Origin of the sequence: Oculatella sp. FACHB-28, from assembly GCF_014696015.1 — a bacterium.
Lineage (GTDB): Bacteria > Cyanobacteriota > Cyanobacteriia > Elainellales > Elainellaceae > JAAUTN01.
Window position 1 is genome coordinate 1 of record NZ_JACJPJ010000021.1, and the last position, 57,671, is coordinate 57,671.

Annotated in this window: 40 protein-coding genes, 7 pseudogenes and 2 CRISPR repeat arrays; of the genes and pseudogenes, 17 read left to right on the forward strand and 30 right to left on the reverse strand. The window is 45.4% G+C overall.

Going from position 1 to position 57,671, the window contains the following annotated elements; all coding sequences use genetic code 11:
• Positions 1-421: 421 nt before the first annotated feature.
• The 3 genes from H6F88_RS00915 to H6F88_RS00925 all read right to left on the reverse strand — a co-directional run bounded on the left by H6F88_RS00915 (position 422) and on the right by H6F88_RS00925 (position 3,602).
• Positions 422-919 carry an SLATT domain-containing protein gene (locus H6F88_RS00915; protein ID WP_190640878.1) on the reverse strand — a complete coding sequence of 166 codons (498 nt, stop codon included), beginning with the start codon at positions 917-919 and terminating at the stop codon, positions 422-424.
• Between the two features lie 803 nt (positions 920-1,722).
• Positions 1,723-2,157, reverse strand: coding sequence for an ASCH domain-containing protein (locus tag H6F88_RS00920; RefSeq protein ID WP_190640879.1), 435 nt, complete (start codon positions 2,155-2,157; stop codon positions 1,723-1,725).
• Complete coding sequence (locus H6F88_RS00925) at positions 2,130-3,602, reverse strand: GNAT family N-acetyltransferase (protein ID WP_190640880.1); 1,473 nt, start codon at positions 3,600-3,602, stop codon at positions 2,130-2,132. Before H6F88_RS00925 ends, H6F88_RS00920 begins: the two co-directional genes overlap by 28 nt.
• A 721-nt stretch (positions 3,603-4,323) precedes the next feature.
• On the opposite strand from H6F88_RS00925, the gene H6F88_RS00930 reads away from it, so the two are divergent.
• Complete coding sequence (locus tag H6F88_RS00930) at positions 4,324-4,554, forward strand: excalibur calcium-binding domain-containing protein (RefSeq protein WP_190640881.1); 231 nt, start codon at positions 4,324-4,326, stop codon at positions 4,552-4,554.
• 225 nt (positions 4,555-4,779) lie between these two features.
• Here the strand turns inward: H6F88_RS00930 and H6F88_RS00935 are convergent.
• A pseudogene (locus H6F88_RS00935) lies at positions 4,780-5,031 on the reverse strand (transposase); the annotation flags it as partial.
• A gap of 149 nt (positions 5,032-5,180) precedes the next feature.
• On the opposite strand from H6F88_RS00935, the pseudogene H6F88_RS00940 reads away from it, so the two are divergent.
• Positions 5,181-5,492 (forward strand): annotated as a pseudogene (locus H6F88_RS00940) (DDE-type integrase/transposase/recombinase); the annotation flags it as partial.
• Here the strand turns inward: H6F88_RS00940 and H6F88_RS33785 are convergent.
• From H6F88_RS33785 to H6F88_RS32535, 7 genes and pseudogenes are all read right to left on the reverse strand, one after another.
• Positions 5,461-5,631: pseudogene (locus H6F88_RS33785) on the reverse strand (DDE-type integrase/transposase/recombinase); the annotation flags it as partial. The pseudogenes H6F88_RS00940 and H6F88_RS33785 sit on opposite strands and share 32 nt — an antisense overlap.
• 37 nt (positions 5,632-5,668) lie before the next feature.
• Entirely contained in the window at positions 5,669-6,310 is a 642-nt protein-coding gene (locus H6F88_RS00950; RefSeq protein WP_190640884.1) for a DUF4360 domain-containing protein, read from the reverse strand.
• A 336-nt stretch (positions 6,311-6,646) separates the two neighbouring features.
• Positions 6,647-7,015 (reverse strand): annotated as a pseudogene (locus tag H6F88_RS00955) (integrase core domain-containing protein); the annotation flags it as partial.
• Positions 7,016-7,557: 542 nt separating this feature from the next.
• Complete coding sequence (locus H6F88_RS00960) at positions 7,558-8,397, reverse strand: HNH endonuclease (RefSeq protein WP_190640886.1); 840 nt, start codon at positions 8,395-8,397, stop codon at positions 7,558-7,560.
• A 162-nt stretch (positions 8,398-8,559) separates the two neighbouring features.
• Positions 8,560-9,393: a hypothetical protein gene (locus H6F88_RS00965; RefSeq protein ID WP_190640887.1), complete on the reverse strand. Its 834-nt coding sequence runs from the start codon at positions 9,391-9,393 to the stop codon at positions 8,560-8,562.
• A gap of 248 nt (positions 9,394-9,641) precedes the next feature.
• On the reverse strand, positions 9,642-10,778 hold the full coding sequence (locus tag H6F88_RS00970) for a hypothetical protein (RefSeq protein ID WP_190640888.1): 1,137 nt from the start codon (positions 10,776-10,778) through the stop codon (positions 9,642-9,644).
• A gap of 685 nt (positions 10,779-11,463) precedes the next feature.
• A complete protein-coding gene (locus H6F88_RS32535) occupies positions 11,464-11,634 on the reverse strand; it encodes an FAD-dependent oxidoreductase (RefSeq protein ID WP_206756415.1) in 171 nt (56 codons plus the stop codon).
• Between the two features lie 770 nt (positions 11,635-12,404).
• On the opposite strand from H6F88_RS32535, the gene H6F88_RS00980 reads away from it, so the two are divergent.
• The 4 genes from H6F88_RS00980 (at position 12,405) to H6F88_RS33790 (ending at position 16,383) form a co-directional block, all read left to right on the forward strand.
• The gene (locus tag H6F88_RS00980) at positions 12,405-13,907 is read left to right on the forward strand and encodes an SPFH domain-containing protein (RefSeq protein ID WP_190640889.1); all 1,503 of its coding nucleotides are present in this window, start codon (positions 12,405-12,407) and stop codon (positions 13,905-13,907) included.
• A 79-nt stretch (positions 13,908-13,986) separates the two neighbouring features.
• Complete coding sequence (locus tag H6F88_RS00985; protein WP_190640890.1) at positions 13,987-14,628, forward strand: hypothetical protein; 642 nt, start codon at positions 13,987-13,989, stop codon at positions 14,626-14,628.
• Positions 14,625-16,070 carry a transglycosylase SLT domain-containing protein gene (locus H6F88_RS00990; RefSeq protein ID WP_190640891.1) on the forward strand — a complete coding sequence of 482 codons (1,446 nt, stop codon included), beginning with the start codon at positions 14,625-14,627 and terminating at the stop codon, positions 16,068-16,070. Before H6F88_RS00985 ends, H6F88_RS00990 begins: the two co-directional genes overlap by 4 nt.
• Before the next feature lie 181 nt (positions 16,071-16,251).
• A complete protein-coding gene (locus H6F88_RS33790; protein ID WP_277882127.1) occupies positions 16,252-16,383 on the forward strand; it encodes a hypothetical protein in 132 nt (43 codons plus the stop codon).
• 107 nt (positions 16,384-16,490) lie between these two features.
• Here the strand turns inward: H6F88_RS33790 and H6F88_RS00995 are convergent.
• Positions 16,491-17,202, reverse strand: a pseudogene (locus H6F88_RS00995) (IS6 family transposase).
• Between the two features lie 163 nt (positions 17,203-17,365).
• Between H6F88_RS00995 and H6F88_RS01000 the strand changes: the two are divergent.
• Positions 17,366-19,060 (forward strand): HEAT repeat domain-containing protein, encoded by a 1,695-nt coding sequence (locus H6F88_RS01000; protein ID WP_190640892.1) that lies wholly within the window; start codon positions 17,366-17,368, stop codon positions 19,058-19,060.
• 274 nt (positions 19,061-19,334) lie between these two features.
• Here H6F88_RS01000 and H6F88_RS01005 read toward each other — a convergent pair whose 3' ends face one another.
• The 4 genes from H6F88_RS01005 to H6F88_RS01020 all read right to left on the reverse strand — a co-directional run bounded on the left by H6F88_RS01005 (position 19,335) and on the right by H6F88_RS01020 (position 24,034).
• Complete coding sequence (locus tag H6F88_RS01005) at positions 19,335-22,139, reverse strand: TIR domain-containing protein (protein WP_190640893.1); 2,805 nt, start codon at positions 22,137-22,139, stop codon at positions 19,335-19,337.
• A gap of 272 nt (positions 22,140-22,411) precedes the next feature.
• A complete protein-coding gene (locus H6F88_RS01010) occupies positions 22,412-22,645 on the reverse strand; it encodes a hypothetical protein (RefSeq protein ID WP_190640894.1) in 234 nt (77 codons plus the stop codon).
• A 160-nt stretch (positions 22,646-22,805) separates the two neighbouring features.
• The gene (locus tag H6F88_RS01015) at positions 22,806-23,498 is read right to left on the reverse strand and encodes a hypothetical protein (protein ID WP_190640895.1); all 693 of its coding nucleotides are present in this window, start codon (positions 23,496-23,498) and stop codon (positions 22,806-22,808) included.
• Positions 23,495-24,034 carry a hypothetical protein gene (locus H6F88_RS01020; RefSeq protein WP_190640896.1) on the reverse strand — a complete coding sequence of 180 codons (540 nt, stop codon included), beginning with the start codon at positions 24,032-24,034 and terminating at the stop codon, positions 23,495-23,497. The genes H6F88_RS01015 and H6F88_RS01020 overlap by 4 nt, the downstream gene beginning before the upstream one ends.
• Positions 24,035-24,125: 91 nt before the next feature.
• On the opposite strand from H6F88_RS01020, the gene H6F88_RS01025 reads away from it, so the two are divergent.
• Positions 24,126-25,166 carry a tyrosine-type recombinase/integrase gene (locus H6F88_RS01025; protein WP_347277646.1) on the forward strand — a complete coding sequence of 347 codons (1,041 nt, stop codon included), beginning with the start codon at positions 24,126-24,128 and terminating at the stop codon, positions 25,164-25,166.
• 356 nt (positions 25,167-25,522) lie between these two features.
• A CRISPR array of direct repeats spans positions 25,523-28,764; the repeat unit is 36 nt; unit sequence GTTTCCATTCAATTGGCTTCCCCAGCGAGTGGGGAG.
• Between the two features lie 243 nt (positions 28,765-29,007).
• On the opposite strand, the gene cas2 (H6F88_RS01030) is transcribed toward H6F88_RS01025, so the two are convergent.
• The 9 genes and pseudogenes from cas2 (H6F88_RS01030) to cas10 form a co-directional block, all read right to left on the reverse strand.
• The gene (gene cas2 / locus H6F88_RS01030; RefSeq protein WP_190640897.1) at positions 29,008-29,229 is read right to left on the reverse strand and encodes a CRISPR-associated endonuclease Cas2; all 222 of its coding nucleotides are present in this window, start codon (positions 29,227-29,229) and stop codon (positions 29,008-29,010) included.
• Positions 29,230-29,501: 272 nt separating this feature from the next.
• Positions 29,502-30,215 (reverse strand): annotated as a pseudogene (gene cas1, locus H6F88_RS01035) (CRISPR-associated endonuclease Cas1); the annotation flags it as partial.
• Positions 30,216-30,235: 20 nt separating this feature from the next.
• A pseudogene (gene csx18 / locus H6F88_RS01040) lies at positions 30,236-30,502 on the reverse strand (CRISPR-associated protein Csx18); the annotation flags it as partial.
• A 70-nt stretch (positions 30,503-30,572) separates the two neighbouring features.
• Entirely contained in the window at positions 30,573-32,078 is a 1,506-nt protein-coding gene (locus tag H6F88_RS01045; RefSeq protein ID WP_190640899.1) for a hypothetical protein, read from the reverse strand.
• A 38-nt stretch (positions 32,079-32,116) separates the two neighbouring features.
• Complete coding sequence (locus H6F88_RS01050; protein WP_190640900.1) at positions 32,117-34,159, reverse strand: RAMP superfamily CRISPR-associated protein; 2,043 nt, start codon at positions 34,157-34,159, stop codon at positions 32,117-32,119.
• Positions 34,160-34,567 (reverse strand): hypothetical protein, encoded by a 408-nt coding sequence (locus H6F88_RS01055; RefSeq protein WP_190640901.1) that lies wholly within the window; start codon positions 34,565-34,567, stop codon positions 34,160-34,162. It lies immediately after the preceding gene.
• Between the two features lie 14 nt (positions 34,568-34,581).
• On the reverse strand, positions 34,582-35,370 hold the full coding sequence (cmr4, locus tag H6F88_RS01060; RefSeq protein ID WP_190640902.1) for a type III-B CRISPR module RAMP protein Cmr4: 789 nt from the start codon (positions 35,368-35,370) through the stop codon (positions 34,582-34,584).
• Complete coding sequence (locus H6F88_RS01065; RefSeq protein ID WP_190640903.1) at positions 35,367-36,545, reverse strand: type III-B CRISPR module-associated protein Cmr3; 1,179 nt, start codon at positions 36,543-36,545, stop codon at positions 35,367-35,369. The genes cmr4 and H6F88_RS01065 overlap by 4 nt, the downstream gene beginning before the upstream one ends.
• Complete coding sequence (cas10, locus tag H6F88_RS01070; RefSeq protein WP_347277647.1) at positions 36,545-39,634, reverse strand: type III-B CRISPR-associated protein Cas10/Cmr2; 3,090 nt, start codon at positions 39,632-39,634, stop codon at positions 36,545-36,547. The genes H6F88_RS01065 and cas10 overlap by 1 nt, the downstream gene beginning before the upstream one ends.
• 190 nt (positions 39,635-39,824) lie before the next feature.
• Between cas10 and H6F88_RS01075 the strand changes: the two genes are divergently transcribed.
• The 3 genes from H6F88_RS01075 (at position 39,825) to cas2 (H6F88_RS01085) (ending at position 42,770) form a co-directional block, all read left to right on the forward strand.
• A complete protein-coding gene (locus H6F88_RS01075; protein WP_190640905.1) occupies positions 39,825-40,988 on the forward strand; it encodes a WYL domain-containing protein in 1,164 nt (387 codons plus the stop codon).
• Positions 40,989-41,486: 498 nt separating this feature from the next.
• Complete coding sequence (gene cas1, locus H6F88_RS01080; RefSeq protein ID WP_190640906.1) at positions 41,487-42,482, forward strand: CRISPR-associated endonuclease Cas1; 996 nt, start codon at positions 41,487-41,489, stop codon at positions 42,480-42,482.
• Positions 42,483-42,494: 12 nt separating this feature from the next.
• Positions 42,495-42,770, forward strand: a complete 276-nt coding sequence (gene cas2 / locus H6F88_RS01085) for a CRISPR-associated endonuclease Cas2 (protein ID WP_190640926.1) — start codon at positions 42,495-42,497, stop codon at positions 42,768-42,770.
• A gap of 183 nt (positions 42,771-42,953) precedes the next feature.
• Positions 42,954-44,383: a CRISPR direct-repeat array (repeat unit 36 nt; unit sequence GTCCCCACTCGCTGGGGAAATCAGTTGAATGGAAAC).
• A 221-nt stretch (positions 44,384-44,604) separates the two neighbouring features.
• Here cas2 (H6F88_RS01085) and H6F88_RS01090 read toward each other — a convergent pair.
• The 3 genes from H6F88_RS01090 to H6F88_RS01100 are packed head-to-tail and all read right to left on the reverse strand — an operon-like array spanning position 44,605 to position 47,277.
• On the reverse strand, positions 44,605-45,672 hold the full coding sequence (locus H6F88_RS01090) for a PDDEXK nuclease domain-containing protein (protein WP_190640907.1): 1,068 nt from the start codon (positions 45,670-45,672) through the stop codon (positions 44,605-44,607).
• A 32-nt stretch (positions 45,673-45,704) separates the two neighbouring features.
• Positions 45,705-46,640: a ParB/RepB/Spo0J family partition protein gene (locus H6F88_RS01095; RefSeq protein WP_190640908.1), complete on the reverse strand. Its 936-nt coding sequence runs from the start codon at positions 46,638-46,640 to the stop codon at positions 45,705-45,707.
• Entirely contained in the window at positions 46,633-47,277 is a 645-nt protein-coding gene (locus H6F88_RS01100) for an AAA family ATPase (RefSeq protein WP_190640909.1), read from the reverse strand. Before H6F88_RS01100 ends, H6F88_RS01095 begins: the two co-directional genes overlap by 8 nt.
• Before the next feature lie 286 nt (positions 47,278-47,563).
• On the opposite strand from H6F88_RS01100, the gene H6F88_RS01105 reads away from it, so the two are divergent.
• Entirely contained in the window at positions 47,564-48,163 is a 600-nt protein-coding gene (locus H6F88_RS01105) for a hypothetical protein (protein ID WP_190640910.1), read from the forward strand.
• 395 nt (positions 48,164-48,558) lie between these two features.
• Positions 48,559-52,374, forward strand: a complete 3,816-nt coding sequence (locus tag H6F88_RS01110) for an NACHT domain-containing protein (RefSeq protein WP_190640911.1) — start codon at positions 48,559-48,561, stop codon at positions 52,372-52,374.
• A 25-nt stretch (positions 52,375-52,399) separates the two neighbouring features.
• On the opposite strand, the gene H6F88_RS01115 is transcribed toward H6F88_RS01110, so the two are convergent.
• The gene (locus H6F88_RS01115; RefSeq protein WP_190640912.1) at positions 52,400-54,370 is read right to left on the reverse strand and encodes a hypothetical protein; all 1,971 of its coding nucleotides are present in this window, start codon (positions 54,368-54,370) and stop codon (positions 52,400-52,402) included.
• A gap of 572 nt (positions 54,371-54,942) precedes the next feature.
• On the reverse strand, positions 54,943-55,125 hold the full coding sequence (locus H6F88_RS01120; protein ID WP_199318517.1) for a hypothetical protein: 183 nt from the start codon (positions 55,123-55,125) through the stop codon (positions 54,943-54,945).
• Between the two features lie 424 nt (positions 55,126-55,549).
• On the opposite strand from H6F88_RS01120, the gene H6F88_RS01125 reads away from it, so the two are divergent.
• The 4 genes from H6F88_RS01125 (at position 55,550) to H6F88_RS01140 (ending at position 57,623) form a co-directional block, all read left to right on the forward strand.
• Positions 55,550-55,837, forward strand: a complete 288-nt coding sequence (locus H6F88_RS01125) for a hypothetical protein (protein ID WP_190640913.1) — start codon at positions 55,550-55,552, stop codon at positions 55,835-55,837.
• 49 nt (positions 55,838-55,886) lie between these two features.
• The gene (locus tag H6F88_RS01130; protein WP_206756416.1) at positions 55,887-56,207 is read left to right on the forward strand and encodes a helix-turn-helix transcriptional regulator; all 321 of its coding nucleotides are present in this window, start codon (positions 55,887-55,889) and stop codon (positions 56,205-56,207) included.
• Between the two features lie 73 nt (positions 56,208-56,280).
• Positions 56,281-56,937 carry a hypothetical protein gene (locus tag H6F88_RS01135; RefSeq protein WP_190640915.1) on the forward strand — a complete coding sequence of 219 codons (657 nt, stop codon included), beginning with the start codon at positions 56,281-56,283 and terminating at the stop codon, positions 56,935-56,937.
• Positions 56,934-57,623 (forward strand): hypothetical protein, encoded by a 690-nt coding sequence (locus tag H6F88_RS01140; protein ID WP_190640916.1) that lies wholly within the window; start codon positions 56,934-56,936, stop codon positions 57,621-57,623. Before H6F88_RS01135 ends, H6F88_RS01140 begins: the two co-directional genes overlap by 4 nt.
• Positions 57,624-57,671 lie beyond the last annotated feature (48 nt).

Below are 57,671 nucleotides of genomic sequence, written 5' to 3' on the forward strand. Positions count from 1 at the left end.
GAGTACGAAGCTTTTTACTCAAACTACAGTTTTGCAATTGATCAATATAACATCCGTGTTAAGCAAGCTAATTCTATTTCACAGAGAATAGGAAACATCACGTATGCTGTACCTATTCCTGGAGTAGGAATTAGAGGTAATTAAGAAGATTGAGTAGTCTTCAAGTAGAACATCTTTGGCGATCGTTTCTTATACTGGCGATCGCTTTTCTGTAGAAATTGTCGTACCTGATTGTTGAAGCAATAGGAGCAGCAAACGACACAATCAATAAGAACTTTGCTTAAAGCTTGTTTAGTTCTCAATAGCTAGCGTTGTTTGGAGAAACGTGAGAGGAGAGCAATCGTTCATCAACTCAGCGAACTAACCTCTTCGTTCTAAAGGAATACTGCTAGGATAAATGGTAAAAGTAGTACTAACAAACTCAAGTCTGTTTCTGCTTTCCACGTATTACTTCTGCTTCCATCGCTCCACCGCGGTAAGCCCAATCAGGAACAGCAGGACTTGCATCTCTTAAATCATAAAATTGCTCTAGAAGTGCGTCGAATTTCGGTGCTAGCTCTTGCATCGTTACCGCATCGTCAAAGGCATTAATTCTCAACATTTTTATTCTCTTGTATAAACGTTCAAAGTCATGGCTAGCTTTTAAGTGGGACTTGGCTCGATCCGATGGATTTAAGAAAGTTGACACTGCTGCCAATATGGCGGCAATAATTGATAATATCCCTGCAATCAAGTTGCTATTATCAAAACTTGATAAAGCAGAAGCACCCGCTAACGCAGCAAAAGTAGTATTTGGCATTCCTAAATACAGATGCACATTCCCCCAGGCAATAGCAGTATCGTAATGTCCCTTTGCTAAAATCAGAGCGTAAAGCTCATTCTCTTCAATTTCCCTCAAAACAAGAGCTTTGTTGTCCATACTCTATTCATTCTATGCTCGTTTAGATGATCTCACAGTATAGGCTATCTATATAGGTGTTTTAATTGAGTAAATGCAAGTGACCTTTGCAAGCCCACTAACAACCTTGGTTAATAATTTCAGCAGCATTAGTAGTCTGCTTAATGAACAAAGCCTATTTCTCGTTTTGCCTGTCGAGTACACCATCTATCATTTGAAAATCGCTTCCGTCACCCAAGCCTTTTAGACGAGTTTCAGGTTCATTAAACCGTATTTCTATTTGACTTTCATTTACTGTTTGGCAGCTTGATATCCTCCTATCAAGCTTTGTAAGGCTTTAATTAACCCAGCAACACTCACCTTGGTATTTGTCACGGTTAAATCCTGTGTAGATTCCTGTAGGAATTGCAGCTAATAGGGACAAAATGCCATTGATAAACTCCCATTTACTGCTAGATAAGGTAGTCCTACTGAAAAATGTAAATTCTGTTATTGGCGGCAAGACAATTCCACTACCTATACAGATAGATCTATGTGGATAAGCAAATGATTTGGCGCAATTAGTAAATGAATGGCGTAAACCCCTGACCTTACGCTATCAAACGTTTCGAGCTTCAAGAGTAGGAGATTGATGCTCCTTGACTTGATCTGTTTAAAGATCTAAAAGCCTCAAATAATAGTGGCTCCAAAAGTCTAAAGTGCGTGCAACTGATTTGCTAATTGCGCAAGTTTTACTACTCAGCCACAACAGCATTGGCTTGAACTGAACTGAGCAGGGTGGATTTCGATCTGTCTTTATGGATTAAAACTGATCCATACTAAAGCTAAAAAAGATTCTGATTTAGTCTGATTGAGTTAAACAGATTTTTGTCTAAATACATGTAACTTTGTGGAGCAATTAGTGATGTTGAAATGCAATCTAACGAGAGAAAATTATTGAGTTGATAAACCCTACCCACTTCTATAGCAAACCCTTTATCAAGATCATTGTAGTAATTCTGATAAACCTGATGCTCAATACCCCCAACATCACTATAGAGTTGCCATAACTCTTCTGGATTTGCAACTTGAATTCTTTTGACTTCAAAATATCCAACTACTTTTTTAATTGGGGTGGTTGCATAGATAACGACGTAGGAAACATGAAATGCAAAACTTGTTCTGCGAAATTCTACCTTTTTTTTACCTTCCAGAATTAATCGTGCAAACTTTGGATGGATTGACATTAATACTATGTTGTTATCTGCTCTTTTAACCATATTGCTGATTCGGAAGACAAGCTAATGATAGATTGTGGGGCTTTCTTGATAATTCTTTCTTCTAGTAGTTTTTTTAGTAAAATCGGTTCAGTAGTAGAGAAAGATAAGCGAAAAAGAATTACAAGTACTTTACCTCTATTGCACAAGCTCTCAATTTCAGGATAAGTGTAAACAGTTCTTTTACCAACAGAACGCGCAATTTCGTCAGAATTGTCAGAAACAATTACATTTTCAACTACTCCACATGTAGTAATACCACTATACTTTCCTGATCGGTAAAAAAATACGACATCTCCAGAAGAAATCTGTCTTATTTTCGCATGACATAAATAAGCTTTACGAATTCCATTTCCAAAGGGGTGCTGTCCTGGTAAAAATTCTAATTGTGCTTCTGCCTCCGGAAGAAGAATTTGATGATATCTGGGGACAATTGGGATCAAAAATGCATTTGTTCCACCAAATTTAACCTGTTTAGGTCCAAACTTAATATTGAACTCCAAGGGAGTTAAAGATTTGTAGTCTGTGTTTGAAAACTTTAGTACTTTGAGAAGCACAGATTCACCTCTATCCGATGTACATAGAACCTTAAAACCAAAGTTCTCCAAAAGATTTAAAAGTTCAACTTGCTTTTCAAATGTTGTGATATAGATTGACGATTGTTGGTTCTGATCTGCGTAATCAAAAACTGCTTTCAGCAACAGTTCACCAAAACGATAGCCACGGCAATTCTCAGCAATTTTAAAACTACATATCTTTAAACTCGGTATTGGTATTTCCTCGTACTCCGGATGGTCATTAGGTTTGATGATACAAATTCCGCCAATGCTACCAGTCTCAGTTGCAATCGTCCAAACGGGGCGATGTTGCAGCTTACATTTTCTGAACCATTCATTGAACTCTGGGTAGTCCAATCGAAAAGAGTCAAAGATAGGCTCTTCTATGTCTAGTTCGTGAGCATAACGACTATGAACAGCAGGAGGTGGAATTGGTGTAACTGGAAAGAGCGCTCGGACGATTGAAATAGCTTCATCAGGTGTTGCAACTCTCATTTCCAACCCTAATCGAGCTGCCTTTTTCCTTAGTCCTATATCGCTTGTTACTAAGTAATCAACTGCATCTGCATCTACAGCAGACAAAAGCATCAAGTCGATCCGGTCATGTTTGTTAAGGTTGTCGATTGTAAAGGCAGATTGAATTCTTTTTGTTACTGTTGGAGGGTTAGGTAGTAATGGGTATTTATCGAGCAGAATTTTCCGCATTGCCCACCGTTGCTTATTCTTATCCCCACTTAGCTCGAATTTAGATGCATCATGAATGTAAAACTCTTGCTTGCCTTCGCTTAAACGTCGCAGGAGTTCGGTAATTAATGGTGTATCAGTTTCAATATTTTCTAATGAGGTTGGTTCTGCGGGAATGATGATGTTGGTATCTAAAAGGAATTTCACTGCTTTAAATTCAGTAAGTTGTAGTGTAAAGCACTATGGATCTAGGCTAACGATAGCTTTTGAGTTTGAAAATGTGCTGAGGCTTCTACCTATTCAGTACGCTTCCCCTCAAAAGGCTGTTGTTCTACTTCTGTGACTTGTTTTCCTGTCTATATAGACATTACTTGCCATGATCTTGATCAAGGTTGCGCAGTTGGTGTAAATTCTAACTCTGCAAAGCTCCTCAAAGGTCTTCTAGAGATACGCTTGGGTTAAACGAAGCTCTGTATTAATCAAAAAATTTGGAAGCACTACGAGTAGATCTGAAACACACGTACTACAACACTTTAGATAGCGTTTTGAAATTTTTTGCGGCAGTACACTCCATGACAGACTGCATCTGGTCAGGAGTAAGGTTGCTCTCTTCCTTTCCATAGCTGCTGATCGTCGGATTCCCAGGAGTGCTTCTGAGCAGTACTGCGATAGACTAACCTGGACTCTCTGTAGAATGCCATTCACAAAAAACAAGGGAACAGTAACGCTCTAGAATTCCCAGGTTTGTTTCCTCAATCCTGCCTCTTGTTGTCATTGGGAATTGAGGCAAAGGAAGAGGAGAGCGATCGCCTTCCTCCTCCGATTAGCTCTGCCATATTGGGTTGCATTATTACCGCGTATCCCACCGTTGTTTAGAGCTCTCTAGTTCTGGGCACGCTAAACGCTGAAAGTTAGGGTTTAGAAAGAGATGAAGAATTTTTTGTATGCGTTACTCGCGTTCACCGTTAGTCTAGTGCTGCTATTTGCTCAACCTAGCAGGGCACAGCAGAACTGTGATCCGAGTTACCCAGATGTTTGCATTGCTCCTGCTCCACCGGATCTCGATTGTGCCGATGTCAGTGCCACCAACTTTAGAGTGTTGCAACCTGACCCCCACAAGTTTGATAGAGATAAAGACGGCATTGGCTGTGAAGCCTAAACGCAGTGGGTTGGGAAATCAAAAGGATTGAACGACAATTCCTGTCACCCTGGTTGAAGAGGCTAGGCAAACCCTCTACCAATCCAAGCCCTTCTGCTGGGGGATCGCGGCTGTGGATCAGTCTCCCTTCAGCGCCTCAGCTTTCGCGCATTCTCCCGAGTGACAGAACCAATCCTACGGCAGGTACTGGGCATCCTAGCGGTAGTCAAACGGGCTGCCGACCCTACGTACAGCATCTGCTGTTTGTCGGTCTGTTAATCCCTCAAGGTACTGCAAAAGGGTTGCTAGAGCTAATCTCACAGGCGAGATGGCAGGTTGCCCTCGATCTGGGTAAAGGATATTGAAGTGTTGATCACTAAAAAATTCGTGCAAGGTCGCTGCCATCTTGACACACAAGTTGCCAGTTGGGAAAATAGCATGAGCAACCTTAGCAGTTTCTGGGGGCACAACGTATTGCGCCTGTGGATGTAGTGACATTAAGCGAATTCCCTGATGTTACTGACTTTCAGATAACTTAAGCGATTCTTGGTGAGACGGCTTCATTCGTTAAGCAATGTTTCGCCAGCAGTATCAAAAGCTGAGAAGAGCCCCAGGAGCTTGACATTTAATACACGCAAGCACCGCGAGTCATCAATGTGGACAAGAATGCCGCGTACCTGGTGGCAATGGATGCGCTCAAAGCAGAGGAGACGATTGAAAAAGAGACTCAATTGAGGCAGAACAAATATTTGAACAACATCGTTGAGCAGGATCATCGTCAGATCAAGCGAATTGTGAAACCGATGATGGGGTTCCAGTCATTCAATAGTGCGAGGAGAACCTTGAGCGGAATTGAGGCGATGAATATGATTAGAAAAGGGCAAGTGAAAGGAGTTAAACAAGGGGATAGCGTATCTCAAGTAAGATTTATTGAATCAATCTTTGGAATTGTTGCATAAAGCAACGTGAATGATGTGGATCATTCGTTATTGAAAATTCTTTCGACAGAACCCTTGCCGCTGCCTTGCTATCCCATTTCGCGCTCAGCATAAAGTCCAAGGTATTGCCTCGGGAATCCACTGCTCGGTACAGATACTTCGGCTTTGATTTGCATGTATTTCAGCTCAATGCCTACTTAGAGCCCACATGTCTCTTCGGAAAATGTCAATGCAAAGGCATCAACCATTGCTGAACCAACTCCATTGACTGTTGATTCTAGCGAAATATTGACAACAATAGGTAATGTATAGTCAGATTGACTTGTTTTCATACAGATGCTTTGTTTCAATAAGTTAGGCAGTTGCTCATCAAGAGGCATTTCAATGAGCACTTCGCTTACACCATCTGGACGTATGTCGTCTATTCTCAGCTGACGACTAATAACAGGCCGCACAACATCTTCAAGAAAAACTTGAGCTTCTACAACTGCTTTACCATTTGCTGTACTAAGGAGATTATGTCCATTAGTTACACTCCCTTTTATATCAAAAACAGTTCTTCCTTGAGGCACAAGCAACTTTGCATTAATCTTACAATTACGCTTTGTTGATTTTGACTCAGCCTTGATTGAGAATTGTTTAAATATGAAACTAATACCGCCCCCAGACGCCACATTAAGAAAATTCATTCCTTCAGGACACCCTCTTCCTGTAGCATCTACGATTTCCGTTTCTAATTCAGATGCTAGAACGGAGCTAGAGATAGTGCTGAAGCTTATAAGAGAAAGTAGTAAGCAGCACAAGAATGTACGTAAAATTTTTTGCAGAAATGAAGACATTTTACTAAAAGTTGAATTCTACAGTGATGGTAATGGCGACAAAGACGGTAATAGTAATGGGCTGCCACTTGCTTGTTCAATGGGCGGTAACTTCAGTTTTTCTAGTTCCTCAATTACGGCTGTTACTTGCGCAGTTCTAGCACCTCTAACGTTGTCAGAAACTTTTATATATTGCTCAAAAGCAAACTCACGAGATTTGGAGTGTTCAATCTAGTAGGGATAGCTTCCCCGCGGCAGAGCGGCGAAGAAGACAAACTGAAGTGACTCTTGGATTCGGACAGAAAATAGAAGACTTTAAGGAAGTGTTTCTTTTATATCACATTCTTCTTTTGTTGTTCATTCCATCTCTTTATCATATTCATCCGGTATTAGATAATTCAATGATGAATGTACTCTCTTCTTCATATACACATTCCCAAAAAACTGCTCAATCTGTTCATACGATTCTGTAAAATTCCGATACTCCAAAAAGTCAACTTCTTCCTCTTTGATCGTTCTCATTAATCGCTCTGCATATCCGCTCTGCCATGCCTGTTTGACCTCTGCCATACTCAATTTGACGCCGTGCTGTTGCAGCAATCTCACATACTCGTTTGCCGTATACTGCATCCCCTGATCTGTATGATAAATTTCCGGTCGTCCCCTCGCCAACCCCTTGTTCAATACGGTTATCTTTAAGCTCACATCCATGCTCCTTGCCAAATGCTACGCATTAGTCGTATCTTTCTTAACAGACGTGGGAAGAGCTAGAACCGAAGCATAGTGCGCGTTAGAGGTTATGAGTGAATCGAGAGCTATTAGGAGAGGAGTGACTATAGCAATGAAACTCAATGGAAGAGATAAAGAAGTCCAACAGAGATCGAAGAAGAGAGAAGAAGAGCAACGATCGCCTTTTTCAAGGGTTGATGAAGCTATAAGCGTTGGTGTGTAGGTTTTGAGGCAATTGGCTGAGGTAATCGCAAAGAAATGCAAAAACTTGGAAAGAGAACGACACAAAAGTGAAATAGAAGTTAATGACAACACCAAAAACTGTACAGTCTCGATTTATTTTGTCCATGTACATCTTTCATAATGGCTTTTAATTGCTTCTGTGTTTGGTCTATCAGCTATATTATCAGGAACCATTAGTTCTTCTCGCTCAAAATCTTCATATTGTGTCCCCATTAATTCAGGTGAAATTAAAACCTTCATACTACTTGGATTGATAGTAATTAGTTTTAGATCAAATAGAGTATGTAGATCAGCTCTTAATAGTATCCATTAGAAGTATTATTAGTCTGTATGCCGTTATATGGGATGATATGTGCTGCTTCTAAAGCTTGCTCCACATCACAACCTGAAATAGCACATTTTCCTTTATAAGCTGTTATAAGCTCTTGGCGAAACTGGGATTGCCCTTGACGGCGAACTATCGATGCTAACACTCGCTCTTTTGCATCTTCTAAGGTGCTAACTTCAACAAAATCCTGGTCATATTTTTGCCGAACTCCAATTAATTGGATAACTTCTGAAGCTCGATAATGGAGAACTAATTGTTCTACTTTTTCACGAAACTCTACAGTAGTTTTTTCTGGGCTCCGAGCGTACCAAACATTTGATTGCCCTATCCCATTTTTACCTCTGGGGACTTGTAAAGTTCTTTTATCAATAGGCAAGCATACACAATCTTTTTCTTTTGCTGAAACCCAATAGCCAAATTGAGATTTAGAATCTCTAAAACTTCTATCGGAATTAACAGGTGCGTGCTGATAAGTGCGGTAGACTGTTGAGTTTTCGTACCAACCTATAACCCAGCAGGTACCGCCTTTTTCTGGATGACTTGCTAGCCAAACAGATAAAACGTTGTCAACTGAATTTTGCTTAGATGCATCCAAGTTGTCAATATTAATTGATCGACTAAAGTAGTCACCTGCACCACTAGGTTGAACATAACCGTACATATGTCCATTGAACGGCAGGAAGTTGAAAATTTCATAGCCGTATTCGTTCTCGTTGGGAAACTTACCACCCTTCTGAAGAGAGTCCCTACCAGTAACTCCCTGATAGTAATCCATCCAACCAATATTGAAGAAAATTACTTTTTTCACATTTAATAAATAGCAGATAGCAATTAGTTGGTTTATGCACCTTCAGCGTAATAAAAGACAAGGAGATTAATGCTCTAAAGTAGAGTTAATTAAAGCTTTGTAACTCCACAAGTTGTGAAAGAGAATAAAGCCAATGATTCAAATCATGGGTTATCAATACTCCTATCCCATAAACTGAGCAGCAGGTACTTGCTCAGTTACAAGAAGGTGAGAAGCAATCAGATCATTCTCCAATTCCAAGCGTTGATGGAGATGCCAGTCCTGATTAAGTACCCAAGAGCATTCCAGAGGTTCTGCAGAGGTAAATACTTCCCCTTGCTTATCTTGTTTTTCAGGAGGTTTTGATGCCTTCTTGAGATGAATGTTTAACCTTGCTTTTACAAGCCCCTGACCAATATAGACTAATCCAGTTTGATGAGCACTCTGAAGGCGATATAGCCCGTACTTATCCGCTGGAAGCTGTTGCACCACTGTTGATAAAGGCTGCCACTGCGACCATTGATGACCACACCAATTTAAGGAGCGCGGATCATCCACTAAGCTTCCAACGGGAGGCATACTGGGAAGATGGTTCGCTTCCGTTCGGTTGGTTAAACCACCTCGAAACCGCTTTCCTGCGTCTACCAACCTTTTGTTATTGGAGGACGAGATGGAATAGCCCTCTAAAATCCTGCCAAAGTTTACGTTTGGCGATCGCCCTTCCTGCTGGCGATACAAACTAGTCGCCAAGGCTTCTAGACCTTTGCGCCATGAAGTGTCTCCTTGCAGAGGTAAAACCGACACTTCAAACATACAGTTGAGATGATGACGCAGTGCCCAAAGTGCGGGAGCAGCCGTATGTGGGTCACGGTACGGCATTACATCTGCGTAAACTCCTTTCAACATCCCTAGCCGTTTTCTCAAGGTCATTGTGCCTGAACCGGTCTGCCCGATGTAGTCTAAGTCTGACCTACCGCAACGACGAATTCGGTAAAGCCCTGGCTTTGATAGAATCAAAGAACCGCGCCAGCAGCCCTCTAATGGTTGCCAGTTAGACCAAGCGAATAAAAGATCAGTTGAAAGCATTAGAAGCCGTCAGAGCGAGAAGATGGGGATTGAAAGACCGTTACTGTCTATTGAATGAGAACTGATTGTCTAATATCGCAATTGCCCCTTCATAAGGAGATTTTATAGGTTAAACGGTTTCTACTAGAATTCCCAAATTAATCACAGAGCTGTACCTTAAACAGGAGTTCCTACCGTTCCTATATAGCATTCAAACCACTTTGCTGTTCGCTGAGGGCAGAGCAAAGGACCTCAAGCAAACGATCGCTCCACTGGCTCCATTCCTGGATGGGAATAGAAGATGAATATTGAGTGTCACTAAACTCATGCGGTAGCCCTGCATCTTTTAATTTCCTACAAAAAATATCTCGAAAGGCAATCGCTTCTGAAGAATCGGATAGCCAACTAAGTTTGAGATCAAGAGTCCCAATCGATAAAACCGTAATAGGGGAACGGTTGCTAATGCCTCTAAATTTAGGATTGAAGGAACCGTAGGTTTGACCGGTTCCCCAATCGATTTTTGCAGCGCACTCGTTCCTACAAAAATCCAGAACTTTACGAAGAACCTCTACTTGTGAAGACTCAAGGTGCTGAGCCGCATCTTCAAAAAACGTGCTTTCATTCCATATCTTTCGAGGAGTGGTAGCAACAGATCCTGGCTGTTTGATGATTTGTGCTACGCTTGTTTGACCAATCAATCGAGGGATATGAGTACTCAGACCCCCTCCACTGTACCGGCGGATTTCTAAGGCAAGAACTTCAGTTGGGTTCATCCGCTCGTTGAGAAATTCAACAATCCGTTGAAGCTCTGAGGGAATCCAGTCAGCAGCAAAAATAAGACGAATCTTCCCACTCCGTAAGTTCAATTGTGCAGTTTGCCAAAAATGTTCTGGTGTTTGAGCTCCACCTAAGAAATCAGCAAGGATTTGATCAGCCTCGTACCCTTGTCGCTGGGTCGTTTCAATGAAACGGCTTTGAATGATGTCACTAGACCAGTAAAGACTAGCATTGGCAGCATAGTCTAGCATCTGCCCAACAACCTCCCGACGCAGCCGCGTATCACTCTTACGCTTGACCTCAACTAAGGTGGGAATTGCATCTTGGTCAAGAAACAGGTGATCCAGCGACCAGCGATCGCCTCCGCCTTCTTCTGAAGGAATCGCTGCTTCGCGGGAGATAAACAGCCAGCGACGGGGACTGGTGCGATTTATTTGTTCTCCAGCGAGAAGATCAGGGAAGTCTGTAAGCAACTGCTGGAAGTCTTCTTCACAACTATACTCATCGGGTTCCATACGAATCAATTGTTGTCCGTTTTGAACGAAGATCGCTTCACTCATGGTTCTTATCCGTATGGAACTGTGGTTAATAACTTTTAATTGTTTTTCTAGGCACTATTGGCTTCTCCTTTTCCACAGGAATTGCCCAATAGTGTCTTTCTATTTACAGGTGCGGTTTGCACTCTAAATGGCAATGAGCGATCTCATCGATGCAAGGTGACAACCCGCCAAGGGCATCGTCATTACCCGTCATCTGCATTGTCGCTTAACATAAGTTTTTGCGACACAACCCAAAGTTGTTCATCGGACTACCCCGAACTTTCCCTTGGTTGATTAACAGAAGTGAGATCGCAGACCATGCAAAGCTTTCATTACTGGTCTTGCAAAATACCGGCTTCCAAGCCTCAGCTAGTGTTCCAAGTCTAGAGTTTACTTTGGTACTTCCAAAATTTTTCAAAGATATTAACTTTTTAGTTAATCAGAAGCTGAAGAGACAACGGAACTTACGTAATCTTGTTAATATGTGAAACAAAATTTAACGTAGCTCAATTTCAATACTGAGAATCAAGCTTTTTCCTTTTTAGGTAACGGCATTTCTAAAAATCTCTAGAAGTCCTTTGAGTACCCAGTTCTGACTAATTCTTCTATCAAAACTGACTTTTATCAGACCTTTACCAGACCTTCCCTAGATGTCAAATTAGATACTGTACAGCTAATCTAAATTCATCAAAACAATAATGGTTGCTTAACGGGGCGCTTGACTACAAAGTAAGAATGAACCGGGTGCTAAATGTCCTCCGTTTCGTCCAGTTGCACCTTCCGCTAGTCCTCGCCCCTCCAACAACACCGTCTCAACGCCGAGTTGTCCTAACCAGTATGCAGCACTCACACCAGAGATCCCTCCACCAATCACCACTACTTCCGAAGAGAACAGTAGTTGGAAGGTACTTTGAACGTTCCGATTAGCTGAGTTTGAAAGCCAGAAGGAATCAGATATGGGTTGGGGACCTTCATTATCAATGACTTCGGTATAACTGTTTCAAGAGGTGCAATCAGGATAGCTGTAATTTGGTGCCACAAAAGCTAAGAAGGACTGATTCTACGTGCCTCCTCGCTGGAATTTGCATAGAAAATAGCTAATTCTAGAAATCTGACTAAGCAAAGGCTTCAAGAGTTGGTGGCACCAAAAAACATTTATCCTGATTACACCCGGTAGAAGCGTTGCCTACCTCCTGGACGAAATGAGTATCTGTAGGAGTCCTCTCGGCAAGCTCTAATCCGGTTTTGTTAACTTTTAAGTGTTTTAACTGACACCAATAGACTTTATGCGATTTTAGATACATCAATTTGAACTCCATGCATCCCCCTTTGGGAATAAAAACGGGAAAATTGAAATGCTAGATTGTTCTGCAGTCTAAACCTTGATCGCTCTGAAGAGCAATGTGCCTCAAAGCAGCTACTTATCCCAAATTGTTGAGCAATAGTCAGTTTCTGTTTCGTGGGCTTGTACAGCAATCACAAGGAGATAATCGTGCCAAGTAGTTCTGTTATGACCATCAGCTTTGGAACCAATGCCCATACACAAGGCGTTATGTCCTTCTCTCTATAACTTACTAATTTTGTTGCTATAGCTACCCAACTTATAACTACTGTAATGCTACCAACTAGCTCTACGAAAAAATGGTAATGGAAACTAATCAAATTAAATTTTTCAATGTGGCGCAGTTTACTTCGGATTCTTCCTCTCAACAGCAACATGAGAATTCTCCTTTAGTCCCAATAGCATTGACTGCGGGGATCACTTTAGTGATCACTTTTGTGATCACTTTAATTCTGTTTAAGCTCTTTCCTAGAAAAGGCCAGTTCATAAAAGCTTTTCAAGCATTACGTTCAAGAGAACCAATTCAAGAAGTTGATATCAATCAAGAATTTGCTGTCGATATAGAAGTCTCTAATATTCGCACTCTAGATAATCTACGATCTAATGTGCAAGCAACTATTTATGTCTTTATTAAAGATAGACATAAAGCTAAAGAATTTTTGTTTGGGGGTCGTGTTTCAGCAGTAGCTGTTGAGAAAGCGGTAAAAAAGCGCGCAGCGTCTGTGATTCGAGGAGAGGCTAGTAAAGCAGAAACACTAAATGAACTCTATAGAAATAGATCAGATATTGGTGATGAAGCTAAAAAGCAGCTAGAAAAATTAGAGGCTTTAGGTATTTTAGGTTTGAAGGTTAGAGATATCGTCATTGGTGAAATTGATGAAAGTTCTGAATATGTAGCCAATAATTATTTTGATGCTCAGGCAATTCCATATCGAACAAAGATCATTCAAGATGCAACTATTAAAGCTCGAGAAGAAGAAGTGACTGCAGGAAAAAAAATACAGGAGCTTGAGCTGGATGCTGGTAAAGACATGCGAATAAAAGAATTGGAGATAAGTGACTCTTTGGAAAGGATCGAAAAAAGGAAGATCGAAATTGAAAAAGGAAAAATTAATCACGAACTAGAGCTTGAACTATACAGACACAATAAAGAAAAAGAATTACAAAATGAACTAGAAATCGCTGAATTATTGCAGAGAGAAATTATTGAAACCAAAGAGTTGGAAATCAAAAAAAAGATAGAGTCCTTCAGAAATCAAGTTCATCAAGAAATAGAAACAGCTGAGATCAAAGCCACAATCTCAATTATCCAGGAAGAAGAAAGAAGATTAAAACAAGAGATTGAGCGTGCCAAAACAGAAGAAAGCCTTACTACAGCGATTGAAGAAGCCAAAGCTTTACGTGAACAACTAAAGGCAAAAATAGCTGCTGATTCAGTCGAGAACGAAGCAAAAGTTATCGAACGTTTAGCAAATGCAGATAGTATGCGCTACAAGTTGATACCAGCTACCCATGCTGACCGCACAGTGCATTTGATCCGAGAGATACTCCCTGAGTTACCCAAATTTATTGAAATTGCTCAAGCATTAGCTCCCCAAGCTGGAATTCTAGGAGATTCCAATATCTACAATTTTCCGAATGGCAATGTAGAAGATATTAACAAGCTAATGCTTTCTGCAAGCAGTATGTTGTTTATTCAATCCCTGCTAGATGGAAAGTTAGGACATTCATTGTTTGAGCTTGTTCATTCTTTGAGAAATGATGATAGGGGCAAAGGAGAGGATTCTTCTGAAGGTGAAAGCCCGTGATAGAGCATTTTACTAATGGTTGGTAATTAAGATTGAACTGAAGTAGGTAGCAAATTTTAGAGTGTATTTTGGGGGAGGAATGGCATTATTCGACGATCTGGCAGAAATTGGCGTACCACTCCTAGGGGCGGTAATAGGTGGTCCCCCCGGTCTCGCCGCTGGGGTAATAGGCTTGATTACCAATGCCTTAGGCATTGAAAGTAATTCAACAATGAAAGAAATCGCTAGAAATATCCAAACAAATCCGGAGGCAGTCATTAAGCTCAGGGAGTTGGAGGACAATTATCAGCAATATCTCATTAGCGTCAGGCTGCAGATGGATCAAGCTGAGTATGCCGACAGAGCCAACGCTCGCTCCCGTGAAGTAGAGATTACCAAAGCGACGGGTAAGAGAGATTGGTATCCTCCTTTCCTTAGTACATTTGTCGTTTTTGCTTTCACATTGTTACTTTGCACGATGGTATTTTACCAGCCTGAAGAAGAAAGAGATGACAATACCAATAGCCTTATCAATATACTAATTGGTACTCTAACAGCAGGGTTTAGTACCGTACTCGGCTACTATTTTGGTTCGTCATCTGGTAGCCGCACCAAAGACGAAACTATTTCTCAGCTTTCTTCTGATGTGACTGAATCTATAAGTACTCCACCGCAGGAAGTTAATTTACTGCAGCTGCCTTCTCCTTCTCCTTCTCCTCGCAGTAGCTGGAGGGATCTATGACAGATAGTGGATTTAACATGGATTTGGCTATTGAACAGGGCTGCGACTTAGCACAAAGGTTTATAGACCAACTGCGTAAGAATAAACAGAAGGATATGAGCGATGTGCGTTTGCTTGATGCCTTTCTTCGTCAGATTCCCATCCCTCCAAAACCAGACCGGCCAAGAGGAGCACTGCCTCTAAAGGGCTTGGGACTAGGAGTTGTTCAACCAGATTTAGACAATCCAACTAATCCCATTGAACCACCGCCCATACGCACTCAATCAAATGGGAACAGGTCAGCTAGTTCGGGAAGCTTAGTTATCCTCACTGATCGTTGGGATCTTGCCCTAGATAAAGCACCAACTACAGGTGCTTCAAATACAACTGCCAGAAATCAGATTGGGATGGCAGGAGGAATTGCTGCTTCAAATAAAATGGCTGAGATGGATTGGGTTAGAGTCCAGCCTATTATAGAACGCTTCTATTTAGCAGCCGTCAAATATAATGTGCCTCCAGCTCTTCTCGCTGCTATTGCTAGTCGAGAATCTCATGTTGGAAGCGCGCTAGATCGTAATGGCTTGGGAGATAGGGGTAATGCTTTTGGCATTATGCAGGTGGATAAACGTTATCATTCGCAAGCTGGAGTCAACAGCGATCCAGCAAATCAAATACATATCAATCAGGGTGCCGAAATCTTTGATACTAAGCGCAAAGAAGTTATACAAAAGCATCGCGGTTGGGAGGATGAGTTCATTCTTAAAGGAGCGACAGCTGCCTACAACTTTGGATCATCAAACGTTCAAACTAGAATAGGTATCGATCGCGGCACAGCTGGGAACGATTACGGTTCAGATGTTATTGCCCGAGCTAAATGGTATTCAAAGCGGATGAAGAGCTTAGCCGAGTGTAAAGAGGATCTGGCTACGCAACCTGAAGAAGACAAGCCTAGAACAGAATTGCCAGTTAATTCTGCTATAACTATTAGATTTGGACAAAATGCACAAGCAGAAAATCTTACTTCTTTTTCCCGAAAGGTGTTGGAAGATATTTTGCAAACAGCAAACTTAAGTAGTGCATTAATTTCAAGTACTTCCAGAACACCTGCAGAACAAGCCCGAGTCATGTTTAACAATCTTGAAAATCTTGGAGTTGCATCTCAGAAGAGGTTGTACGGAGCAGCTGGGGATCAGGTAATTGATGTTTATGTACAATCCAAAGCTGCTCGTAGGAGTCCTACACAGATTAAAGCGGATATGGAGGCAAAGATAATTGCTATAGGTCCAACAAGGGTATCTCGTCACGCTTCAGATCCAAGAATACTGAATGTATTTGACGTGGCTCCGTCATCAATTTCTAACCATACAGCTTTTAAAAGAGCTGTATTAGCAGATAGTCGAGTTTCGAAATTCTTGACTCCCCCAGATGATCCTGCCTATCATCTCGAGATACCACAGCCATAACTGGCAAGCTGTGTAAGGTAATGGGGGTGTAATCAGGATAAGTGTTTTTTGGGGCAAAGGTAGCTTCGCTACCTTTCAGTGCCACGTGACGGCTAAAAGCTATATCCTGCAGGAATTCTAGAAAATTTTTGTAATTTTGCCTCAACATACGCTTATGTAAATCTGGTTCACAACAGACTCTATGGCTGCTCCAATTCATCTTGTTTTGACTCAGGGAGAAGACCGCACCTTGAGCGAGTTGCGGATTGCTGCAACAGTACCGCAACGGACGCGAGACCGAGCTCATATGATCCGACTCAATGCTCAAGGATAGACCGTTCCTGCCATTGCCGAGATCTTTGAGTGTCACGAGCAGACGGTTCGAGCGGTTGTGTCGCAAAAACTTCTGAGTGACGAACGAACTGTGTCGTTTGCATATCTCTAAGCAGCAATTCCAAAGATCGCTTCGATAAATTTCACTCCAGACACACTATCCCCTTGTTCGACTCCTTTCACTTGTCCCTTTCTAATCATGTTCATTGCTTCAAGTCCTCTCAAGGTTTTTCTCGCACTGTTGAATGATTTGAAACCCATCATGGGTTTGGTCATTCGCTTAATATTTCTGTGGTCTTGCTCAACTACATTGTTCAAGTATTTCACCTGCCGTAACTCCGTTGTTTGAACTAGTGTCTCATCTCCTTTCAGCGTTTCTATTGCTACTGGGTAAGCAGTGTTCTTGTCCACATTAATCAGCTCGTGGAGCCCTAGTGTGCTGAGCCTTGAGCACTTTACGAAAAAAGCGCGCCGCTGCCTTGCTATCTCGCTTCACACTCAATATGAAGTCCAGCGTGTTGCCTCCTGAATCCACCGCTCGATACAAATACCTCCACGCTCCACGAATTTTGATGTACGTCTCGTCTACCCGCCATGAATCAGTCGTAGGATTCAGATGAGGTCGAACCCGCTTGTCCAATTCTGGGGCATACCTCAACACCCAACGGTTAATCGTCGAATGATCCACTTCTACCCCTCGCTCTGCCATCATCTCCTTTAAGTTTCGGTAGCTCAAGGGATAGCGACAATACCAGCGCACGTTCAGCAGGATGATTTCGGGCAAAAAGTGCCGCCACTTAAACAGAGCAGTAGTAGACATCGGAGGGCAAGGAGGGAAGTTTGAGCCTGCTTACTTTACCATTGGCTGTTTTTTGCGACACAACCTTACTTCCTTACCAGATGTAAAAATAGAGCGAAAAGCAGTTATTTTGTCGTTTAGTAGTTATTCCTACATCTAGCCAACATTGCTTATTCTCATCAAAATGAACACAGCCTCCTCAAGTGTAATTACAGCTAAAGTTTTTGACGCATTGATTAATGGTCAAGAAGCTGATAGAGCAAAGTCTCTTAAGTCTCTTAATGATTCAAACCAAAAAATTAATCGCCCTCATCTCCGCTCTTTAATTATTGATGCACTACAAAAGGAGTTTTGTCCTAAAAAAGATAAAGCTGAAGAAAAAGAAGCTGCTTGGATTCGAGCATGGTTGGTTGATGCACTAGCTCTGATCAATGACTGCGATTCTAGAGCAATTGAGGTGTTGAAAAATTGTCTTCACAGTGATCCTGACAAATGGGTGCGCTATTGGGCTCTTGCTGGTATTGCTGAATCAGAATTATGTCATTCAGAAGAGCTTGCCTCAGATATAGAAAAGCTCACAAAAGATGAAGAACCCTTGGTGCGGAAACTAGCGATTGCCATTTTAGCCTTACAGGATGATGATTGTTCAACTGATGTTTTGAAGGAGCAGCTAAGTAGTATTCTTCCAAATCTGAGATCTACTGAGGCTAATCAAGATGAGTTGCTGCAATGGGCTACGCTTCGTGCCCTCCGAATGGTTACTATCTCAGAAGTAGTACCTCTTCTATGTGAGATTGTCGATAAACCTCATAAGGATTTTGATCCAACCTATGAAGCGATTTATGCACTAGGTCGAATTCAAAGCCAATCACCTTATGCAGAAAAAGTAGCTGGGACACTTGTAAATTTTGTTAGTCGCTATCGACGTGCTCCTTCGAAAGATGGTCTACGAGCTGCTGCATTGACTGTTTTAGGCAATTTAAAGGCTAGAAGTAGCAGTTCTATACTTATTCAGGAGTTGACTGATCCAAATCCAGCAATTGTAAGGGAAGCCGCTAGAGCATTAGAAAAAGTGGCTGGAACTCGTATTGCAGTTGCTCGAATAGTTGAGATTGCTAGTGAACCAAATCATCTTAACTACTTAGAAGAATTTGCTAGAGCATTGAGATGGATGGATTATAAATCTGTTGTTCAAGAGCTTGAAGTAGCCATGCTTTCAGGTTCAAGCCAACAGCAAGAAATTTCTCGCACCATTCTGAGTGAAATGGGAGGAATTACAGCCCTCGAAAAACTTCGTGTAAGTAGCGACGTTACAAAGAAGTATATGGATGCTCTTAGTGATGCAGAAGCTAAAATCAGAAGTTTATTTGAAACTTCTCTTAAAGAGGCCCGACTCGGTTTTACATTAGCCACATTGATGGACGTAGCTGTTTTTACTATTGGGGTAGTATTGGTTGTTTTGAGCGCAAGGCAAACATTACTCAGCGAAGGTAGTTTAGATAACTGGGTAGGGGTGGGGGTAACAGGAGTTACAGGCGTTCTAGGAGTTATTTATGGAATTTTAATTGCTAAACCTAGACAAAAAGTTCGTGAATCTGTTGATCACTTAATGTACTTAAAAGTTATTTTTCTTGCTTATTTACGTCAATTACATCAGGTTGATCAAGCTTACACACGACGCTTGCTAGATGATGAAACATTAACCTATGAGGATATTAATAGATTCTCCACAATGGTTGGCACAACTATGCACCATGCCACGGATAAGCTGATTCAAGGGCAACCAGGCTATCTGAAACAACTGCCTAGGAACAGGTTACAGAGAAAAAAGATGTCTATAAAATCTAAAAAGCAGTCACCCATAAGTAATGATAGTTAAGATATTATCTTCCAAAGTTTTGAGAACTTGATGCATAGTTTATAACTATTGATCAAAAGATTACAAAAGTGTACGTAAACAAACATAGCGTTAGGAGGTCTAACACTTCGTTTGGAGCGGGCTGTCAAAAGATCTTGGTGCTTAATTCAAGGCTACTTGCAGCCTCTCAAGCGAGACGTTAGCAGTTAACATCATTGCCGAAAATGATGCTTTTTCGGCATTGCTTGTGCAAGTTTAAGTAGCCTCAGCCAAGGGGTTTCTCGCTCCGCTGAGGTTAATGTACTCTCCGCAAAGAATGCTGCTCTGCTAGTTGTGTGTTGCAAAGTTGACGATCCGAATCTGTCACATTGGAATTGCTATCTAGGTAATCCTTCAGCCACTCACAACTCTGCTGTAGAAGTTCTTCTAAATCGAGATCTCTTATTGGGTAGAAATAGATGATGCCATTATCACCAGCAATCGCAAGCGTTTGTCCATTAGGGCTGACACTGACACTAACAATGTTGCCTTGGCTTAATCTGTATTCATTGAGTTGTTGGGCTTCAAAGTTCCAGAATTTAACAGTATTATCAACACTACCAATGGTAATAATCTGTTCACTATCCGGGATAAAACTTACATCACGAATTCCGCCTCGATGTCCTCTAAATCGTGCAATCTCTTGTCCTTCAAGAGTCCACAACCGAACAGTTTTATCTTCTCCATAAGATAAAATCCGCTCACCATCTGGACTAAACTTAGCAATCCAAATCCCACCTTGAGAACTTTTAAATTCAGAAAGTTGCTGTCCAGAAAAATTCCATATTCGAATTTTACCGCCTTGGTCTCCTGTAACAACCTTCTCGTCCTCAGGATGAAAACCCATATTATGAATTTTACTTTCAGGTGCTATAAATTCGCTGACTTGCTCTCCAGAAAGACGCCATAGTTGTGCAGTTCCATCGTGACCAATTGTTATAACTTCTTGCCCGGTTGTACTAAATTTTGCACTCCAGACTGTAGTTTGAGGAGATCGAAACTCGGCTAACTGTCGCCCTGTCAAACTATACAGAAGAGCAATATTATTTTTTCCAACTACTAAAATTTGTTGTCCGTTAGGGCTAAATCTAGCATTTCTAATTTCATCTTGATGGCTATTGAATTGGTTAATTTGTTGTCCTGCAAGATTCCATTGTTGAACTATTCCGTTCTTCTCACCTACAAGAATTTGTTCACCGTTGGAACTGAAATCTATTATTTCAATATCACCTTGATTCACAGGAACCTGAGTTACTTGGGAACTTTCAAGGATCCATAACCAAATATTTCCATCAGTTCCAACAGCAGCTACTTGTTTACCATTAGGGCTAAAGCTAGCATTAAAAATTTTTCCTTGAATTCCCCTAAACTCATCAACTTGTTCTCCTGCTAGATTCCATATTCTGGTTGTTCCATCGCCACTACCTGTGATGATGCGTTGACCGTCAGGACTAAATCGGACGTTCCAAATACCATCTTGATGCCCTCTAAACTCCTCACTTAAACGTCCTGATAAACTCCACAAACGAGCAGTCTTATCGCTACTAGCCGTAATAATTTGCTGCCCATCAGGACTAAAATTTGCACTCGTAACTTCATCTTGATGTCCTCTAAATTCAGTAACTAGAATCATCCGTTGTCCTGAACGCCTCCATAATCGAGCAACACCATCTCCTCCTGCTGTGAGAATCTGTTTGTTGTCCGGACTAAAGCGCACATCCCAAACTATGCCCTCATGTGCCTTAAATGCCACAAGTTGCTGACCCAATGAATCCCACATTCGAACTATTCCGTCCTCAGATCCTCCAAGGATTTGTTTATCGTTCGAGCTAAAGCTCACACTCCACACATTTTTTTGATGCCCTATAAACTCACGGATTAGTTGCCCAGTCAGATCCCATAATTGAACGGTGCCATCTTCTCTACCAAGAAGAATGTGATCACCATTGCGACTGAAGCTTGCACTTACAACTGCTTTTCGTTCTTGAGATCCTTCAAACTTTTGTAGAAGTTGACCTGAAAGCTTCCATAAACGAGCAGTACCATCCAGCCCTGTTGTGAGGATTGTATTCCCATCAGGGCTGAAGTTAACGCTGTATAGCGTACTCTGATATGTCTGAATCTTATTCTGCTCCCGAATATTATCAAGAATACTACGAGCAGAGGATATAGGAGTAATGGTCGGATAGTCTTGCAGTGCCCGTTCTTCACCAACTAGCTGCTTCAAGTCTTGTACAGTGCGTATCGCGGACAATAGTGCATCTAGCTGTCCAGAGTCATCAAACTGTAACAGAGCATCTGCTCCGTCTCGTTCTAAGTTAGTCGCAATTTTTGCCTCATGAAGTTGGCGAAATGCCCATGTAGTCATTCCACCAACTATAGCCGCAACACTCAAAGTTACGCCTAGAATAACTGAACCAATACGGACTAAACGTTTGGCTCGTTGTCCAGCTGCAGCTAACCGCTGGTTCAAATCCTCAGCTTCACGACTTTTCCTGATGTAGTTTACTTGCTGTTCGGTTGGTTTGGGTTCCTCATAGCTCTTGTAGAGCCATTCTTCCGATTCTGTTAATTCATCACCCCGAAGCAAAAAGCTATCGTTACGTCGTTTGCTTTCCCATTCTAAAGTTCGAACTAGTAGACGAGTGTGCCTATGTACATACTCAAGATCCGTGTCGATCGCCTTGCATAGAAGTTGAAAAGCGTTATCAAAATCATCTTCCATCCGAAAGAAGAGCCAATTGTGCCTTACCAAGGCTTCATGTAGGTTAGTTGAATCAAATGCATCATCTCGCAAGATTGGTATTAAGCGTTTGTTGTGCCTAACAGCATGTTCAACTTCTTGTCGACAAACTTTGGAAAGTATTGAATTTGAACTAATAATAAAGACGAATGCGTTAGCACCTTCAATGCCCCTTTCAATTTCATTCCACCAATCAGCTGTTGGAGGAATATCTTTCCAATCTATCCATACGTTTCGATTAGCCTCTTCAAAAGCGACGTGAAGCGATTGAACAAATTCTTTATCTTTTCGTGAGTATGAGACAAAAGCATCGCTCATGACGTTCTAGAGGTAGAAGCACTTTTGCTTCAAGATTATTCGTTTCTTCGCTATTATGCATAAATATTACTAAATCTTTGCTAAAAATCTAAGTAGTTTCTACACTAGATTACAAAGGCAACGAAGCTACATCTAAGTGCATACGTACTCATTACCGAGAATGACCCTAACTCGGCAATGGTTGATGCTCAAGGTTCCAATTAGCTAGCTTACGCCCGTACTACAAACACTAGCTCGATGGTCCTTTTCGGCAATGTTTCTGCAGAGTGGGATCAGAACGGAGATTTGTCACACCACAACTGAGATTGCAGGCTGATTCGCTCGGACGCTTCTTCTTCGTTCAAATCGATTGCTGCCTCCTGGGACTGCAGCAATGTTAGGGGGTAGTAATCTCCGTCAAAGCAGAAATCGCTTCCGATCAATTCGATTGCCGTTCGTAGCGCCAAGGTGTCATACATCGGCGGTAGCATAATCATGTTGCACCCGTCGTACTTGCATCTCAGCATAAAGGCAACCTCTCGGGCTGCCTCCTGGGTTTCAAGCAGTAGTCGCAATGGTCGCATGTGGGAATATTAACGCATACCCTCATCCTTCTCCCAATTTAGCCGGATTGGGTGCACAGTGTAGGGCACCTACTCAATGAAGCATGTCCCTACCATGGACATCTTAGGCAGTCCTCTCCTGATCCTGCTGCCTCACCCAAATATGAGAATCATAAAACTCCCCCTCCTGCTCCAACTCAAATTCACCCAACAATACGGCTAGCCAAACCTCCACTTGTGGCATTCCCAAGCGTTGGCACAACTGAGTCAAGGAGACGCGATCTGGCAATGCTGCTTGCAATCCTTGGGCGATCGCCTCTGTCCACTGCGAGACATTCTCGTCATAGGCAACCGTCAACACTTGCTGTTTTCTCTCCTCCTCAACGGCTGCTGCCTCCAGTTGCTCCACCATTGCCAATACAGCAGCCTTGTCAACCGTTGCAGCGATTGACCCCTCTTCAGTCCCACTTGATTTCGCCCGTTTTGTCCGAGGCTTTCGAGCTGGAGTTGGCTCCATCAGATCACTTAAATCCACCGCCATCGTCTGACGCACCAGGTCGTCAAAAAATCCCTGTTCTACAACCGGATCGCGGGATGTCTCCTCCCACTCGCTCATCAATAACTCTGCCCGTGTCTCACAGATCTGGGCAACTTGAAGCAAGGCTTCCCCAGCAAACCGCAGGCGATCGGACTCGGGCAGTTGAGCTGCTGCTACTTCCACCGCATCTAACATCTGCGTTACCTCAATCATCTCCGGCATCTGCTGTGCCCGTCGCAACTGGGACCAGAGATCAAGTTCAAGCTGCTTCCCCTTCACCCGTGTCCTTCCCCCTGCACAAATTGAAGATGCTCAGCATGGTAGGAGCAGGGACGAATCGGGCACTGGGACAGGGAGTGCTGTTCTTCGCGGGCGAACCGCTCGAAGCCACTGCGTCGCCCGTTCCCATAGCGTTGGTAAAGGGCATCCAATAATTGCCGTGCGTACTCCTTCACCAGACGGGGCGGTAGCCCAAAGGTGTGTTGGGGTTGCGTTATTGCTACTGGTTTCTCCCCAATCCACAGTTCTGCACACATCGAATGAATCACGACCTCGTCATTCGACTCACGCGGTTGGTCTACATAGGTGTGCAACACAACATAGGCAATCTGGGGAATGGGTACCGTGATCTCCGCGATCGCCACTTTTCGTTGTGCCAGGCGACTTCGCCCTTTGCGGTAATAAGAGCGGCGACTGCGGCAGGTTCCCTCGCGCCAGCAGCCATCCCCACCCAGAGCGGAGTCATGCAGCTTTCGCGCTTCCCCTGCGGTGAGCAGAGCGCAAGCCCAGCATTTCTCGTTCGTTCGCCGTCCCATGCCTTGCCCTTTGAACTGCCTCAATTATCTATCAGATGCCAGGAATCATAGAAATAGCATTATTATTCTGACAATATTCAGGTAGAGATAAGTGCAATTATCTCTACCTGAAACTCACCCAACTTTGGCGCTCCTGATGTCTTCATTCCCTTCTGACCCTGTTTTGCCAATCGTGATCGTGCCACTCGATGGTGGCAAAAAGGAGGAGCTTCATCGGGAAGAGCCACCCGATATGCGTCACTGGCAGATTGAGGAGTTTCTGCGCCAGACCGGGAAGTCAGAGAATACGGGACGTACCTATCGCGGGCAGCTAGTTCGGTTTGCTGCCTGGTGCGATAAGTCCTGGCTCGATGTCACGCCCAGTGATATTGGTAAGTATCGCCGGGAACTGAAGCTCAAGGGGTTGAAGCCCACCTCAGTCAATCATGCACTCAACACGTTGCGATCCTTCTATGGATGGCTGAGGAGGAGCAATGGCTATCCAATGAACAAACCGCTGCCGACGGATGCGATCGATCTGGAACGACAGGAGGAACTCCAGGCAAACCATATTGAGGCAGAGGATTTGAGCCAACTTTGGGAAGCACTGGAACTCGATGAACGGACGCGGATGCGTGACCGTGCGATTGTAGCTGTGCTCAGCCACGGGCTGCGGGCTTCAGAAGCCTCTGCCCTAAACGTAGAGCATTGGAACGGCAAGATGCTGAAGGTACATCGCTCGAAGGGACAGAATGTGAGTGAGGTGCCGCTGGGTCGGGAAGCGAGGCAGCATCTAGAGGCGTATCTGGAGTGGCGACGGCAGCGAGGCGAGAAGTTTGAGCCATTACCGGAGAGTCCCATGTTTTTGGCGCAGGATCCGAAGAGTTCAGGGAAACGGTTGGGCTACAAGGGCTTGCATAAGATGGTGAAGAAACTGGGGGCGATCTCAGGAGTGGAAGACATTAACCCGCATCGTTTCCGGCATACCTTTGGAACGGAGGCGACACGGCGAGGGGTTGATCCCCTATTTGGTAAGGAGTTGATGGGGATTAAGAGCGATCGGGTGTTTAAGCGCTACACCAAGGGGGTGTTTAAGCAGGCTGCTGCTGAGGCGTATCTAAAGGCGATCGGAGAAGCTAGCAGCGATGATTGAATGTCCTCAACCCCTCACTGGAACTACTTATAACTAACTACCATGCCCCATCCTGCTGCCTCAGACGATGAATAGAAGCTGCAACGCTCGATTCGGCAGAGTTTACAAGCGATCGCTCTACCGAGGGTTGTCGCTTGACCGGTTTCCATTCAATTGATTTCCCTAGCGAGTAGGGAAATCAAAACTTTGCTAAGGCTGAACGGCTAAACGATAAGGTTTCCATTCAATGGGTTTCCCCAGCGAGTGGGGAGGCGTTGTGCCTAAAGATCCAATAGAGGCAGCAATTCAGGTGTCTCATTCATATTGTCACAGAGGGGTTTTGGATGGGGATTGGGGAACCCTATACATTCGAGCGCGTTTCCATTCAATTGGCTTCCCCAGCAAGTGGGGAGTCAATGTCTTTATCTGATCTGCTTTGGATTGCTGAAGTTTCCATTCAATTGGCTTCCCCAGCGAGTGGGGAGACAGAAGGTGCTATGCATTATGAGCAACCCGATTGATATTGAGTTTCCATTCAATTGGCTTCCCCAGCGAGTGGGGAGTTAATTTTCCAATATCCAGCATTAAATTGAGTACTGTAGTTTCCATTCAATTGGCTTCCCCAGCGAGTGGGGAGTTAGCTGAAGAGTTCAATTTACAGGTTGAGTACCTTGAGTTTCCATTCAATTGGCTTCCCCAGCGAGTGGGGAGTTAGCCTACCTGGACGGGCATCCAAAAGACCTAGAGTTTCCATTCAATTGGCTTCCCCAGCGAGTGGGGAGCTTTCAAGACACTTTATTGCCTGACCCAATGCTTCAAAAGTTTCCATTCAATTGGCTTCCCCAGCGAGTGGGGAGATTCTAGAGTCTCACTTTGAGAAGTTCAATTGTAACGTTTCCATTCAATTGGCTTCCCCAGCGAGTGGGGAGCCAATAAGAACTATCTGTTCTTTTGGGCAGAGCATTTGTTTCCATTCAATTGGCTTCCCCAGCGAGTGGGGAGTTCAACAGCATGAACCAGGTAAACGCACGAATAAGGAAAGTTTCCATTCAATTGGCTTCCCCAGCGAGTGGGGAGTTGAAGGCGAGATGGCGCACCGAATGGCGGCAGATGTCGGGTTTCCATTCAATTGGCTTCCCCAGCGAGTGGGGAGTGACTAATCAATATTCCCATCTGAAGAAATGGGTTTTTAGTTTCCATTCAATTGGCTTCCCCAGCGAGTGGGGAGTTTATCACGTGTTAGCTACGTCTACGGAAGAATAGCTCAGTTTCCATTCAATTGGCTTCCCCAGCGAGTGGGGAGTACGACTGATGGAAAGGTGTGGCGATCGCCTTTATCTTTTAGAACTGGCAGTTTCCATTCAATTGGCTTCCCCAGCGAGTGGGGAGCTGTTATCAGAACTAATTCAGGAGAAACAGGTAAGAATTCAAGTTTCCATTCAATTGGCTTCCCCAGCGAGTGGGGAGCCCATAATCCAGATACTAGTAGTACCTGTACCTTTAGTTTCCATTCAATTGGCTTCCCCAGCGAGTGGGGAGTAACAGCTTTGGCAACCTCTGAGTCCCTAAGCAGCAGTTTCCATTCAATTGGCTTCCCCAGCGAGTGGGGAGATTGCGAAAAGTGAACGAGCAATTGATGGAGCTTAGTTTCCATTCAATTGGCTTCCCCAGCGAGTGGGGAGAGCGGGGCAGGCAAGACCGAAACGCTAAAGAGTGTCGCGTTTCCATTCAATTGGCTTCCCCAGCGAGTGGGGAGTCACACGCACGACGGAAGAGATCTTGAACGCAGTTGAAGTTTCCATTCAATTGGCTTCCCCAGCGAGTGGGGAGAATAGTTAGCCGAAACTCTCTAAAGCTCCTAAAATCAGTTTCCATTCAATTGGCTTCCCCAGCGAGTGGGGAGGAGAGGCGAATTCAATGTTGCAATAACTAGCGCCCATAACGTTTCCATTCAATTGGCTTCCCCAGCGAGTGGGGAGACGACTATACAGAACAGACTCCAGAAGATGACGATCTGGTCGTTTCCATTCAATTGGCTTCCCCAGCGAGTGGGGAGCTGACATTCTGCGTTAGCTCGTCGAAGGTTGAAACGTGTTTCCATTCAATTGGCTTCCCCAGCGAGTGGGGAGAGTCCTATTGGTCCTAAACAGCCGTAATTGATAAATGTTTCCATTCAATTGGCTTCCCCAGCGAGTGGGGAGTTGAGCGATTTCGCACTCATCCCCTGTTCCCGTGTGATTGTTTCCATTCAATTGGCTTCCCCAGCGAGTGGGGAGTAGCAGGTGGAGCGATCGCTAATCGTCAAACAACATCCGGTTTCCATTCAATTGGCTTCCCCAGCGAGTGGGGAGTACACCTACACCCTGCGAAACTATCCGATCGCTGAGCGTCCTTACGTTTCCATTCAATTGGCTTCCCCAGCGAGTGGGGAGTCTGATGATCAAGTTGCGGAGTTAGCCTTAGTTGAGTTTCCATTCAATTGGCTTCCCCAGCGAGTGGGGAGTAAGTATGGTTTTCTTTTGTTAGGTGTACACCTTAGTTTCCATTCAATTGGCTTCCCCAGCGAGTGGGGAGAAGACGATAGAAAATCAATCCTTGAAGATCTTCTTAAAGTTTCCATTCAATTGGCTTCCCCAGCGAGTGGGGAGGCGTTAGACCGTATTCAACGCCAGATCCACAAACTTCAAGAGTTTCCATTCAATTGGCTTCCCCAGCGAGTGGGGAGAATAGTAGCGGATACAGCTTTACAGAGTAAAATAGAAGTTTCCATTCAATTGGCTTCCCCAGCGAGTGGGGAGGAGAGGCAAAGGAGCCTAAAAATGACAACTATTCAACCGTTTCCATTCAATTGGCTTCCCCAGCGAGTGGGGAGTAGAGTTCTTTTGTAGAATCGAAGCCTGGAAAGCCTTCTGGTTTCCATTCAATTGGCTTCCCCAGCGAGTGGGGAGCCAAGCTCCCACTCCCCCCATTTACTCGACTCTTCAGGTTTCCATTCAATTGGCTTCCCCAGCGAGTGGGGAGTTGAAGTTCCGCCAAAGAATACGTTGTTTTCCTGGCTGGTTTCCATTCAATTGGCTTCCCCAGCGAGTGGGGAGTTTATCTTTGACTGGGTGGTAGAAGCGGCAGAACCGAGTTTCCATTCAATTGGCTTCCCCAGCGAGTGGGGAGCTACTCTGTGCGGATCAGCGAGCGCTACTGCGCCGAAATCAACGTTTCCATTCAATTGGCTTCCCCAGCGAGTGGGGAGACATTAACGCCAAAGATCTAGATCTTGGCTGGTATGTTTCCATTCAATTGGCTTCCCCAGCGAGTGGGGAGTAAAACAGCCTGAAATTAAGAAATCGACATATCGTATAGTTTCCATTCAATTGGCTTCCCCAGCGAGTGGGGAGACAAAGATGCGAACAATTGATTTGAAGTCCATAGTTCTGTTTCCATTCAATTGGCTTCCCCAGCGAGTGGGGAGCAGGCAAAGGATTTCTTTGAATAGTGCTAGATCTTCTACTAACAAGTTTCCATTCAATTGGCTTCCCCAGCGAGTGGGGAGCGTCAATATCTGGCTGAATCCTTGGGTAAAATCTGCGTTTCCATTCAATTGGCTTCCCCAGCGAGTGGGGAGAGCCTCCACCAAAACCCGTGTTCTGCAAGCAGTCCAAAGAGCATTTGCGAGGGATCGGTTCAGCGAGTGAACCAGACTACTAAATAGCATAGTTCAAAATCCTTGAAACGCCTATATAGCAATACATCGAGGGTTGCAACGGGAGAATCAGCCCTTCGTCCATTTTCCCGACTCCTCGCAACTCCCCTAAACGATCGTTGAACCTGGCAACTTTGTCACTGGCGGTTCGCCCCACACCTCTACCTACACCGGAGGATGATGCGAAATTGGGTAAAATCGTAGGCTATCCTCCTCTGACTTTACCCGTTTTCTCAACCGCTTACGCAACTCGTCATATTTACTAGCCGTTAGTACGCTTTCAAATACACTGTATTGCACCCGCTGCCTATAACCCTCCAATAAATCAGACACCTTCTTACGGCGTTTGTCGCAGGGGATGTCGTAAACCACAATATAGAGGAGCATTCATCGAATCAGATAGGGTTGATAGTCCAGCGCAGGATTATAGACGAATTGCTTATAAGCCTTCACCTGTTGTGTTAAGAGATCCCACTGAGGTTGTTCACTGTCATCAATTTTCAACTGTTCTTCCATACACTGCAAAAAAGCCCAAAGAAGCTTCTTGCGCCCTGAGTTGTTCAAATAACAGTCACCATCATGGTATTCAAAATCCTCATCGCATTGACGATCGCTCGATTCACCAGATACAACACCAGCGAATCAATCACAGGCACACAAAATTCCTCAATTAAATCAGAGGCAAGGGCTGCGTGACGTTCCGACCCACGATGTAGACAGGCATAATATGGGCAACCTCTGCAACTCTATCAAACTCAGCAGATGGTTCCATAACACCTGATAGCCAAAACTGAGCATCGCATTCACCAGGTTTCCGGAGGACGACGCGATCGCGCCAAAAAAACAAATTCATTGCTATTCAAGCATTCTCCAAAGGCACCAAAGTAACTGGATGCACCAATTCCTTCCATGCCCATCAATCGCTCAATCGTTTCAGCTTGTCCTGCCTAGTCAATCCAATACTCCAACTGTTGAACCGTAGCTGCAACAATCTCTGAAGGTCGTCGTCGCTGCTGTCGTTGTAAGATTACTCGGCTATTGCGTAACTTCGCCTGAACAACCGTGCGAGCAACGACCAACTGATCCACGGCTAACAACTGCTGTTAATACCGTGACAACGCCCAATAACCCCGTTCAATCGGGAGAACCCGTCCATAACACCGTCCCATGCGTGACAGGTAAGCGATCGAGATATCTCGTTGCAACCAGGCCCGGATCACTTGTGTTGTAACCTGAGATTGCCCAAAAATCAAAATTTGTTCGAGCAAAGGCAATTGCACTTCATCTAGAACTGTTTCACCTTGTTTGATGACCAATCGTTCTTGCTTCAGTGACACATAGCAACCTTGTTGCGAGACGTACAGTGTTCGCACAATAAAGTAATGGTGTGTAATCAGGACAGGCGATCAATATCGTTCGATTCAGTGCGGCGTTGAATGTGAGGGCGATCGCCTCTACCCATTAATTCGGGTCGCTGGGTATCAGCCGTGAGATAACAAACAATGCGATCGGCAGCAGTTGCCGTGTCGTAAGAGGCGATCGTCACTAGAGCTGTATTCATAATGACCCCAGCTAAACCCATCGGAGCGATCAGTAGGATGATAAGCGTGATGGAACCGTTAACAGCGGCAACAGATAAATTACGCACTTGAGCAGCACGCGATGAGAAATATAGGTTTGAGTGAAAGTTGGATGAACAGTGAAAAAAGTTAGCGAGAAGCGATTGATTCCTAAGACAGCTTTTCTAAACCCCATTCATAGAGCGATCGAAGCAGCAGATTTGAAGGTGGTTTCCATTGATTTTCAGTAACTTTATGCAATACCTGCAACATCAGCTCAAATATACTCAAGCTGTCATCACAACCAATATTTCTCCAAAGCGATCGAATTTCAGCTTCATTAACTGACTTGCCTTGGTGAACAACCTCATTACGTTTTTCACGAATGGCATCTGTCAATTTAACCCATTGATGATTTGCGTCAAACTTATTAACCCGATACCAACCACGCAATAGCCCACCAAAGCCGGCATTATAATCTTCAAGTCTTCCTCGATAAGACTCTTGGGGCACAATAACCTGGTTCTGTAGCCAACGATTAGCTTTACACTGAACATACAACAGCCGTTCTGCTAATTGGGCAAATTGCATAAATGCAATCGTACAATTGGCTCGCCTAAGTGCTAATTCAATAAATAAAACTTCTTCCCATGCCAGTTGATAACTTATCCCTACTATCGGTTGTTTTTGTGTCAAATTACTTAGCTGCTCTCGCCATGTTTGCAATTGCGATGGAGGTATTAATCCTGCAACAGCTCTAGAACTTGACCAGTTACGAAGTTCCAAAAAAGATGCTTTTGCTTCTCCATTACTAGCTAGTGCGATATGTCTTGCAAGTTTATAAATTGACTCATAGCGATCGCGGTGCGATTCCAACCAAACAGCAGCCTCAGTAAAATCGCCACGCTTCCAAGCAGAAACAATTCGTTCTCGTTCTACTGGCCAGAAGTATTGCCCTAAACTAATTGTTTTAAATTCAGTTGCAATTCTCGCTGTCTCACCTTCAAATAACGGAGTTGGTTCAACTGGAATGACTTGCTCCACTGGGCATTGCCGCATTAAAGCAGCTGCACAAATTTCCAATGTATTTGCAATTTGAGGAACAGACCCCTTAGCTTGAATCATCAAAGTAAGGTTTTGCGAAGACTGATCTTTAAGACGATCAAGCGCATATTTTAAGATAAAGCCTTCAACCTCTTGGCGGATTTCCTCCGTTTTATTAACAGGTACTACCGGGTTCCAAACATCAACCTCAACTTGAGGATATACTTGACGGATCTTCCCTTCCATTAACTTTGCTAACCACAAAGTATCTGCTCGACGGAAGTTCCAGAACGTTTCCTCTGGTTGATCTGTACCCCATAGAATAATGTGGTCTAAGCCATTTTTAATAGCAGTTTCTAGAATCGCTCCATCTAGAAGCAATTCGACATTAGAAAAATCATTGATCTTTACACAATGACGATAAAGAAGGTCTCCGAGATAACGAACGCTCCAGCGAAACTCTGGCTTATGTTCATCACCGTGATATCCACGCTCTATTCCAAACTCAGCAAACAACTGGTCAATGTGTTTAGGGTGTCCGCGATCGCCATCTGCACCCAGCGATCGCACAACACCATCTTTACATCGCCAACCAATCTGGCGTGTACCCACGGTAATAATGAGAGTTTTCATAACGTACTCTTAAATGAGGGGATAATAAGCAATACTACTTATTGCAATGGAAAAATTTGGACAAAATTCTGACGATTGGTACGCTGACGCAATTCATTGATATACCGCTTGCGTGGATCTTGCGTTGCACCAAACACTGTCACAACTTGATACTCTCCCAAATCTGCGATCCAAACGGGAGAAGGCTTCACACCACCTTGAACTTGTCCACACAGATAACCGTCGTAATCAACTTGTCCACGATTATTCTGTACTTTCAAGTCATTACTGTGAAGAACAGATAGCGCATAGGGCTTGCCAAAGTTCTCGTCTCCGCTACAGACGATAATACGACAGTTCAGATCTACTGCTTCAACCCAACGATCGCGTCGAACTTGCCCTACTTCTAAAGGCTGACGAGGGTTAACAGAACGATCAGAACGATCAGCCATTCGACCCAACGCATCATAAAAGGTTTGTAGCCGTTGTCGAAACAATTGCTGAAAGCCTTGAACATCGTTTGGTAACTTCCAAAAGCTAACTTCTGCATCAGGAATTAACGTTGAGCCTCGCCACCAAGGTGCGCGCTCTCTAGGTTTACGCGAATAGCAAGGCCGTCTGGCTCCCTGTCCAATCCCACCTAGATGAAACATCATCCAAGTTAAAGCTTTGAAAATATCTTCAATATCGCGTTTCTGGGTATTCGGTGCTTCAGATGAGCAAGCAAGAATTAAGCGTCCTGATTGCTCTCCACAAGGATCATCTTTACCCTGAGTAGTTGGTCGAGCCTCTCGCTGCACCACACGACCATCTGCAATTCTGACCGTTACCCAGCCACGCGATTGTCGGGGGTTAATTGCTCCGAACAAGGTTGCTTCTAGCTGTTGCACTTCTCTAGAAGGTAAGACACCCAATGCAAAAACACGAAACCAGTAGCGCAGCATGGACTTAAATGCTACTGGACGTACTTCAGCATGAGAAGAGCTATCTACCTTCAGATTTCCCTTATTATCGATTCGGAGTTTTCCGTTGTGATCTTTTTGAAAAGGGGAATTTACATCTTTGAATTTCTGTCGCCCATGAATGAGCTGTCCTTCTAGCGTAAATTCAACGTCAAAGAACGCATTAGCAGGAGTAACCTGCCCTGCTCTAATCAGGCTGCCATATCCCGTATTTACTTGAGACCCAATCCCCGACTGAAGCCCCTGACTAAGCCACTGCTTTACTTGCTCCAAGGTTTCCTCATTGCCATTGCTAGATGGACAAATACCAATCAAGAATGTTGCTTCTTCTAACGAAAAGAAAGGATTTGGGTTTGGTGAATAGAGTAAGCCTTTTCCGGATGCATCCCATGACCAAATATTATTCGCCATATCAACAGCTAATCCACCACCGTTCCCAGACTGCTGTGGAATTGGGTAAGCATCGAGAAACGTCACCTTACCCGATCGCTCTCCCCCATCTTTGCTATCTAAAAAACCAAAATATTTGCGAGCAACTTCTTCTTCAGCTCGCTTCCAGGACAGGTTTTCTTGAGCCATCAAGTCTCGAATCGCTTGAGTCCTGGCAACACCACGCAAGGTACTAGCTGGAATGTAAGGCATCCCTAGTGCATCAAAAGCAGGTAGCAAAATGCTTTCAGGTCCACGATGCCCCCCTACACGGATGCGCCAGAGGCACTTTACAGGAAAGGTTGTTCCCTTTTGAGACTCTGCAATCAGCTTAGTGCGGCTGGTCAGTTGAGTTAAACGATCGCGGTAGTTGGCATTTTCTTCTGCCATCTGAAGGATCTGAACTTTGGTGGGATCTTTGTATTGGCTGTCAGGCGATCGCATCCACCGCAAATATTCCACAAAACTAGCAGTTGCATGTGGGTTAGGGATTGGATCAAGGGGATGCTCAATCCAGGGAGAAGGAACCGAGCGATTGCCGTCCCCATTGCCGCCCTCACCATTACCGCCACTACGATTGCCTCCAGCGTTACCTCCACCTCTCGAAATCACTTTCTTGGGCTGCCCTGCCCCAGTACGCTGAATTGCAGGATTTGGGCGGTTCGTCGCAGGACTTGGTTGTCCAGGTCGTTTGGGGCGCTCAAATACCATTTACGCTTCCCCCTTAATATCGTGATAAACCGCTGTTGCCCAAAAGCTGAATTCTTGGGCGATCGCAAGCCCCAATCCCATTAAACCTAAATACTCGTCTGTATCAAGTTTCAACAAAACTTTAAGTCCATTTTCAGAACTTAAGCCTTGATACTCCGTAGTAGCTGCGATTTCTTCTAAACATAAGAAAAATTTTTCAACAACCTGTCGTTTGCCAGGCTTGTCTTTACTGATAGCTTCTTCTTCAGCTTTCAAACGCAACATTCCCCAGGTAGACAGGTAAGTATATAGCTCAACTGCCTGGTTCTTTTGCTCTTTCAGCCGAGCATCATCTTGATTAGGAAGGCTCCGTAAACCACTCAACGCCTCGTAAACTGGCTTTCCAATTGTGCGTGGATCAAATCCCATAACAAGTTACCTCCCTAGTTATTCCCAAGCCAGGTTTGTACAAAGCCACGTCCTAGGCTCTCTTGCCCACCAATTTGTAGAATTGGACGTTGAGTAACCAACTCCTGAAAGTCTACTTTGGCAGCAGCACTCGTCCCATTTGCTTGAGCAGTAGTTCCCCAGGGAAAGTACATTAGTGTATCTGGAGGAATTGCCTCTTCATAGCGAAAAGAACCATCTTTAACTGTTTTGTGTTCGTCCAACTTAACTTTGACCTGCCGCCACAAAGACATTTGGATCAAAGTGGCGCAATGCTTGTCAGGCAGCACCAGTACTCGTTCAATCCCTTGAGCCTGATCAGCCTGGGGCACAAAATTTTTCCAGGTGTCCCAACCTTTAAGTTCTGATGCTTTCAAGATGGCATCCTTTAAATAAACTGGCTTTTGACCGTTCAAGTTAGTGCTGTAGTCAGTAGGAATTTCAGATTCAACCCCATTGACCCGTGCCCATCGCCGCAAAAGCATCGGGCTACTGACCCAAATCACTCCATGACTTAAAGAAGGAACTGGAATCCACAGAAGGGAACCATCTCCAATCCAGACAGTTCCCTGCACTAAATTGCCTTCAGCACTAATTTCATTGCCGAACAAACTGTACTGTAACGTTTGATCTTCAACACTGGCACGCAATCTCCCTCGAATGGAACTAGAGGGGACGTAAGGCAGTTCTGTGTGGGATTCACGGGCAATCCCTAGCAAGTTGCCTTCTTGAGTAGCTCCACCAGTGTGTAGGGGAGAGAGTAAGTAGAAATAGACTAAATTCATTGTTGACTTGCTCCGTAAGGAATCCAAAGCATTTCTGAGTAGCCAAGCTGTCGCCAGTGATGCACTTTATTTGGCTTGCCGTTTACAGTCGGTTGGTCTTGAAACAGTTGCGCTGGGCGTTCCAGGTAATAAACGCTGCCAGGTGGGGCAGCAAACACTTGAGGAGCAGGAATACTGCCGCTACTAGCATCTCGAAAACGACAACTGATCGGTACAGGTCGCTCGGTTGCAACACTGACTAAAGAACCAGGAGACTGGTTCGGATTTGGTGGATGCGTCAGGTTCCATTCCCAAGGCCAAGCACGACAGGTAGCAACCTTATCTCGATTACGCTCAAATACTCCCGGTGTAACCAGATAAGCTAAAGACCTTGCTTGGTTGGGATTAGATTGCAAGGATGCTTCTGCTTTGTCATAATTTGCCTTTGACGTTTCCTGGAGTTCTTTCCATTGAGCATTAAGTGGCTCACAGGTTTGCATCAAAACATGATGCCCTTCACCACCTAAACGTACAGTAATCAGGTCGCCCTTACCTTGAATCGCTTGATGCGTCTTCTCGTCAACTGCGATCGCAAGACTCCATCCTCGGTGCAAACGAATTGCATTTTCTACAAAGTAACCATCTGAGTCTTTGACCTGTCGTTCTCCGGTCTTTAACGTATTATGCGGTCGAGATTCGATTGTCCAGGGCTGAGGGCTCTCCCCATCCTGGCACTTCCAGTTCATTTGGCTGAGCGTTTGTCCCTTGAGTAGCTGTTGAACCAACTGAACTGGTAAATATTGGCGGTAGTCTTGCCGATCATCTTGGGCTTTGAGGTCATCCTTATCGGGGTTGCTCTCTCCTTCCCTTAACAAAGGAGTTGGATAACGCCGATCCCACTGCATCTGCTTGCTGGAATGCTCGCTATCGCGTTCCTGTAACCACGTTAGAGGTGACAATCGTTGAGATCCCACATAGTTTAGCGGGCGAGGTAAATACAGCGTTTCTTCTTTACAGAGGAATGGTCCTTTCAGGGTCAGAGCATTATCTGTTTGTAGTAAAGAACGAATTGCTCCAGCAATAGTATGTCCATTGGGTGGAAAAACACTGCCTGCCCAGGCTCTCTCCCCCGGCGTAAACGGTTTAGCGTCTCGAAAGAGCAAAACATCAAGTGGGGTGAGGGTATACCAATGCATCAGGACTGCCCTCCTTTTTGGGTTGGAATCTGGATTTGTCGTTTGCGTAAAACAAATGCAGCTAATTTGAGCCAGCCCTTTATTTCACAATCGCGTTTAGACTCTCCTGTAGTCGGGGAAATCTTATCTTCTGTCGCCTTCCAAAGGTCAACCAAAAAACGCTCTAGTTTCTCACAAAATGCTGCTCGTTTTTGGTCATCATCGTTGAAGAAATCCCTGCGATTGCAGAAAGCGATCGCCCATGTCGAAATAGCACTCACGACCGGGGCAGGATGTTGGTCCCAAACTTGAGCAGCCTGCTCAAATAATGCAGGTTCTAAACCTGAAACAACTTCTAACATCGCTTGCCACTGATGAAAAACATCAAACTTGGCTGTAGCTTCTAAAGAATTACCGTTGCCGTACAAAACTCGCACTTGCACCGCATCTTTCACGCTACCTTCTGGAGAACAATGCTTTTTCGCTTGCTTCTCTGCATCCCACAAACTCTCAAGGGCAATCGCCAAAGGAACTGAATGGTGAGCAATGACTACCCCAAAGCTGATCGTCGCTTCTTTACCCATGGTAAACCTAGGGCGCTTTGATAGCGTTTGAGCATCACCTTGCCAAAGCCAGTAATCTCCTTGGTTCTTAAAATACCCTTTAGGATCTGAAGTATTACCTTTTTGCAGTACCAGTCTTTGCTCTTCAGGGTCTTGCTCTCCTTGAAAACACTGGCGAATATCCCACAGCCAGTTATCCCATTCCCACAGGTTGGTGTATGCCATAACATCGTCACCGCCACCATAAATGAGCCGTCCCGCGTAGCGTTCCTCAGTCAGATAAGGAACTAGCTGGTTAGAGAAATCTAGTAGTGCACGCGACAAAGCACCGTGAGTTGAAGGACCCATCCTCTTTTGATGCCTAACAAATTTTTCAAACGTCGATTTTAGGGACTCTGGTACAGATAATGTCGATGAAGTATAAAATTCATAAGCTTTTAGCTTGCTACCTCGAAGCCATTCATTCATACCATCGCCATCGCCAACAGCCAGTACATACCAGTCACCAGGATTGTTACTCGCATATTTCCGGTCAAGAACAGTTTGAATTTCTTGACGATACTCTCTTCGTAACTGCAATAGATCACGGTTCAGTTGAGCAATCATGCCAGGATCTTGCTCTTTATCAATCTGTTTTTCTAAAGCTTCAGAGCTTGGTGAGTTCACCTCTTCTGATAACCAACCAGCATTTAAGAAACGTGAATGGTACTTTTGCAATAAATCGTTTGCACTTTCATCAATCCAGGGAACTCCCCATTTCTGTTCGGTTAACTTTGGGACAGCAGTAGGAGTTATTTGTAATTGGTCAATAATTGACTGACAAACTTGATGAAAATATGCCAGATGCAGCGGGTTGTCCTGGTGCGTCTTTAAGTAACCTGCAACTCCAGCCGTTAAATCAGGGTACGAAGCTTCAATCTGCTTTTCAGCGATCTTAAATAATTTTGTTAAAACTTTGTGCAGCCCTCGTTTAACGGTTTCAGTCGCATTGAGCTGTTCTCTACCGTCAAATAACCCTGCATGGCGCTTCCATAAGTCTTTTACAACCCCTTCCGGCAACCAGTCATCCCCAGGATGAACGGCAGGTCCTAGACCAGACACCGTTGATCGGGAGCTGAAGACCACTGGTAGTTCCCAAGTTCGAGAGTTTTTGATCCCAGCGAGTGCAGATCGGGTTTTGCCAAAAATGAAAGACCACCAGGAACCAACATTGACATTAAACTGTGGGTCGTGTTCATAAACCTGTCTGATGAAATCAAGCTCTTCTTTTTGAAAGAGCTGACGCTCTCCTATTACTTCAAAAGCTTTATTTTGAGTGTCAAGCCAGTGTTTGAAGGCTGGTTTTGCCTCTTCTGGAATTTCTGTGCCTTTTAAGGCTTCTCCTTCTTTTCCAATGGCAAGAGCGCTCCAATAAACCTGCCATTGTGGATTCAACCAGCCCTTCCAAGTCTTATGGTCTTCTGTTAGAGCATCAAGTCTTTTTAGTTTCTGCATCCAGCGGCGAGTTCCTGCCAATTCTTCAAAAACCAAATGCCCGATTTGTAACCATTCACGCTTCAAAGTCTCTTCTGCATATTGCATCGCAGGCTGTACTTTATCCTTGGGAAGAACAAGGATCAAAACGTTGGGAAATCCAGCAGTCAAAAGATGCCGATCTGTAGGTGTATCAACCCAACTATCAAACTCTGGAAACTTTTCTAAAATCCAATGATCAATCAGTGGTTGCTCAAATAAGTTGGGATAAATGAAACTATCTGGACCATACTTCCATGCCAGTGCCCAACAAACCTTGGCAGATAAGTAATGCAAGATCCAAGAACCTGCCCAGAAGTCTCGCATCTTGCGGCTAGCTTTAATTAATTCTTGAACAGGGGTGAAACTAAACGCAGCCAGATAAGGGTGCGATTTCTCCTCTTGCTGCCAATTTTCAATATCATCGATCGCCAAATCATAACCTGTCAGGGAACCTGCCATTGCAGAAGCTAAGCTGGCGTGATTCCAAATAGAAGTATCCGGTAAACCTTTTTCCGCAGGCAGCAACAGTAATGATTCATCCTCAAAAGCTTTGCAGGTTGAAGCAGGCAGACAACGCCAAAGCCACCAAAAAACTTTTCTAGGGTCGCTCTCTTGCTTAATTGCCTCTGGTATAAGCGTTTTCTCCAAACTTTGTAGAAACTCGGATCGCTCAGATTGGCGCAATTGCTCATGAGTGTCCTGAGATAGTTTAAGGTTTAACTTCTTACCGGAAAGCAAATGAGAGATTTCAATCCCTTTTTCACCATAACTTGCCGCTTCCAAGCCTGCACCAATAGCACCGCGATCGCTAGCTGAAGCTATCAAATCAGCTAAACCCAAATGCCTAAGAAATGGATGACTTGACGTCTCAGGATTCCAGCCACGTTCTGTCCAATCCTTCATTACCGCTAGATTTTGCCAAAAGGGTAGCTCCTCACGTTTAGCGCCATCATGCAATGCTCTCAATGTTGGGTCATGCAGTAATCCCCAAATCTTGGCTTGCCAAAATACAGTTGCAGCAGAACTAGACACAGTAAGCTCTCCCATAGTGGGTCAGTCGATCGCATTTCTTCGATCGCAACTATAACCAAAGTTCCCAATCACCAACCAGCAATATCAAATATTGATCGATATATTCTGAAATGGGGAATTCTTCTCTATGAGCTCTTTCACGCAATTCTCTTTGCATCCGTTAATATTTTAACTTCCTTGACATTGGGTTATGGCTAAACCTCCAGAACTGCATTTTTACAGCGATCGCTCTTCATTTGATCGCCTCATGGTGTTGATTGCCACGCTGGTTCAATATCCAGGGGTAGGGAGCCGTAACGCTAAAACAAGCCAGGATCAAGATTCCCTAGAAACACTGCAACAGCACATGCAAGCAGTCGCCAAAGAACTTAATCTGCCACTCCCTGATTACTCAGTCCATACATTACGCAAAGATTTAGGGACGCTGCGAAATTATGGAATCTTAGATCGCAACCGCCATGACTGGGGCTACTACCTGGGCACTGGTGCAATGAATCGGGAGGAATTACAGCTAGTCCTCAATGCGTTAGCCTCTCAAGCGACTTACCAGGGCGACCCACAGGCAAAACGCATCTACCAGGCACTCAGTCAACGCTTGAGATGTCAAAACTTGGAGAGTAAAGGAGCTTTATTTTATCCAGTGCGAGCGCAGTTTAACCGGGCGATCGTGCCAACTGACCCCGATGAAATGATCCGCAAGCAGCAAAGCCGAGATACACTATTTCACAGCCTGGAGCAATTGGAGCAGTCGATTGTACAGGGGTTGCCGATTGAGATCTATTTCTTTCGCAATCTCTACAACGGCAAGCCTGATTATCGGCGGATTTATCCGCTTCAGTTGCTCTATTACGATATTGCCTGGTATCTCGTTACAGAAAATATTGAGGATGGTCACTTGGCAGTTTCCAGGGTTGATCGCTTTAAGCAACATCTTGAAGTTCTAGAAATAACTGGACGGGAGGTAGACGTACAACTCAAAAGTCTACAGGCAGCGCATCAACTCTTACGCAATGGATGGGGGCTGAGTTTAGGCAATCTGGAGGAACAACGGCAAGAACGCCAAGGCACTTTACCACTGGTTAAGGTCAAAGTGCGCTTTTTCCCACCCGCCAGCCGTTTTATTGCAGAAGGAGAGCAACGGCATTCCAAACAAAAGATTATCTGTGGTCCCAAAGACGACGCAACTGGAGAATTTGCTTATGTTGATTATGCAATTGCTCTACCCAAGCGATCGCTCGATGAATTTGGTCGTTGGGTGGCAAAACACCTGGAAAATGCTCAAGTTCTTGCACCACCTGATTTGGTAGAAAAACACAGGCAAGCAGCAGCAGTGTTAATGAAGCGATATCAGTAAGTGTTGTGTCTTCTCACTAATTGACGCTGATCTCGCGCTAGCTGTCGTCTAGGGGCTAAGATGCTGGTTGCAGCTAGGTCTTGAGCAAAGGAGATTTGTGTAGACAGTTTCACGATTAATGCCGTTTGGTAATCAGTTCAGTGATTAATTGTGTCGAGTTTCAAATTCCTTTTCGTTTCGTCTCAAATGAGTTTTCGATTCCTAAATGCCTAATAACGACTGAAGTGGCTGCTTTTGAGGCTGAAGTAGTACAACTCGATTCTCCACTCTGTCTCGTCTCAGATTAAATTTCGTTTATTCTCCTGAAAGCCGTCTCAAATTAAGTTTCACAACCCTGCGATCGCCACCTACGAATTGCAAGACTAAAATCTTTGAACCAGAAGTAGAGAATTTACAGAATAAGGTTGTACTAGTCGTCACAAAATCCGTAAAAACCACACCTGAAAACAACCGCTCTGCTCTTGAGTCTCTATTACAGATACTTGAGAAATGAGTTTTATGGAATCACTTTACATTTCCCAGCAGGGTTGTTATGTGTCGTTACGGCAGGATTGTGTTTTGGTGAAGCAGGGTAAAACTGTCTTGCAAGAAGCACAATTGCCAATGCTGGAGCAAATTCTTGTCTTTGGGCAGTCGCAACTGACGACGCAGCTAATTCGGGCATGTTTATTTCGCAGCATCCCGATCGCTTATCTCTCTCGAATGGGGCGCTGTCATGGACGAGTCTTGCCTGTCACAAGTGGCTATCGAGCACTGGCACGTCAGCAGTATGGATTATCGAGCGAGGTACGATTAGCAATTGCAAAGCAGATTGTAAGCGCGAAGCTCAAGAATAGCCGGGTAATTCTACAGCGACAGCAACGACGGCACAACAACCCAGCTTTATTAGAGGCAATCAATCAGTTAGAGCAGGTAGCACAACAGGTACAACAAGCTGCTTCAACTGAGCAGCTAATGGGCTATGAGGGGGCAGGGGCAGCAAGCTACTTTGGGGCATTTGGTGCCTGTATTGACCATCCAGAATTTGTTTGGGTAGGGCGATCAAAACGCCCCCCAGGCGATCCACTCAATGCAATGCTGAGTTTTGGCTATCAGGTGCTGTGGAATCATCTGTTGAGCTTGATTGAGATACAAGGACTTGATCCCTACGAAGCCTGTTTGCACCAAGGTAGTGAGCGACATCCAGCATTAGCGTCAGACCTGATTGAGGTGTTTCGATCCCCGATTGTAGATTCATTAGTGCTGTATTTAGTGAATCGGCGGATGGTGAGTGTAGTTGATGATTTCGACTTTCCAGCAACAGGGGGATGCTACTTAAATGAGTCAGGACGTAAAAAACTGCTGATAGCATTAATTGGGCGGATGGAGGAACAACAGCAGGTGTCTCCTGGAATCAGAGTTCCTCGTTGGGATTTATTGAATCGGCAAGTGAAGCGATTCCGGCAGTTCATCACTCAGACTACGCAAAATTATGAGCCATATCGAATTCGGTAGAAGGGTATGATGATGTTGTTGTATGTCGTAGCGTATGATATCTCGTGCCAGAAACGCCGAACGAAGGTGTCTAATGTGTTATCTGCTTATGGGCAACGGGTGCAATATAGTGTGTTTGAGTGTGTGCTACAGCTACAACAATTTCGTGAATTACGAGAGCAATTGGAGCAGATAGTGAAGCCGGAGGATAGCGTGCGAATGTATCCACTATCTAGACATACAGTAAGACAAATTGAAATCTGGGGTGGAATACCATTAACGGAGCGGCAGGGTTCGATCGTGGTGTGAGGGTGCGAGGCTGAGAGCGTTGGTGCCAAAGCTAGGTTATCTATTGTGAGCCTCGATAGCAGTTCAGGTAAGGGGTTTAATAGGTTTAAAGGAAGAGCGGATACTGGTTATGTTCTCGATTGGAATTGAGGCTCGCAATTGGAGTTTGGACACTTTACAGACTTTGGCTTTAGAGTATAAGGGGTCCCCACTCGCTGGGGAAATCAGTTGAATGGAAACCTAATTCAGGCAATTCGCTCTGGGTCAACTGAGCAGATTTGTCCCCACTCGCTGGGGAAATCAGTTGAATGGAAACAACTTCTATACCTCCTATACCTCCTACACCTCTTACGTCCCCACTCGCTGGGGAAATCAGTTGAATGGAAACCAGACCCAAGCCAAAGCGCAGGCGTTATGCAAAATGGTCCCCACTCGCTGGGGAAATCAGTTGAATGGAAACTTTCCGGGTCACTATTTGCCCGCTTGGGAGAATTACTTGTCCCCACTCGCTGGGGAAATCAGTTGAATGGAAACACGTTAACTGTAATATTCATCGCAAAATCACCTCGGGTCCCCACTCGCTGGGGAAATCAGTTGAATGGAAACCAGTTGCCGCGTCTTCCACTTTTCTTGATCTCCTGAGTCCCCACTCGCTGGGGAAATCAGTTGAATGGAAACTTGGCGTGACCGAGGCAGAGCAGAGTTACGGCATCCCGAGTCCCCACTCGCTGGGGAAATCAGTTGAATGGAAACGTACATTAGTTAGATCTCCAAGTAAAGGATATATCAATGAGTCCCCACTCGCTGGGGAAATCAGTTGAATGGAAACCCGATAGTTTTCCAGGTGAAAGCTCTGTCAACCCGTCCCCACTCGCTGGGGAAATCAGTTGAATGGAAACTGTGCTACCTTTTCCCACTCAAAGATGAGTTGACCGGTCCCCACTCGCTGGGGAAATCAGTTGAATGGAAACTCTCAACGAAACCTCTGAATTCTGCTGTAAATCCAGGTCCCCACTCGCTGGGGAAATCAGTTGAATGGAAACTAGACACCCCTTGCCTTGAATCGGCGTGGCAGTCCAGGTCCCCACTCGCTGGGGAAATCAGTTGAATGGAAACTAGAGTGAGGGCATATCTACTTCTGCCTCACCGTTGGTTGTCCCCACTCGCTGGGGAAATCAGTTGAATGGAAACTTACACTGTTTACAGCTATTCAGGGTAAACATCGTCAGGGTCCCCACTCGCTGGGGAAATCAGTTGAATGGAAACTTTAAGTGCCTTTCGAGTAGTCTTTGCCATAATAGTCCCCACTCGCTGGGGAAATCAGTTGAATGGAAACTCATGCACCCTCGGTGCTTTGGCAGTTGTTCTAGGGTGCGAGTCCCCACTCGCTGGGGAAATCAGTTGAATGGAAACACATATTTTTCGACTAACGTAAAACGCATGATGTTACGTCCCCACTCGCTGGGGAAATCAGTTGAATGGAAACTAATCTTGTCTTCCTGGTAGCCGCGATAGCGGGCTATCCGGTCCCCACTCGCTGGGGAAATCAGTTGAATGGAAACAGCACACGCTCAGCCATTCCTTTCTTCAAGAACACAGTCCCCACTCGCTAGGGAAATCAGTTGAATGGAAACTTGAGAACGCGAACGCGACCGCCTCTTTTTCAACTTGCTGCTCCCCAACGAGTAGAGACCAGCAAGTTGAATGGAAACAAATTACGTTGTTGCTATATATTGATTGCCAGGAGGGTTCCGGAGATATTCCACGTAAGGAACACTTCATACGGATGCTTCTTATCTAGTATTTTTGAATAGTCCTTAGCTATGAGAGTTTAGAAGATAAGAAGCTGTTGAACTTAACCTGGCTCATCCTCCACATTACTCTTTTCAACTACAGCAGCCACAGATTCAATCTCATGCTGCAAATCTTCAATTGAGGGAAGCTTCTCCTTAAATTCCTCTGGCAACGCAGCTGTAGTGCGGTAGGTAGAAACACTAATCGGTTGACTCACGCCACGAAGAGCATATTCAACTACAGCCTTCTTCTTAGAACGACAGAGAACGATACCAATGGTGGGGTTATCAGACGGACGACGCAATTTGTCATCTATAACATTGACATAGAAGTTGATCTGTCCTGAATACTCAGGCTTGAAGTCTGTCGTCTTCAGCTCAATCACCACAAAGCAACTAAGTCCAAGATGATAAAAGAGAAGATCAACGAAAAATTCATCTCCTTCGACCTCAAGGCGATACTGAGCACCGACGAAAGCAAACCCAACACCCAGCTCAAGCAGAAACTTCTGCATATGCTCAACTAAAGCACGCTCCAAATCTCGTTCAAGAGCCTTTCCACGTAAATCTAGAAATTCGAGGTTGTATTCAGATTTGAGTAGGCTTTGGGCAAGGTCAGATTGAGGCGCGGGAAGTGCTTCCTGAAAGTTTGTTAACGCACCTCCTTGACGACTATATAAATCACCTTCAATCTGATGAATGAGAACGCTGCGACTCCACCCATTCTCAATTGTCCTCTGGATATACCAGATTCGTTGTTCTGAGTCTTTTACTTTGTCCAAAATTACGCAATTATGCTTCCAAGGAATTTGTCCACCAAGCTGGTGGACAAACTGTTCGTCTGGATAAGCCTCCGCAAAAGCTCTCATATAAAGAAGATTAGTGCGTGAGAATCCTGTCATATCAGGAAACTCCAAACGCAAATCCCTAGCAAGCCGTTCAATGACCTTCGCTCCCCAACCTTCTTCTTGCTGACGCTGAAGAATTTCGCGTCCAATCTGCCAGTAGAGCAGCACTAACTCTCGATTAACAGCTAAAGCTGCTTTTACCTGAGTGGAACGAATTCGTTCCTTCAGATGCCGGAAGAAATCATCGTAATCATCAGGGAAAAGGGAGGTTTGTTTTGGCATAATCAAACGTTCTTAGCAGCCCAGCACCAGTCCTATTCTTTACCTGTCAAACGCTCAAGCTCATCCAGCAACTTGGTAATCCGATCGCGCTTCTTGCGGTCCTCCCAAGCTTTACTCTTTTTCAGTCGCTTAGCCAGTTCCCCCATACGATCGACCAATACCTGTTCCGGTGCTGGCTCTGAAACTAAATCGACCTTTGACTCTTTGACCTTTGCTTTAATCTCAGTCAAGGAGAAACCCAGGGTGATCGCCTGCTTTAGGAGAGCATCTCGTTGTTGCTCATCCTTCACACGAGCGATTATGCGGGCTTTGGTGTACTCCAGCTTCCCTTCCCGTAAAGCCTCTAGAATATTTGGCGGGAGGTTGAGAAGCGGCAAACGGCTGCTGCGGAAGGATTCAAGGTTGAATCTTCCCAGTTCAACTAAATAAGACTCAATCTTTTCTAGTTGAAGGGAAACGTTTTCCTTCAACTCCTGATTACGGTTTTTTGCGTTTGCTGCTTGGTAAATTACTGACTTTACGTCATCCGCACTAATATCAAGGGCGATCGCTAGCAGCTCCAGAACCGCTTCAGTTTCCTCAACTGGATTAAGGTCATCTCGTTGGAGATTCTCGATCAGAGCAACCTGAAGGGCTTCTTGGTCAGAGAACTTGCGTGAAACAATTGGAATTTCAGTCAACCCAACTTCTCGGGCTGCTCGCAACCGACGCTCCCCTGCTATAAGCTCATAATTTCCGTCACCTAGAGGGCGAACCAGAACTGGCTCTAGAACACCATGTTCTTTGACAGATGCCACAAGCTTTGCCATTTTGTCAGGATCAAAATAACGACGAGGCTGGCGCTTAGCAGGCAGTTTGATAGAAGTTAACGCAACAGATGTAGAAGGCTGCTCCGACTGAATACTATTGGGATCAGTCATAAAACGTTTCATCACAGCATCACTCAGGCTTTTCCGCTCCTTAGCCATTGAGAACCTCCATCGCCTGCTTAAACAGGCTCTCTAGCTCACGCCGTGCCGTTCCTGCTGGAGTTCCACTCATATCAAACACAGTCGATCCCTGACCAAATGAATCGGTAATGATTTGCCTCTGGTGGACAATTGTTTTCAGTAAATCAACATCCTGAACCTGTTGTAGAACCGTAAAGGCTTCATCCTTCAGCTTGGTTCCCTTAATTGCCTTATTGAGAAAGAGTGCTGCTTTGGGCAATCCACCTCGAATTGCCTTCGCCTGACGGACAAGCCGCACAGTATCCGAGGCACTGGCTAAATCCACCCCTGCTGGTTGACAGGGAATTAATGCGAGATCTGCCCAGAGCAAAAGCGCCCTGGTTGTTTCACTGAGCGTGGCGGGACCATCAACTAGAAGCCATTCGTGCTGGTCAGCGAGTTTTGGTAATTGATCCAGCAGTTCGTCTGGGTCTTGTAGCACCTGGAAGGGAATCTCATACTCTAAGGACTCCAACCAGATTGAGGAGGTTTTTTGCCCATCCGCATCCACTAACAAAATTGGTTTCTTTTGGCGCTGCAACCAGCGTGCCAGGTGGACAGCAATCGTAGACTTGCCTGCTCCCCCTTTCTGATTTACTACGGCAATCGTGGGCATGAAGTAATTCGGAACAACAGAATAAGTTTATGTCAAATCAGGTGAAGGGAAACGTTTACCTTCAGCAAAAATTGCAGTCAAACAAAGCAGCAACTGAGTAATATTATGTGGTGAATCTTGGGAAGGGTAGTCTGCAAGAACAGAGCGAATAGCGTTCGGTAAAGCTAACAGTAAGCAGAATTCTAGTACAGGAGGGTCTCTAAGCCTGTCTTATTCAAAACCCTGCTTCTATACTCAGAAGATAGAGGAAGTATTTTTGCCTCACGGACAGATGGGAGGGAAAAACATGGACCGGGGATTTGGAAGTGTACAACCGAAGCAACGTAGTTCTCGGAAACCTGCATCCCAGAAACTCCAGAAGAAGCAGACTGACTCCCAACAACGACAAGCAGAAATTAGAGAAGAGATAGAAAACTTTTTAGAGCAAGATAGACAAAAGAACCCTAACCAACACACCCTAGCTTGGCTAACAGGTGTCTATAACCCGTTGAGCAAAGGAGCAGAGGACAACGCTCGATTTTTAGAGGCAGACGAAGAGGAATGGCTCTTCCTCGCCAAAGAAGTTGGTTGGCTTCAGGTTGAAGATGAACTTGACGCAATTTACTTCACTGCTCCACCACCAAACTTTGACCCAGCCCAGGCTGACTGGTATATCCGCCCTGACCTCACCACTTGGTTGGAAGAACCCCAATTGCTGAAGGAAGCGATCGCTAAATATCCAATTCCGACTTATCTCATGGCAGCCGCAATCAAGCGGTACACTAAGCCGTTAGGATGGGACACCAAGAAGGTGGAGACATTTATTCAGGAGCATACAGATCGCCCCAGTTCAGATATGACACTTGCAGATTGCACAGCCGTTTTACTTGAGCTTCAACGCCTCTAAAGCCAATAACGATGTGCAAGCTGGTGTAGTACAGGGGGAGCAGGGGTACTTCCCCTTGAGTGTGCATGGAACCCCTGCTTCCCCATACTTCACCCAATAGATTTTGTGCCTAAATATACAGGTAGAACTCATCATCTGCCTAAAAGCGGAATGGGAATATACCTGCCGTGCTGGAACTACAAAACCTTTTCATTTTGAAGGTATTCTTTCTACTGATGTTGCTAACAGCGGAATCAAAGGTATCTACCAATACTGAACTACTGAGATCGGTAGTTTTGATGTTATCAATACTTTTGGATCATCAGATATGCATGGCAATGCTTAGGAATGGCTTCTAGATCATTGGTATCCGTAATTTACAGGGTTAGACATAAGGAGTTTTAGGGGTATAAGGTATGCTCATTCAGCGGTTGTCCCAGACTCTTCAATTAGCCAGAACCCAGTTTAATCGCCATCTGCTCCTGAACCTGTTTACTCTAACTTTCGCTGTTTCCATCATCTTTGGTTTAGCAGCTTCAAGTTATTCACAAACTGGAAGCTCATCATCAACGGATGGGTGTTATCAGACTCCCCAGGATTTGTGTGAGGAAATCAAGCAATTAGCCAGAACCGATGCTGATGATGACATTGCTAGGAGAACCCCTTTTGCCATTGATCGGTTCAAATCTTTGCATCCTAATTGGCAAACAGCACCATCAAGGGCAGAACTTGACATTAGTAGGATTTACGATGCCACATACACTCAACAGACTGAAATCAACCAACGGGATCCCCAAAAAGCACTGGAAAGGCTATTTGAAAACGGACCCGCTGTTATCCTGTTAATGGCCATTGCTGCAATTGTCGGAGCATCTTTCAAAGAAACGCTCACTAAATGGATTACAGGTTTCTTTACTGCAATCAATGATTGGATCTACGCCCAATATGCAGGTAGCAAACTCTTCCGGAGTGTGGCGTTGGGTCGCTACCGTAAAGCTTTAGTTGAAAAATACCAAAACCTGCATATCCCGTTTCGTACCAATCGTGCACCGCTAAACATGAGTGAGGTTTATGTGCCTCTCAAGGTAGAAGGCTCCAGTGCAAATGACCAAATTGACGCTTACGAAGCGATCGCCCGTCATCACCGCTTGATGGTCAAAGGACCTCCAGGGTCTGGAAAATCTATGCTGCTCAAGCATCTTGCCCTATCCTATGGTCGGGGACAGTTGGGCAATCTTCCAGAACAACCTGTACCCGTCCTGTTAGAACTACATCGCCTGAACGATTCAGCATTAACTCAAGAGGGACTGATTCAGGCGTTGATTGAGACGTTTGAGCGCAACGATTTTCCGCGAGCTGACCGATTCGTCAAACAGAGCTTACAGCAGGGCACGCTGATGCTGTTGCTGGATGGTTTGGATGAAGTGAATAGTGCAATTCGGCAGAATGTGGTGAGGCAAACTAAAGACTTACTGGAACAGCACGATCGCTGCCGTGTCATAATTACCTGTCGAACAGCAGTTTATCGAGGTGAATTTGATAGCCTTACCCGGCAAACCCTGGAAGTGGTTGAGTTTAGCGACCAACAAATCCGCCGATTTTTAGGGGCTTGGGAACAGGAGATGCCACCAGAGAAATCGGTTGATCAACTGATCCAAACCCTGAGAGATCGTCCTCGCATTATGGCATTGGCTCGCAATCCCCTATTGCTCACCATTATTGCCTACCTTTATACCGACACCTCATTTATCCTGCCCCATTCCCGCTCAGAATTCTATCAACGCTCTACGGACATCCTGCTGGAGCAATGGCAGCGGGACTTTAACCACTATCGAGGTAGCGACAAACGTCGAGTCTTACAGCATCTCGCCCTTTACAACCTGGATCAAAGTCAGCAGGACCATCAAGATCGCCGCAGCCTGGACTATGCAACAGTACTAAGCCAGATTCGAGAAATTTTGCCCAGCTTAAACCGCAGTCCTGAAACCGATACCCTTCTCATTCTGGATGAAATTGTGGAGCGGAGCGGATTGTTTCTAAAGATTGATAGCGGCGATCGCTATCAGTTTGCTCATTTGACCTTACAAGAATACTTTGCTGCTGCTGCTCTGGTAGACGACCTCAATGGACTGGTGACACGATTCCAAAAAGACCCAGACACCTGGCGAGAGGTGGTTAAGCTGTGGTGTGGACTGGCAGGAAGTAGCACTCAGTTGATCGAGGCAGTTCATTCTATTAATGCCATCACTGCGTTGGAATGTCTGGCTGATGCTCAGCAGGTCGATCAAACCCTTGCAGAATCGATCATCAACGAGTTTAAAGCCAAACTTGGCAGAACAACCCAAGACGACATCCTGATCCGGGCATTTGGGTCCGTCGCTGCCGATGCCCGTCCTCGTGGTCAGGCAATATTCAAATTTTTAGAGACAACCCTCGCCAATTCTCAGGAGGCTACCCGTTATCCTGCGATCGCCGCTGCCCTTTCCGCAACTAACCTGCCCTACGCCGCTAAAGTATTGGCTCGTTACTACACCACTATTCCAGCCGCTCGTGAAGCATTAGTGCGGATGGGCGATTTAGCCGTTCCCGAACTGGCTACTCTAGTTAAAAAAAACCAAGCAACCGCTCTGGCAGACTTGTTTGCGATCGCCACGCCCGATGCAGCGATCGCATTGTTACCACCCCTTTGGCAGCAAGATACCAGTCTGGCTAATACCGCAGCCTGGTATCTTGCTGCATTACTTCCCCAAGCCGGAGTAGAAGATGCACTCCGAGAATACCCCCTCGAAACATTGGTAGACAGAGGCAAGCTATTAGAGCTGGAGCACTATTGGGAGAGTTTCGCGATGTGGATCTGGCAACCCTTCCCAAATTCTGAAGAATCTCATTTACCTGAAATTATTGGTCGAATTGCCTATGAACTCGTTTATAGCAAGTTCCCCAACCCACTTCCTGATACCACACCCACACTAGATCCCCGTCTAGTTGTTCCGCTCTGCACCATTGAAACAATTAACCAACTCACGTTTCCAAAACGCTGGGATCTCGAACATGCAGAGGCACTTCTATCCCAATCCAACCAATCACCTGGTATAGAACAAAGACAACTTACCTACCTGGATCGTGCATTAGGAGAACGGAACCGATCAACTCGGTGGCGCGTACTCCTGTCCGGCTTACCTCCCAGATTACAACTTGGACTGCTAGATTGCTTAATGACCGCTCAACGTCTACCCACTCAAACCGACTGGCGTAATCTCTTTCGATCCCTTCAATACGATTTACGAACAGGCTGGCATTACCGAGGCGTGCTTTACATTGCAGCCCTCTTTTCGATAGTTGCCATTTTCGGCATATTCAAGGTGTTCACCGATCAACCCACTCATTTAATGAGTGGATTAAGTGCTTTTTCAGTCAGTATTTTGATGGTGTTTTGGTTAGCCCTGCGACGGGGGATTGAACACCCTTGGGAACCAATCATCTTCACTAAACTTGGTTTTCTAGGACTGATGACGTTTGGAAAGGAAGCTTGTCAACTATTTCGTACTCGTTTAGTCGGACCTGAAATCGAATGTTTGTTTCAAGCTATGACAAATAATAATGCTAGCGTTTTCGCTGCCGCTGTCGGTGTCATTGCCGCTGTCGGTGTCATTGCCGCTGTCGGTGTCGCTATCGCTGTCGGTGTCGCTATCGCTGCCGCTGTCGGTATCATTGCCGCTGGCACTGGCGCTGTCGGTAGCGCTGTCGGTGGCGTTTTTGCTGCCGCTATCGGTGTCGCTGCCGGTGTCGCTGCCGCTGTCCGTGTGGCTGATGCTGTCGGTGTCGCTGCCGCTGATGCTGTCGGTGTCGCTGCCGCTGCCGCTGGCGTTGCTGGTATTGGCTTGGGGATATGGTACTCCCTTAAGTCAAAATCAGAGCAGCAATGGTTCAGCTTTGTTACAGTGCTGGCATTCCCCTGGTTCTGCTGGCTACCAATCACCCTAACCTTCGCCACCGTTGGCTTCCATGCGTTACTCAACCAGTACTCTCCCCTCAATCTCTCAATAGGGATCTCAATCCGGCAGCAAACAGTTTTGGTGGAAGTACTCTTAATTAGTATCGGTAGCGCGCTATGGCAGCGGGGGTATTATCTAGACCAAATAGCTCACAACTCCCTGCAAGGTGGCATTGTGGAGCAAGCGCTAAGAGCAGCATGTAAATTACCACCAATCCAAAAGGAACTCAAATCATGATTCTGATGCTAAACAAAGCTCATTCTCAATAACTTCGATGTAACTGTTTCAATTGTCGCAGTAGGAGAACTAACTCTCCTAAACTCAGTTCACTCCGCGTTTTTCCACTGAAGTGTTGAGCAATCCAAATAGATTCCAGTTCAGGAGTCCAATCCAACCGAGCGATTTCAACCTCAATTGCATTCAAAACACACCCCCCGGATTCGGCTGGGGAAGCAGTTTGATCTCCTGATACAAACGCTTGTAAAGGAGTGTCGTGACTGCGAGGAGGAAAAGAAGGCGGAGAAGAACTTAGCCCCGACAACTCGAGAGACTGCTGAACAAAGTCTTCTTGAATCAGACTAGGGCGATCGCCACTCCGCTGCTGTACCTGGCGGAAATAATTCTCGTCTGGTGAAGGTTGAGTGGAACAACTCCGTTGCTTAGATTGCTGGCTCTTAGTAGCAATCTTGCTCAAAATCTCCCGAATCAGTGCTGGTCCTGGTTTAGTAGCTGAACTACCGGGAGCTTCGGCGAATTGTGGCTCCGGGGTGGATTGGGAATCATCGGAAGGATTACCTGCGGATCCCCCCCCAGCCCCCCCAACAGCCTGGAAATCAGTTCCCGCTTCTCCTTGCGCATGAGGCGCAGGAGAAGGCGGAGATAAAAGCTTATTGGTAGCGATCGTGTGGTATTCCTCTCTTGGTAAGGATTCTGAACAATTTGAATCCTCCAAATTTGGTTCGATCGGGTGGTATTCTGCTTCAGGTAAAGAATTTAGGGATTCTGGGTGCCACAAATTCCGGTTTTTATCCAGTGTTTTATTAGCAATTCCATAGCCTCGAATAGCATTTCTCCGAGCAGTTGCCTGGACTGGTAAAGCATTCTTCTCAAGCAGATTGGCGATCGCCTGTCGGATTCGCTCTTTGGCATCCTGTGCTCGCTTTTGATTTGGCGTTAGTTCTTCCGGCTCCAAGGGATTGCGATCGCCTCCTGAAGGCAGGGGTTTCTTTGAGCCATACGGGTAATACCGCCGCTCGGCTGCCCGTGCCCAGGCTCTAGCGAGTTGATCCACCTCATGCTGGTGTCCACAGAACTCCTCAAACCCAGGAAGGGAACGGATTACTTCAGCAATTCTATGGGCTAAAGTCTCGCCCTCTAAAGGTTTACCTCCATAGATGGCGTGATAGAACACCCGCTCCCGATTCGCAACTTTCGCAAAGAGAGGTTGAGTCTGTCCTGAATCGGTAAAGCCTCCGTCAATGTCGTTGCAAAGGTCACTGTAATACTTCTGTCCAGATACCTTTAGCTTTCTGCTGTAAGTTTTGCGTTGGGCAACCTGTACAACGAGATCAATGTTCTGCCGAGATACGGAGTTCTTGCGCTGAGCAAACCGCCACTGCTGAACAAAAGCAGTCTGGGTGGTGAAAACCCGCTCCCACTCCTGATTGAGCAGATAAGCCCCCTGCTGGAGCGGTAGTCTGTGTCCGGTGTAGTTCGTTTGAGCGTCAGAGTAGGGCTTAGGATTCGGGAAGATTTCAAGCTGCCCTCCCTGAAACTTAAACCCTTTGTTCTTCAGCAACGTTTTTGCAGCCAGGGCGAGCGCCCACGAAGCCTGGGCTTCTTCAAACGGGAAGTAGAGATGCAGCCCACCACTGCTGGAGCTGGTGACGGCAACGAAGCTGGCTAATCCCAATGGCTCTAGTGCCTCAACCATATTCCAGATTGCAAAGGGATCTTGTTGAGGGTGGTAGTCGCTACGAATGTCGATGTCGAACATGAGGTATTGAGTGAGCGCCCCAAACCGCACACCGAACAGATAGGCTCCCTGCTGGATGGTGCGATCGCTCAAAAGATGTCGACTTTCAGTCTTCCACTGCGGGCGTTTACCTGGCTCAGGGTGTTCTGCCCAGAGGTAATCACCGCGATGGGGGAAAAGTTGAAGAAAATCGTCGTTCCACTCCCGAACGAACTCGAAGCGTTGTGGAACAGGGCGTTGTGCAGGGGAGGCGATCATGATTCACCTCCCCGCCAATTAAGCAAGGAGAAAACGTTTCTCATAAGAATCTCCGATGAGTGACTTTTGGTTGTAGCGAGTTAAAAAGTCACCGGAGTTGCTTACCAGACAAGCAAAAATTGCATAAAGAATCTTACTGGGACTTGCAACTTGATCCCAAAATGCTAATATTTACTTGCATGGCAAAATCTCGTCATGCAACGATGGATTTGCCTAATAGGCTTGTCCAGGATACATACCGATCAACACAGCGGCAGAAAGTTTTCCACGCTTACCTCACCGCTTGTGTGCCATAAACTCGGTGACTTCAATGAATACTTCGTGCGACCCCTGACTGGTACCAACAGTTGGGGGTTCAAACGTTTTTGGGCACCCTCCTTATCAACTTCCTACTCCTATCAATAACGAACCTTTAACTACGAATCTGGCACGTCACGCAATAGTACAAAAGAACTATTTAGTAGTGCCTTCCCGTTATTTTATTGAGTCTACCCCCTAGATATAGGTTTTTGAGGATCAAAAAAGCTCAAAAAGGCTCAGAATTTCAACAATCATTCCAGCCGCTAGTAGCCTTACTTTTCCTTTTCCTTTTTCGGGAGGTATTTTTCCCGAAACTTTTCCTTCACTGCAATTTCTACAAGAAATGCAGCGAGGTTGGCTGTTGGTCTTCCCTCGCCTTCTGCCCATACTTCGAGGTCATCAAAGATGGAGTCAGGCAGGGTGATCGTTGTACGTTTGCTCATTTCAGGCAGCATAGATCCTCCAGCAAATATTAGCTCCTTCGTGCTAAAAAAAGATTGATTGCATCTTATTAGCACTAATACTATGCTATTTATGCTGATTATATGCTATTCCTTTGTGTGAGGCTAAGTTCTGTGAACAAACAGATCTCTCCCGCCCGCTTCCCTCCCGAACGAGTTGCCGGAAGATCCACCACCCAAATTTCAACTAGGACAGTACAGGTGTTGTGTGCCCAGCTTCGACTACGGGAGAATCGTTGGAATTGTGTATGGCAATGAGGCAAGCGTGAAGGCTGAGGGCCATCACTATGCGATCGCAAGGACGGTCTGAGCCAGAGAAGAATGAAGCTGACAAAAGCTCACCGATTTAATGACAGCAGAGCTTTGAGATCGTTACCTGAACTACATCGGCATCACCTATTGATACAAGCAGATTGTTATGGCAGAAACCCTAACCTCATCTACCGAGTTCTCTTTACCCCTACCCGAGAAGTTTCCACACAGTACCTCTGCGCCTAAGTTCAATCTAGGAGACCAGGTCTGCTGGCATCCTCTACCCAGTCAAGACTTTGGCACCATTGTTGGATTGCAATATGCCCCAGCCAGTCACCTGAAAGCTTGGTCATGGCGATATCTTATTCTCCTCTCCCCTGCTAGTCCCTCTCGTGCCTGGGTTCAAGCTGACCTAGCCTGGGAGGACGACCTTCGCTTGCCAGGATTTCCCTAACAACCCTCGCCCTCATTCAGCCCACTGCTGTTGCTTTGGAAGAACAACGATGAGCCCTCGCAACTTGGGACAGCATGAACTAAGACTGTTCCATTTCTACACCCACTGCAAGCTGCAGATGTCCCATCTTGATTTCTATGCGAAGTGGGATGTCACTCATGCTCAGATGGCGCAGATCTGTGGCTGCTCTCAACCCACAGTAGACCGCTGGTTTGCCGGGTCGGGCAACTACCGCCCGCCTGAGCCTCTCTACTTACGTCGGCTTGCGGAGATGGATTTGCTTTGGGAGAAATACTACAAGATTCCCCTCGCTCTCAGGCGACATCTTTGCCCGATGCTCCGCACCAATGGGAAAAAACCGTCACCGTGATAGGGAAGGTTTGCGTTGTGGAAGTCTAGAAACCTAGTGTGAAGGTTATTCGCTTATTCTCATCCTCCACCCTATGCCGATTCAAATCCATCTAGAACGTCGCTGTTGCCAAATCTCCTCGCTCGAACAGTCTCTCGCTAAAGCGGCGGCGAGCAGGTATACGATGCGCTTCCAGTTGCAGTCCCGACTTGCGGTTAAGCAAATGAGCTACAGCTTAGCTGCTCCCTTGCAGATTGAGGAGAACCTCTTGAAACGGATGATCACTAAGTATTCTGAACAGTTGGTCTATCGACCACTGGAGGAACTGCAGTACTGGTTTACTTATTCCTGTGGGGCTTTCTTGGAACCGGGCTATCCTCCCTTGTTCTATAGCCGCACCGAGAATAAGGTGGTGGCTCCGAATAAGAGTGCCGTGGCAGGGATTGGAGAGGGGATTGCGGGATTCCTGACCCAGCGGCTCTACCGCTGCCGCAAGCTTGCCCGCCCCAATCACGACTATCCCGATATTGTGATGGAGGGCGACGGCAAGATCTATCTGGTGGAGTCCAAGGCAACGACTCAGTCTATTGCTGAGGTTAAGCAGGTGATTGAGGAAGAGTTGATGCGGATGGCAGCTTATACATCTGCTTGTGCTGAGTTAGATGCTCAACCGGTCGTGGGGATATTGGTAGGCACGGCATTAATCAGCGAGAGCCAATACTATTGCTACCTGACAGAGGTGGGCGTATGAGAGTCAAGGTGTTGTCTCAGGAAGAGTTTGTGTTGCAGAACGTCGTGGCGATCGCCCGTTGCCTGATGCAGCGAGAGGTCGAGCAGCACAGTAGCGCTCTGGAGTTGAGCCTGGTCGAACTGGTACGCGAGCAGATGCGAAGCCTATCACGGGAGAGTGAAGGTGATCAGGAAGCGAATTTATTAGAAACAGCGATCGCCATTGTCCAAAAGGGGGTGCAGGGGAGATTGCAGGAGGATAGTGTGCAGTTCAACTTCGATTCCTACTTAGCGAGTGTGCGAAGGACGTTAAAGTTTCCTGCCAGAGAAATCGCCGAGTTGGGCGAGCGGTTGAAACAGTCGAGGGAGATGCAGCGACTGGGGGAGCGAAGGAGGTTGATCAGTCAATCTCAAGTGCCGTTTGAGGTAACAGAGGTCGGGCTACGAGGTGCGATCGAGGGGTTGTTTGCTTTTCCGCTAACGGAAGTGTGCGTTGTTGATGTTGGGCAAGTTCAACCTCCTTATCAGGTGAAGGGAGAGTGGTTTCCTTTTCTCGTGACGGCGGAGTCTCTAGAGTTTGTGGTGGATGATGACGGCAGCATTTTTGTTGCAACCGAAAACCTACCTGAACGGCTGATTGAATTAGCGGGAGAGGGGTTGATGGAACTGGCAAATCAGTTGTATGGGCATCCTGGAGCAAATCTATAGCAACTATTCTGATTCTTTCCCTTCCTCTAGTACTCGCTTTGTGACTAG

Bases quoted from the DNA above. Each gene is read 5' to 3' on its own strand.
- H6F88_RS01050 (WP_190640900.1), bottom strand. From the start codon at position 34,159: ATGGTATTTGAGCGCCCCAAACGACCTGGACAACCAAGTCCTGCGACG.
- H6F88_RS01130 (WP_206756416.1), top strand. From the start codon at position 55,887: ATGAGCCCTCGCAACTTGGGACAGCATGAACTAAGACTGTTCCATTTC.
- H6F88_RS00930 (WP_190640881.1), top strand. From the start codon at position 4,324: ATGAAGAATTTTTTGTATGCGTTACTCGCGTTCACCGTTAGTCTAGTG.
- H6F88_RS01020 (WP_190640896.1), bottom strand. From the start codon at position 24,034: ATGGGACGGCGAACGAACGAGAAATGCTGGGCTTGCGCTCTGCTCACC.
- H6F88_RS01045 (WP_190640899.1), bottom strand. From the start codon at position 32,078: ATGAAAACTCTCATTATTACCGTGGGTACACGCCAGATTGGTTGGCGA.
- H6F88_RS01115 (WP_190640912.1), bottom strand. From the start codon at position 54,370: ATGATCGCCTCCCCTGCACAACGCCCTGTTCCACAACGCTTCGAGTTC.
- H6F88_RS01005 (WP_190640893.1), bottom strand. From the start codon at position 22,139: ATGAGCGATGCTTTTGTCTCATACTCACGAAAAGATAAAGAATTTGTT.
- cas2 (WP_190640897.1), bottom strand. From the start codon at position 29,229: ATGCTCCTCTATATTGTGGTTTACGACATCCCCTGCGACAAACGCCGT.
- H6F88_RS01055 (WP_190640901.1), bottom strand. From the start codon at position 34,567: ATGGGATTTGATCCACGCACAATTGGAAAGCCAGTTTACGAGGCGTTG.
- H6F88_RS01095 (WP_190640908.1), bottom strand. From the start codon at position 46,640: ATGGCTAAGGAGCGGAAAAGCCTGAGTGATGCTGTGATGAAACGTTTT.
- H6F88_RS01065 (WP_190640903.1), bottom strand. From the start codon at position 36,545: ATGCATTGGTATACCCTCACCCCACTTGATGTTTTGCTCTTTCGAGAC.
- H6F88_RS33790 (WP_277882127.1), top strand. From the start codon at position 16,252: ATGGCTGCTCCAATTCATCTTGTTTTGACTCAGGGAGAAGACCGCACC.
- H6F88_RS00970 (WP_190640888.1), bottom strand. From the start codon at position 10,778: ATGAGTGAAGCGATCTTCGTTCAAAACGGACAACAATTGATTCGTATG.
- H6F88_RS01110 (WP_190640911.1), top strand. From the start codon at position 48,559: ATGCTCATTCAGCGGTTGTCCCAGACTCTTCAATTAGCCAGAACCCAG.
- H6F88_RS00920 (WP_190640879.1), bottom strand. From the start codon at position 2,157: ATGGTTAAAAGAGCAGATAACAACATAGTATTAATGTCAATCCATCCA.
- H6F88_RS00990 (WP_190640891.1), top strand. From the start codon at position 14,625: ATGACAGATAGTGGATTTAACATGGATTTGGCTATTGAACAGGGCTGC.
- H6F88_RS01075 (WP_190640905.1), top strand. From the start codon at position 39,825: ATGGCTAAACCTCCAGAACTGCATTTTTACAGCGATCGCTCTTCATTT.
- H6F88_RS01010 (WP_190640894.1), bottom strand. From the start codon at position 22,645: ATGCTGAGATGCAAGTACGACGGGTGCAACATGATTATGCTACCGCCG.
- H6F88_RS01125 (WP_190640913.1), top strand. From the start codon at position 55,550: ATGGCAGAAACCCTAACCTCATCTACCGAGTTCTCTTTACCCCTACCC.
- H6F88_RS01120 (WP_199318517.1), bottom strand. From the start codon at position 55,125: ATGCTGCCTGAAATGAGCAAACGTACAACGATCACCCTGCCTGACTCC.
- H6F88_RS01105 (WP_190640910.1), top strand. From the start codon at position 47,564: ATGGACCGGGGATTTGGAAGTGTACAACCGAAGCAACGTAGTTCTCGG.
- H6F88_RS01000 (WP_190640892.1), top strand. From the start codon at position 17,366: ATGAACACAGCCTCCTCAAGTGTAATTACAGCTAAAGTTTTTGACGCA.
- H6F88_RS00980 (WP_190640889.1), top strand. From the start codon at position 12,405: ATGGAAACTAATCAAATTAAATTTTTCAATGTGGCGCAGTTTACTTCG.
- cmr4 (WP_190640902.1), bottom strand. From the start codon at position 35,370: ATGAATTTAGTCTATTTCTACTTACTCTCTCCCCTACACACTGGTGGA.
- H6F88_RS01140 (WP_190640916.1), top strand. From the start codon at position 56,934: ATGAGAGTCAAGGTGTTGTCTCAGGAAGAGTTTGTGTTGCAGAACGTC.
- H6F88_RS01090 (WP_190640907.1), bottom strand. From the start codon at position 45,672: ATGCCAAAACAAACCTCCCTTTTCCCTGATGATTACGATGATTTCTTC.
- H6F88_RS00950 (WP_190640884.1), bottom strand. From the start codon at position 6,310: ATGTCTTCATTTCTGCAAAAAATTTTACGTACATTCTTGTGCTGCTTA.
- H6F88_RS01100 (WP_190640909.1), bottom strand. From the start codon at position 47,277: ATGCCCACGATTGCCGTAGTAAATCAGAAAGGGGGAGCAGGCAAGTCT.
- H6F88_RS00985 (WP_190640890.1), top strand. From the start codon at position 13,987: ATGGCATTATTCGACGATCTGGCAGAAATTGGCGTACCACTCCTAGGG.
- H6F88_RS00915 (WP_190640878.1), bottom strand. From the start codon at position 919: ATGGACAACAAAGCTCTTGTTTTGAGGGAAATTGAAGAGAATGAGCTT.
- H6F88_RS01135 (WP_190640915.1), top strand. From the start codon at position 56,281: ATGCCGATTCAAATCCATCTAGAACGTCGCTGTTGCCAAATCTCCTCG.
- cas2 (WP_190640926.1), top strand. From the start codon at position 42,495: ATGTTGTTGTATGTCGTAGCGTATGATATCTCGTGCCAGAAACGCCGA.
- cas1 (WP_190640906.1), top strand. From the start codon at position 41,487: ATGGAATCACTTTACATTTCCCAGCAGGGTTGTTATGTGTCGTTACGG.